Source organism: Lysinibacillus parviboronicapiens (assembly GCF_003049575.1).
In the GTDB taxonomy this organism is placed as follows: domain Bacteria; phylum Bacillota; class Bacilli; order Bacillales_A; family Planococcaceae; genus Lysinibacillus; species Lysinibacillus parviboronicapiens.
The window spans coordinates 1-57671 of sequence record NZ_PYWI01000017.1 but is presented as its reverse complement, the minus strand read 5'-3'; the positions used below and the strand labels follow the sequence as shown (position 1 = coordinate 57671).

Sequence of the window (57671 nt, the reverse complement as noted above, 5' to 3'; positions counted from 1 at the left end):
CTTGTATTTAAACTATCGAGTTAGTTTAAATACAAGTTTTCACAAACCTCATTGACCTATGTCTTGTTATTCAATAAGCATTGTCATTTTTCTACTATGGTTCCATCCAAAAATCTAGAGTGGCTTTTTGATTTAACTTCCAAACTTTTCAATCTAACGATGTATCGTTTTTACTTTAAGAATAGCCTGCCGCTCGTAGTGCTATATGCCCTTTTTGTAAAATTCGAGTTTTTGTAATTTTTAACTAACTTCATCTACATAACTGCTATCGGGGACATTTTGAATGGATTGTTTGAAGGCATATTCATTATTTATGAGTAAGAAAGCAAAGTGAAATAACGACACTTTATATTATTTCTCTCATATAATCTCTCAATCGTTCTGTAATTCGCTTTCGCTACAAAAGAAATCTTCAGATTAAAGAACCAAGAGTTTTATTGTATTCAGGCAAAAGTCTATCTATCCTTTCCATTTAAAATTATTATTCACTAGCTTTCTTTTAATCTAGGTATTCATTTATTTTTCAACATTTCTAGAAATAAATTATTTTTACTCTTTTATAGGGTCAAATTACCACGTACCCTTCATTTAAATTCATAGATTAGAAGTGTAAGGCTTAACGCTAGCATTACAAAAAAACTTACAAAAAGGGAGATTGAATGATGAAAGATAGTAGATACGTAAAACATATGAATTGGGATTATAACAAAAAGATGGCTAAAGGTGAAAAATTCAAATGTTGGTGTGAATGTGAAAAACACGAAGAGAAACATGATAAATGCAAGTGTGACCACAAGAAACACGAAGAGAAAAAATGCCATCATCGCAAACATGAAAAAGTATTTATTGATGTAGAAGTAGAAGTAGAAGTAGATGTTGACGTCGAAGTTAAAAAGCGTTGTAAGAAAAAAGAGAAAGATTATGGCCACAAAGACGATTACTACTATGAAGACGATTCTTACTATGAAGATGAAAAGTACTCATATAAAGAAGAGAAATCTGACAAACACCGCTGCAAAGGTTGCGCTTGTGACTTCTTAAAACGCTTAGAACCAGGTACTTTAGTAGACGTTTTCCTATCAGGTGGAGGCAGTTTCTTAAATCTTACTTTCATCAACTTGGATCCAAAAAGTTGTTGTGCATACTTCCTTGAACTAGATGTTGCTGCTGCAGCTACACCAGTTGTCATTGACTGCCAAAAAATTGACGCTATTAGACGCGCTGTATAATTCAAGCTACCATTATAAAGACATAAATATTGCATTAATTTATTACTAATAAACCTATATAATTTGCCAGGCTAACACTTCTATGTAGCCTGGCAATTTTATTATAAATTTGAATCGCCGTGAACTAATGGTATTCTATATTGACTTAAAAGCAGGAATTTCAAATCAAATTATTAGAGGTACTGCAAGCGCAGGAATTAATATTGTTTAAAATAAATATCCCTTTCCTCTAACCAATTATAGAAAATTATAGGCACATAAATAAGAAAATAAAGAAGCCCCCCCATCACAGGACTGAACCCCGAATAGTAGACACTTTAAAAAGTGACCCTATTCGGGGTTCAGTTCATTAATTGAATCCTGGGCTTTTTGTTAATAAAGATGATTTAATCAAAATCATTTTCTTCTTCAATTTTTCGAATTACACCTGTCTTTGCGTTTACTTCTACTTCATAAATCTTATTTTGAGAAGTCATAATGAATATTTCATACACTAATGTACCATTTTCCATATCCATGCCATAATGTATGATTTGACCAGGTACTCTTTGCACGGCAATCTGCATTGCTTGTTGTGGAGTAATTCTTTGACTATATGAAGGCATTACCATAATTATATCCTCCTCTTTTTGCATACATGCTCTTATATTATGCAAGACCGAAGATAACTGTTATCACTAATATTTACCACGTCTTTGCTGAATTGTACCCATTATCGTAAAGAAGCTAGTGTTGGTTGAAGTTTCATTAAAACTACCAAGTTAAATTATTTAAGAATGTAAGAATATCTTTGTTCACTTCGTTAATGTCAATGCCTATTGTCATTAAGGCGGCGACTCCTGGGGGATTAGCGTGACGCCTGAGACTACAGGCTCAGGCCACGCCCACGCAAAGCGTCCACCGTAGTGGACATCAACGTTCACAGCAAAAAAGTGCTAGATCGACAACAGTCAATCTAACACTTTTTCTCTTTTGTACAGCCTCTCTCTTATTGTCATAATCTATCCATTTATAGAATAATTGTCAGCTACTACCGAGTATTCCCTTCTGACATTCATAACAATGTATCATCATAATGATAAATGAGTTGCACAACACCAGAAGAGAACGTTCTTGTATTAACCATTTTTAAATTCAACCTCTGATTTATATCCATAAACATCGGTTTTCCTTCCCCTAAAATAACAGGATGGATAGATAATCTAAACTCATCAATAAGCCCTAAATTTATAAAAGTTGTAATGAGACTTGCTCCGCCATATAGCCAGATGTCTTTCCCGGGTTTATTCTTCAATTTATTTACTTCTTCAAGGATATTTTCATTTATAAATATTGCTTGATTATTAGTCTCTAAATGCGTTCTGGAAAACACGTATTTTTCCTTACTATGAACCAATTCCCAAATTTCTTTTTCGGAATCAGAGTCGTTAGTTTTCGGAATATAATTTCCCCATAAATCATAGCTTTTTCTACCATATAAAATCGTATCAATTTGATTCAAGAAACTAGCAAACCCCATATCAGGGTCCATAATGCACCAATCAACTTCACCGTTTTTCCCTTCAATAAAACCATCTAAAGTAACTGCTAAATCTAAAATTATTCTTCTCTGTTTTACGTTATTTGTCATAACTCTTTCTCCTTTTATTTATTCAGATATTGTTTCTCTGCCCCGTTGAATAAGGATTAAAAATCGATAGAATATATGTTCTTATTCATTGTAACAATAATTTTTCTATCGTTCAACTAGCCCCTTCCTATGTAGCGTGTGGAAAGTAATTAAGGTCAGATAAATAACACTCAAAATTGATAAGGTGCGGAATACGGCTACCTTACAATGACTTTATTAAAGAACCTTAATTTCAACGTATAGGCAAAAATCACGAAAAGGAGAAAGGAAATTTTTATGAAGAAAAATTTATTTAATCCTCTAACGTTAGTATTAGTGTGTGTATTACTCGCTCTAGCTACATGGATTTATACAATTATGGATGTTGACTCACCTGACGAGTTGAGTAAAGAAAACTGGCCAAAGACAGAGGAAAAAGTAAATCAAGCAACTATTGAACACTTTAAAAAAGAAAAAGATATTGATGTTGTGATTGAAAAAGTTAGTTTTACCGGGGAGTATGCGACACATGAAGCTTATGTAGAAGGACATATTGAAAGTGATAAACATCAGAGAATCTCTGCAACAGTAAATACTGAAAACTATAAAGTAAAAATCACATCTAAAAAGACAAATTCCTAACAAAGAACAGAACCACAAATAGTGCACACTTTAAAAGTAGGCCTAATTTGTGGTTTTCTGTTCTTTTTAAGACAATATAGTATGGTATGTTTTTCGTATTAAAGAAATTAGTAGAACATTTTGGTAGTTTGTACTTGTAAGTCAGAACGCAGACTCAATCAAATTCTTTATTTACTTTTACATCCAAATTACAAGTAGAAAATCGCAGATAAAGGAAAGTTTATTTTAAAACAGCATCTGTCAATCGACTATCTGATTTATATTTTGCTTTGTTTGGTTGACCTTCGGCTCTATGTATATCTAATGTATTTAAGTTGGCTACAACAGAGAAGAGCGTACCAAAATTATATTCTTTTAAATTTAAACAAACATGTCCCTTGGTTTCTGACATAATTGATTGTGCAATGGAAAGAGTCATTTTATTGACGTTATCTTGAAGACATATATCTAATGTTTCAAAACGTTCTTTTGATTTGCTCCCAATTCCAGCTTTCAGATACTGATGTACTTTCATGATGATTGGTACAATGAATATAATTATTGGTAGGAAGGCGAACTTGATAGTCATTAGGGGTAACTTCTACAACAGCCATATTCCCTAATGGATCTGCTAACAAGTAGTTATTAGCGACCGAACTTGGAAATCTTTTTAACACTTCTATTCCTTCTCCCACAGTACAACAATTTTCTAAAATATATTTAACAGCAAAATAAAAATTCAATCCTGGCTTAATTCCGTCATGAGGAACTGATGTAATTCCCACAAATAAACCATGTTGATTTATACCATCAACTTTTCCAATAAAACAATCTGAATGACCTACATATTTATTTTTTCCTTCAAAACAAACTAGTGAGGACTCTGTAAAATTCTTCAGATTAAAGAGCATATCATAATTACGACCAATAATAATTTCTCTTCCATTAAAAGCTGAGAAAATACTACATTGACCAGCCAATTCAAATACTCCTATACTTAAAAGAAAAGAACTTACTTCTTCAAAAGAAGAATGACAGCCTTCTGCAAATCCTTGTATTTCCTTCATAATATTAGGGTCAAATTCAGTAAGAATAGCTTTACATGACTCCCCGAATTTTAAATTTTCTTCTGTTACTTTCGGAAATCGAAATCCATTTTTATAAAGGATTTCTGCATAATGCTTTCCTGCCCCGTAAGCATCTCCTTTTAATCTCGGATGGTACATTGTAATTCCCTCCATTCATTAGTATATAAAAAGAATAAACCCTCCAGTAGATGGAGAGTTTACCCTGTTTTTATTTAAAACTATAAGCTACCTTTACTTCTTAACTACCGGTATACATATTTTAGTAACAAACTGTGATGGGTGTCTGTTTAAATCTGGTCTTAAATCTCTAATATTAACATTGGCAGGTACAAGACCTTCTTCATAAATTTCGATCTCTTTCGCTATCTGGTTTAGATGTTGTTCGAAAATCCAACTTTTCAATTTTTTATATCCTTCATCCAACTCCGAATAAGGGCCTTTAACAGTAATACACGCGTATATCCCACTAGATAAAATCCTACAGCCGTCTATTTTATCCGTAGCTTCTACTGGAAGAAGCAGCTCGATGTCTGCCTCTTTTTGACTCAATTCTCTTTCATGAAAGATAGCCATTAGTTTCCCTGTAATCACGAGATTAAAAGCGTAAACTCGATCAAATAAATCTTTAACCAACTCATCAATAAATTGGACCTTTATTTTCTTCCGAATCGTGTAGACAGGGATTTCCTCTCGATTTTCAATATAACAGTCAGATAAAAGAGGTCCTGGAATTATAGAAGCCTCTGTTTCGATTTGTATTTTTAACCGATTCATCTCCTCTATTTGTTTGGACATTTTTGTTCTTTGATCCTCAAGCTCATTAATTTTATGTTGTAATATGCTTTTCCATTGTATCTGATCAGAGCTTTCAATAAATTCCTTAATTGTAGCTATAGAGAATTGACAGCTTTTTAGAAGCATAATTTTTTGCATGAGTTGAATTTTGTCATAGTCATAGTATCGATAGTTTGTTACAGGATCTATGTAAGAAGGTTTTAGTAATCCAATGTCGCTATAGTAGCGTAATGTTTTAACGGGAATATTACATATTTTAGAAAATTTACCGATAGAGTACATTATATTCTCCCTTTACAATTAGAAAATAATTATTATAAATTGGTCAACATCTTGCCAATTCCCTTTAGTCTGCGATAAAACGAAGCCTTCGTTCTCCTTATGCCAGCCACTAAAATACTCCGTTAATTGACTAAGAAAATTGATTATTAATTTTTTATTCCATATTTTTTTTACAATCTTATTGATAAATTCTCTGTTTTACCTAAGGTATAGGATTTTCGGTCTTCTGTATTTGCTAAATTTCTTTTTATATTTTCAGAATGCTAAATGCGTTGCAAGTTCTTTACTATCTTTGTGACATACATAAAGATGGTGTTCTACCCATTGTGTACCTTTTCCATCCCACGGGGTAGATACATCCTTTCTGCCAAATGCTTCTCTACCTTCAAAACTCCATACTTCTTGATGAAAATACACTATCTGTTCAAGTCCCATTTACCTTAGGAAAAACATCATAACTTTTTATTCAACGGTTTCCATCACTTCGTGGTGAAGAAAAAATACCATTCACTGTCCCGTTAGTTTAGTACATGACTTCACAATCTTCATCGTGATACTAGCATAAATATCCGATAAAGCGCCTCCTTCACTGTTTTCTTCGAGAGTTATTAAAAATAGTGTCTCAAATTCTTTCTTGGGACACTTTTTTACATAGTAGGTTTCTGACAGTGCTGGCTAATTCTTCCGCTGTGCATCTTCTGATATCGGTAAGACTGTAGAATATTTTACTTCTCTTAAAGATAAGTTAGTTTGAATTCGGGAAATGCCTAACCTATTTAATTTTCTTATGAAGCTATCTAATTCCTGTCGATCTCTAATAACTACCTTTAACAGATAATCATACTCTCCTGTTAAACAATGACATTCTAATATTTCTGTCATAGTTGTTAAGGAACTTTCCAAAGCTTCTAATTCTTTTTCTTGATGAATATTTGTACTCATGAAAACATAACAAAGTAAATCGAATCCCAATTTCTCCTGATTTAAAATGGCAACTTGTCTGTCAATAAATCCTTCACTTTCTAATCGTTTTATTCTCGTATGTGTCGCCGGTGGAGACAAATTCACTCGTCTCGCTATTTTTGCATTACTTATCTGAACTTCTCTCTGCAAAATATCTAGTATTTGAAGATCAACACTATCTAATAATCTTCTTTCAAAATCCCTCATGCTATTCGCTCCTTTTTTAATTCGAAAATTCAGCCGTATTTACCAATTATAATTAATTAAATTCCGTAAAACTCCATTATTCTTTTTATTATTTCATTTTTTATTCACTACACAAAATATTATACTGTCTAAAAAGCAAAAATGTTATGATTATTTTAGAAAACATAAAAACTCAATTGTACATAGAGCATCTTTTTTATTGTTAATACGGGAATCAAAGGAGAGATATTGTTTTGAAGAATATCTATGTTTTCTTGATGCTTTTAGTCAGTTTGCTTTGGGGGGGCAATTTTGTTGTTACAAAATCCCTTGTCGATCATGCCTCGCCCTTAACATTGACGAGCTTACGATGGATCATTGCCGTTGCTCTACTACTTCCAATTGTATGGTGGAAAGAAAAAAGATTGCTTCCCCCTCGGGATGCCATTCTCCCTTTATTTTTAATGGGTATTACGGGTGTGGTTTTCTTCAATCTCTTTCAATTATTAGCGTTGGAAAGAACAACATCGACGAATGTTGGCCTTATTTCAACATTAAATACAATTTCAATTTCCGTTTTTTCATTTGTATTTCTAAGAGAAAAGATTAGTATTCTTCAAGCGCTTTCAATGCTACTTTCGTTATTTGGTGTTCTTCTCGTACTTTCAAAGGGGAATATCAACTTGTTATTGTCGTTTCACGTTAATTTGGGTGATTTATGGATGATGACAGCTGTATGTGTATGGGGAATTTATTCGGTTTGTAGTAAATGGGCAATGAAAACTACCTCACCACTAATGTCTACTTTGTATGCAGGCATATTTGGACTTCTTATACTATTGCCGTTTAATCTTAGGGATTTTACTTTGAATAATGTTAATCATTCTTTTATTCTATCTCTTTTATATACAGGAATCATCTCCACAGTAGTTTGTATGGTACTTTGGAACATTGGTATTCAAAAATTAGGGACTACAACATCCGGCATTTTCCTTAACTTCAATCCGATTTTCACTGCACTTCTAGCATTTTTATTTATAGGAGAGAGCATCACGTGGACGCAAGGAATTGGAGGATTGGTTGTTATTTTAGGATGTTATTTATTTGCACATTTTAAAACAACTGCAAGTCCACTTAAAAACTCTTTTTAAAACTAAGAGGATAGAAAAAAGTCACCACATTTGTAGTGAACCCCAATAGTGAGATTTTTTGGTCTAACTTTGGTGTGCAGTTCAAATCAGTGGCTTTTTAACTGTAGTAATAAGGTTTTCAACTATTATTGATATACTAAGTTGTTAATAGCGGTTTACAAAAAACATTCAATCAACCTCTTGCTAATTTTCATTTTCCTAGTTTCTCCTGCACTTTTCGTAGCGCCCATTATAACATCGAATTGGCCTTCTTAAAGAAAACTGCCCTCTTTATCAAGAAATATAGGATTATGTTATACATCTTTATTCAAATGTAAATTTTGATATTGCTATGACTTGTACTTAATGCAAGTGCTTTAGTTTGGTACAGATCAAGTGCTACAAGGGCAATCTTATTTTCAAATATTGCATAATTCATATCGAGAAATAATTTATAAAAATGCAATGCATTGTTATGTCAAATTAGAGGGGTAGGTATATTACCTGTTCAACTTCAAAATTGAATAATTTGTTAATTATTCTCTCATTTTACCATTATCCTGTAAATTAATGTTATACTATACTGGAATAATAATTTATGGAGGCGGTATTATGTATTACAGTAATGGTAATTATGAAGCTTTCGCACGTCCTAAAAAACCTGAGGGTGTTGATGAGAAATCAGCTTATCTTATTGGTTCAGGACTAGCCTCACTTTCAGCTGCATGTTTTTTAATTCGTGATGGCCAAATGAAAGGAGAGAATATTCATATTCTCGAAGAGTTAGATATCTCAGGAGGTAGTCTTGACGGTATTCTAAATCCGACAAGGGGTTTTATTATTCGTGGTGGTCGAGAAATGGAAGATCATTTTGAATGCTTATGGGATTTATTTCGTTCAATCCCATCTTTAGAAATTGAAAATGCTTCTGTTTTAGATGAATTTTATTGGTTAAATAAAGAAGATCCTAATTATTCTAAATGTAGATTGATTGAAAAAAGAGGTCAGAGACTTGAGGATGATGGGAAATTTACATTATCTGATAAATCATCTGAAGAAATGATTAAATTATTTTTTACGCCTGAAGAGAAATTAGAGGATAAAAAAATTACAGATGTTTTCTCTGAGGAATTTTTTGAATCGAATTTTTGGTTATATTGGTCCACGATGTTTGCTTTTGAAAAATGGCATTCTGCAATGGAAATGCGTCGTTACATTGTGCGTTTTATTCATCATATAGGTGGATTACCTGATTTATCTGCTTTGAAATTTACAAAGTATAACCAATATGAATCTTTAGTTCTTCCTATGATTAACTATTTAGAAAAACATAATGTTGATTTTCAGTACAATACTGTTGTAGAGAATGTTTTAGTTGATAGAGTTGGAGACAAAAAAGTAGCTCATACGTTGGTGTTGAAACAAAATGGTGAGAAAAAAAATATAGAGCTAACAGAAAATGAACTGGTTTTTGTGACAAATGGTAGTATCACAGAGAGTACAACTTATGGTGACAATCATACACCAGCCCCTATAAGTTCTGATTTGGGCGGTAGTTGGTCTCTTTGGAAAAATATAGCTTCACAAGATGCTGAATTTGGTAGACCAGAAAAATTCTGTGATAATCTCCCTAAAGAAAGTTGGTTTGTTTCAGCAACACTTACTACATTGGATGCTCGAGTTGCTCCGTATATTGAAAAAATCAGCAAAAGAGATCCATATGCTGGGAAGGTAGTTACTGGTGGTATCGTATCTGCTAAAGATTCCAATTGGATGCTAAGCTATACGTTGAACCGACAACCTCATTTTAAAAATCAGCCAAAAGATCAATTAGTCGTTTGGATTTATGGTTTACTTTCTAATAAACCAGGTAATTTTATTAAAAAAAGTATCACTGAATGTAGTGGAATTGAGATAGCACAAGAGTGGTTGTACCATATGGGCGTACCTGTAGATGAAATACCGGATTTAGCACAGAATTCATGTAATACAATTCCATGTTATATGCCTTTTATAACATCTTACTTCATGCCTAGAGCATTAGGTGATCGTCCTTTAGTTGTCCCTAATGGTTCTGTTAACTTAGCCTTCATTGGGAATTTTAGTGAAACAGCAAGAGATACCGTATTCACAACTGAATATTCAGTAAGAACTGCGATGGAAGCTGTTTATCAATTATTAAAGATTGATCGAGGCGTGCCAGAAGTATTTGCTTCTGCATTTGATATTCGTACTTTATTAGCTTCAACTTCTCGCTTACTGGACGGTAAAAAATTAACAGATATAGATGCTCCATTTATCTTAAAACAAATCGGGAAGTTAGGCATTCATAAAACAAAAGAAACAATAATCTATGATTTACTGAAAGAAAGTGAATTGATCGAATAAACGAACAATCAAGTATTGTGAAAAATTGGGCTCTTCACCATAACTTGTGGTTGACTTCTGCTCTGCCAGTGTGCTTTCCTGGGGGTGCCGATGAGCCGCTTCACTCGCGTTGCTCGCTCCAGCCAAGTTATATTACATTTTAAAATGTCAACCACATCTTTTGGTGATGAGTCAAAAATTGATCATTTCTCATAAAAGTTAAATAAAAAACGGCTTGATGATGACTACAATAATCACAAGCCGTTTTTATTTATTAATTTTTATAAAGAAATTAATTACAACACCGTAGCTTCTGGCTCATAGGCAATCATTTCTTTAATGGTATTGCCTTCGCCCATAATGGCTACTGTTGGCTTATGGTCCTTCGCCTCAGCATTGTCTACATAGACATAAGAAATGATAATCACAATGTCGCCCCGTTGTACAAGTCGTGCTGCTGCCCCATTTACGCAAATCACACCCGATCCACGTTGGCCCGCAATAATATACGTTTCAAAGCGTGCGCCATTGTTATTATTCACGACATGGACTTTTTCGTTTGCGAGCATACCGACTGCATCTAAAATATCTGCATCGATTGTAATGGAGCCTACATAATTCAAATCCGCTTCTGTCACAGTGGCACGGTGGATTTTGCTATTCATCATCATTCGTAACATATTATAATCCTTCTTTCATATTGAAAATACAGTTATCGATTAAACGGGTGTTACCGATGTACACCGCCGCCGCCAACAGTACTTGTTCGGTGTCGGCTGTCACTGGTGTTAAGTCGGGATACGCTAATAATTCAATATAGTCGATTTGGCCATGCGTTCGTGCAGTAAGGTGATAGTTTGCTTTTGCTAGGGCACTACTCGCATCTCTGTTTGCTACAAAGCTGTCACGTGCCAGCTGTAATGCTTCATTAATTGCTGGAGCTTCTTGACGGTCTTGCTCGCTTAAATAAACGTTACGAGAAGATTTTGCTAAACCGTCCTCTTCGCGCACAATCGGCACGACACGCATCTCTAGCGGGAAGTTATAGTTCCGCACCATTGTAGCGATAATTGCCACTTGCTGGGCATCCTTTTGTCCAAAATAAGCACGGGTCGGTTGTGCCAAATGGAATAACTTTGCGACGACCTGTAGCACACCGTCAAAATGGCCTGGGCGACTAGCCCCACAAAGAATTGTTGCCTGCTCACCTGCACAGATGCGAATACAGCCGTCATGTGGATACATTTCTTCTACACTTGGCGCAAATACAATGTCTACCCCTACAGTCGCTGCCAAAGCAGTATCACGTGGTAAATCACGCGGATAGCTTTCAAAGTCTTCATTTGGACCAAACTGAGTCGGATTCACAAAAATACTCATAACTACCAAGTCATTTTCTGCTCGTGCTGTTTGGGCTAATGTTAAATGGCCTTCATGTAAATAGCCCATCGTTGGCACTAGACCAATTGTTTTTTGTGCTTGTTTGGCTGCTTGAATTTCTGTTGTAAGCGCTGTGATAGTTGTGACGACTTTCATTTACTTAACGCCTCCATATAGCTGATCCAGTGCCTCTTCTTTCATCGTAAAGAAATGCCTCGCTGCTGGGAATGTCCCTGCCTTCACTGCGTCTACATAGCCAGTAATTCCTCGACTTGCCTCACTGCCCATGTCAGCAAAACGTTCTACAAATTTCGGCACATGATGTGAGCCATAGCTCAGCATGTCATGGAACACTAATACTTGCCCATCCGCCTCTACACCAGCACCAATTCCGATTGTTGGAATAATTAGACTGGCAGAGACCATTTCTGTCACCTGATGCGGAATACACTCTAATACAACCGCACAGGCACCAGCCGCTTCACATTTTTTCGCATCCTCTAACAGTTTCGCTGCTTGTTCAGCTGTTTTTCCTTGCACCTTATAGCCACCTATTACCCCCGCTGACTGTGGTAACAAGCCTAAATGAGCAACCACTGGAATTCCGGCAGCTGTCAGTTTCGCAATAACAGCCAGCACATCGTCAGCGCCTTCAACCTTTAGTGCATCTGCGCCCGTTTCCTGCATCATGGACACAGCGGTTTTCAAGGCATCATTGCTATCCCCATGATACGAGCCAAATGGCATATCAACGACCACAAACGTATCCTTTGCCCCGCGACGTACAGCTTTTGCATGGTGTACCATATCTGCCACTGTAACTGGCATCGTAGATTCATAGCCAAGCACAACCATTCCTAGTGAATCACCCACTAGAATCATATCGACGCCGGCTTGCTCCGCAAATGTTGCAGCTGGGAAATCATATGCCGTTAGCATAACGATTTTTTCACCTGCCGCCTTCATTTTCAAAAAATCTGATGTTGTTTTCATCATGTAGTCCTCCTTTTTTAAGGGAAGAAAACAGAAAAACCCTTCTGTTCCTAAAAATGGGCAGAAGGGTAGTGTGTTCGTCCTAAATTAATTACGCCTAAACGTAATTACTATGTTGAACGCATCGTTTTCTTCCGTCCCTGTCTATAAAAAGATCAAGGCAGATATTTGTTGTAGTTTGGTTTTACGTGTTGGAAGGTGCCGTTCACAAAAGGATACTGCCCTTCAGGACATACTATAACAGATAACCCATGTTATCTTCAAATATAATTTTCTAGCAATTATTCCTTCCCATCGATTCGCTAAAGAAAATCAAAAATATTTACATTTGAAACGAGTGTTAATATTGAGCTTTTAAATCATTGAAAACAAGCTGGGACAAAAGAGAAAAAGTATTAGATTGACTGATGTCTCTAACACTTTTTTGCTGTGAACGTTGATGTCCACTATGGCGAACGCTTTCCGGGGGCGTGGCCTGAGCCTGTAGTCTCAGGCGTCACGCTAATCCCCCAGGAGTCGCCACCTTCGCTACCAACAACTAGTGCTCTCTTGTAAATTTTATTTATGCCAAAAGGAAGAACTTCTGAATTTTTCTTCATTTTAGATAGCGAAAATTTAATAATACCTTTACTTCTCTTTCCTAAAATTTAAAGTTTTGTCCCAGCCTCTTTCGATGTTGTGCAGGGCAAGGCGATCATTCAACCCACAGAGAATTGTCGGACCTTGACATCTTACATGTGAAAGGCCCGTCATCTCGTAGGAAAGCACCAGGGATACTCCTACCTTTGAGAACTGAATTTAGCATACATAAAAATTGTTACTATGAAAAAACCAATTATATTCCTATTTCCAGCATTTTCACGGTGATTTTCCCAATCCTATCATCCATGTGCGTACCGTCAAACTTCGGAAGCTTCAGCTCGCTTACGATTCTTCCGTCACGCATAAACAGTATACGTTCCGTCCTTGCTGCAACCATTGCGTCGTGAGTTACAAGCATAACCGCAGTACCGTCCGCGCTGATTTCGGAAAATATGTCCATAATGTCCTGTGCAGATTTTGAGTTGAGCGAACCAGTTGGCTCGTCGCCGAAGAGTATTTTTGGGCTATTCATAAGTGCTCGGCATATTCCCGCACGCTGAAGCTGACCTCCCGAAACCTGTGTAATGTCGCGTTCTTCAAGCTCTGCAATGCCTACCCTTTTCATAAACGCTCTTGCCTTCTCCGAAATTTTTGTGGCGTTTTTGCTATTGCCGCGCATTGACGGAAGAATAATGTTATCAAGGATGTTCAGATTTTTCAGCATAGTCGGCTGCTGAAACACAAACCCCATTTCTGTTCTTCGTAAATCTGAAAGTTCATTGTCCCCAATCGCCGATAAATCCTTGCCGTCAAACACGACCTTTCCGCTATTAACCCCATCCATTCCGCTTAGTGCAAACATCAGCGTCGATTTTCCCGAGCCAGAGGGTCCCATAACTGCAACGAACTCACTTTCAGTTATTTCAACAGATATTCGGTCGAGAACATTGCACTGTTCATCGCCCTCGCCGAAAGTTTTTACTATATCATCAGCAATAATAATCTTCTTCATATGCCTACTCCTTTATATTTTCGGAAATTTTTATTTGTCCCGCGCTCGCTGTGCCGATCATTGTTGCGATAAGTACCGAGCACATCATCATTAGCGGACTAAACAGATACGCCGAAAACGGATTGACTGCAAACTTAAACGTTGACGTTCCAAACTTGGAAATAACCGCCCCCGCAAGTATCTCTCCGAGCGTGTTTGCTAGAAGTGTGCCAAAAACAATTCCGACAATCAGTACAAATAGTGAACGCGAAACATACTGCACTCTAACATCTGCGTTCGTAAAACCTAAGGCTTTTACTACGGCAATGGCGTATCTGTCCTTTGCAATAAGCATGTTCATAAATAACAGTGTAACCAGTACCATTATAATGAGCGCGACGGCAATTGCGGCATTGGAGGCCTTTCCAACGGAGCTTATTGTCGAGCCAAATGTCTGTGTAACAAATTCATCAATGCCTGAAACCTTTGCAAAATCGAATCTGTCCGTATATTCCAAAACCTTTTCATCGATTAAGGTTTTATCAGGCAGCTCCACGCAGATAATGCTCCCCATAATGTCTGCCGAATTATCGCTAAAAACAGCCTTTGCGGTTTTACCTCCGTTGGTAATGTCGGAATAAATTCCGCTTATCGTAAGATTCTTCTCTTTCCCCTTAATCACTAGTGTAACGACATCGCCGACTTTTTTGTTCAGCTCTTCGGCGTTCAAAGTCGAAAGTGCTATTTCGTTTTCTGCAGAAGGGATTCTGCCTTCAGAATATTCTATTGGAAAAATCGAATGGTCGCCGAGTTCAACCTTTATGTTTTCCTTTGATCCGTCTTCCGTTTTTACTTTAAATGTTTTTGTTGTGAGGAGAGTAATCTTTGAAATGGTGCTGTCACTGTTCATCGTGCTAATTATTTCTACGGCTTTTCTAGAAATATGGTCGGTCTGTTGAATATCAACGCGCATATCGTAGTTTCCAATACCCATATATTGGATGAAGTTTTTTGAGGAAATCGTGTTGTATAGGTTCTGCGGAACAATAATGATAAATGTTGAAATCACTAGCACCGTAAGCATTGTAGCGTATAGACTTTTCCTTGTGAGAACATCTTTTATACCAAGAAAAATATTGGTGTGAAGTAGCTTATTTCTGCTCAGCCAAAAACGCTTTGCACCCACGTTTTTTTCCTGTGCAGTGCCAAAGCGTATTGCTTCCACAACGGATATTTTCTGAAATCTTCTCAGCACTCCACTTACGTAGGCAATAATTGCAAGGAATACAAGCAATATGCCAAGTATGCCGAAAAGTAAGGCAAAAGAAGAGTTTTCACTTTCACCCATATAAAGCCGTATATTTTCAAGAAGCATACCTTTGAACAAAATCGAAAGTGCAAAACCGAAAATACTGCCTCCTGCAGCAATCGCTGCGTATTTCGCAAGATACATCTTTTTTATATCAGAAACACGTAGCCCTATTGCCTTCATAACGCCAATTTCACGGTAATCGTCTTCGATTTTCGCAAGAAGTGTAAAGCGTATGCACATAAATGCGATTGCAACGACAAGTGCGCTTACGAGAAGGATCACCGCAATCATCATTCCATCTGAAAGTGCGTTCATCGTTTTGAAAAGACCATATGTAACCGTAGGCCCATTCGCTTCAAGGCCAGCGGAGACATAAGCAGTTTCAAATGCACCGAGAGCCGACAGTTCCTTTAATCTGAACTCAATTAGATATTCCGTACTTCCAAGGTTGCTTATTTGCGCATAATCATTTTCACTGATAAGAAATCTCTTTGAGGCAGAGAGCGAAGAATTCATCTGTGAATCGCGGAGAAATCCCACAACGGTAAATTTCTTTCCACTTATTACTGCCTCGTCACCAACTTTTGTGGTATTGTCCCTCATATAGCTTATTGGCACGTAAAGCTGGCCGTCAGATACGTTTATGATGTTTCCGTCTAGATCAAGCAGGTAGTCGAATTTTTCACTCTGTATGCTGAAACCGTTATCCTGAACACTATTCGCAAGCGAGCGATCGCCAAAAATAATCCGTGCACCGTCCATATTGAGAAATTCAATCACCTGAAAATCATCGACATTGTTATTTTGCTGGGCAAAAGAAGTAAGTCGTGCAAAATCAATTTCACCCGAATGCATCTGCATAAAATGCGGAGTTTTAGCCTGTTTCATAAGCGTATCTAGTGCGCCCGAGAGATTGATGACGAGTATTGCTGCAAGCGAAACAAGCATAGCAGAGGCAGCGACAAATATCATGGTTGTCAGTGTAATTGCCTTGCTCTTTAAAATGTCATAGTAGATAATTCTGTTATACATAAGTCACCTCTATTTCAAGTTACTTACCTAAATTTATATGCTAAAGAATTACCGAAATCGCATAAGCTGAGTTCTCCGTTAAACATACATATCAATCTACATACAAGTCCCAGCGTGGAAAGACTGTCTCCTAGCACCATGAGAAGCCTGCAGTCATAGCGGTCATAAAATCGCAAATAATATTACCGAAACAACTCTGCTGATGCCTTTCCTATCTGCTCAAAAACATAAACCCCAAACACGAACGCCGTAAGCCACTTGCTAACACTGAAAAAAGCTGTCCCGACTACAGAAGAAGAAATTTTCGCGTATCATCATTGCTATCCCTTTCCGTTCTCAAACATCTGCTTAACAATGGACATTAGGCTGCCACTTTCGACTCCAAGTAGCCTTTCTATGTTGAAAGTAAACGCCTGTATGCGTGTTGCTTGCTCCTCGTTCGTCATTTCAACCATATCATCATCAAAAACAGTATTCATATAGACCACTACCATTTCCATGCATTCATATGGGAACGGTGTATTGAACAGTCCTTGCTCAATGCCTTCGCGGATTATTCCCGTCAGTATGGGAGGAACGCCGTTGATTATGACCTTTTGTATTTTCTGATGCATAAGCGCGTTCTGCGGCTTGTGAATGTGCTCCATAATCTCCTTGCTACTTCCGCCACTTATTTTCAGTGCCAATACTACACCAATAATGCGCTCATTTATGGCAATAGTTTTATTTGCAGCAATTTCCTGTGCTGTTTCTAAAAGATTGACACTATATCGCTCAATTAGTGCATCCATAATATCCTCCTTCGACTTGAAGTGATAATACAGCGTGCCACGCGCAATTCCGACCTTTTCGAGAATTTCTTTTGTACTTGTGCCGTCGAAGCCTCTCTGACTAAAAAGCTCATCTGCCGCGTCAAGTATTTCGTTCCTGCGTTCCTCTGCTTCTTTTCTCATGTTTGCCCCTCCTTATAGACCGACTGTCTGTCGATAAAATTATAGCATTTTACTTTCACTTGTCAATAATTGTATTTGAAATTTCTGATATGGAATAATTACATAAATAAATCATCCATAATTTCCTGATAAAAACATGCTTTTCGCAGGCTTTAGCTTTGCGATACATCAATAAAGAACTAGAATCTGATATTTAGTAAAGGTTTGCGCTGCTTAGAAATAGCGAGAATAATTTCTCACATAAATTGACAAACCATGTTATACGTCATATACTATCCACATACTATACATCATATAATATAAAATCTTGTATAGGTAATTAATGTGAGGTGGAAAGATGACATTTCAGCTTGGTTCAGCTTTACTTGATGCCTGTGTATTAGCGATTGTGGACAAAGAGGATGCGTACGGTTACTCATTAACACAACAAGTTCAATCTGTGATGGATATATCAGAATCAACACTGTACCCCGTATTACGACGCTTGCAAAAAGCGGACTATTTAACAACCTATGACCAGCCCTACCAAGGCAGAAATAGGCGCTATTATCAAATTACCGAGCAAGGTCGCATACGATTAATGGGATTGTTACAGGAATGGCAAATGTATAAACATAATATTGACTGTGTACTTTTAGGAGGGGAATTAAATGGATAGAGCAAGCTATTTGAAAAAGCTACGAGGCAAATTACATCGCCTTCCTGCGCAAGAGTTAGATGCTGCGCTTGCCTATTATGAAGAATATCTTGATGAAGCAGGAGAGGAAAATGAACAGCAAGTCATACAACAGCTCGGCTCCCCTTCCAAAGTTGCATCACAAATAATGGCTGATTTTGCTTTAAAGGATTTTGATACAACGCCAGCTTCTACTAAAAAGAATATGACAACTATTTGGCTCATTATTCTCGCAATATTATCAGCGCCACTTTCATTACCAATTCTTGCTACTGCAGTAGCACTTATTATTTCATTGGGCGCAGTCGTATTCAGTTTTGTAATCGCCATTGTAGCGACGATATTAGGTATCTTTTTGGGTGGCATTGTGGCGCTTATCTCCGGTTTCTTTGTACTTACTGAACATTGGCCCACTGCGTTACTCTTTATCGGTGTAGGATTAATCTTTACAGGATTAGGTGTCCTGCTCTTCCCTATCATCATTCGCATTGTCAAAAAAATTGGCCTTGTCTGCGTTGAGGTATTGGCAGGCTTATTCCATAAAATCACCAAAAAACGCAAGGGGGGCTTGTAAATGATTTCTCGTCATAAACTTTTTGCTGTATCCATGATTACTTTAGGCCTTTTGCTAGCCGTTATCGGCTATGCCTCAGGTGGTAAATGGTCGATTTTTAAAGATGGCACCGGTTTGCATGTGCCTACTAAACAGTCACTTGTCAATAATTCTTATACACTTGAAGCATTCACGAACATTGATGTTATCAATGACTATGGAGATGTCGAAATCCTTTCTGGCGATAGTTATGCTTTAGAAGTCCATGCGTTTGAAGATGCCGATGTTACCTATAGTGTTAAAAACGGTACGCTGACTGTTGAAACTGAAAGTAATAAAAAAAATCGAATTTCCTTTGGCTTTAGTATGAATACAACACCATCCATTAAAATTTATGTTCCTGAAAAAGTGGCGTTGAATAAAGTAGTGCTCGACAGTAATTTTGGAGATACAACGCTTCGTGGCTTGCAATATCAGCAACTCAATGTAATAAGTAATTACGGAGATATTCTGTTCAAAGATATGGATGGCATGAACACAGAAATTACCCAGTCTTTTGGTGATATGACGCTAGCACAATTTACAAGTAACGGATTCGTTGCTGAAAGCGAGCATGGTGATATTAACATTGACGGTACTTTAAACGGTCAAACAACGATAACATCTAGCTTTGGTGATACAACAATAAACTTACAAAACAAAAAAAACGACTTAGGCTATGAATTAAACACAGCCTTTGGAGATGTTACGGTCAATCATCAGTCACAAGACAGTAAAGTTACACAGCGATATGAAGGTGATCATCAGCTAAGTGTCTCGCTTTCCCACGGGGACCTAGAATTAACACTACAATAAAAACCACCGGTAGAACCTGCATTATCGCTAATAAATCCTGCTAAATCGCTGATTGAACTTGCATTATCGCCAGTAAAACTGCCTTTATTGTCAGTCGATACTGCAATGTCGCTGTTAGCCAGACATGTTAAACATCAAAAACAAAAGCTGCGGGGCGTAAGTCGCCCTCGCAGCTTTTACTATGATAAAATTTTTATATCTCCAGAATAAATTGTTCGAACTGTGCCATCGTTCAGTGTTAGCTCTAACACACCATCTTCAGTAATGCCACTAGCAACACCCTCAAAGCGTTCCCGGATAGTCGTCACTTCGATGCGTTGCCCAATGGTGCACGACAATTCTTCCCATAGCCTTTTAATGCTAGCAAAACCTTCGTGGACAAACAAATCTGTAAATTGCTCTAAGTACTGTAGAATTGTAGCAACAAGTGCAGCGCGGTTAATTTCTTCGCCCGCTTCCAATCGTAACGATGTCGCAATGTCTGAAATGTCTGCTGAGAAATCCGTTTCTACTTGATTGGCATTAATACCGACTCCCACGAGTAATGCTTGAACAAGGTCCGCTTCTGCTTGCATCTCCGTTAAAATACCGGTACATTTTTTACCATTAATGAGTAAATCATTCGGCCATTTAATAGCGGGCTCTACGTTTTTATACAATGTTTTAATGGCCATTGTGACGGCAACCGCCACCACAAGTGTAAATGAGGATGCTTGCTGTGGTGAAACATCGGGTCGCACAATAATAGTCATCCAAATGCCTGTACCATGTGCAGATTCCCATGGTCTTGCCATACGGCCACGCCCGGCTGTTTGCTCTTCTCCGATAACAATTGTGCCATCCGGAGCGCCTTCCTGTGCAAGCTTATGAGCAATAGTCTGCGTAGAATCGACCACATCAAAATGGTGAATTTCTCGACCAAAGCGCTTTGTATTTAGAAAAAGTTCAATTTGTGTAGGGCTTAAACTATTTGGCACACCCGTTAACACATAGCCCTTTTTCTTTACCGTTTCAAATATGTAACCTTCCTCTTGCAATGTCTGCATATGCTTCCAAATAGCTGTACGTGATACACCTAGTGTATCCGCTAACTCTTGACCCGAAACGGCCTCACCGTTCGCAGCTAATAATCTTTTTAAAATTTCATCTTTCATGGACATACTCATGCGAAATCAATCCTTTAGTATAATGTACGAATCGTTTTTAGTTGCTTTGAAAACATCGCTTTATTAGTATTTATCATACTGTAAATTGCGACAATTGACCACATAACGTCTTCAAAAATCACTTTCAAGCACAATAACTAGCTATAAGCGATGCATAATCAGACTATGCAGTTTCGGCTTTACTCCATAAAAAAAGCAAGTGACCATTGCCATGCTGCTACTAACGCATGTTAATTGGATCACCTGCTACAATTAGTTATTAGGGTTTTCCCCTTTATGGATATATGTCTGTTCAATCCAATGTTTTATCTGCTGTCGCTCATTTTGGAGCTCACCGCTGACAACCGCTTCAAGCATGGACTGCAAAGCCTCTTTTACCCATGGGCCACGTTTTTGTCCAGACCATTTTAACAAATCCATGCCATTTACCACAATCTCTTGTCGTTGTCGGATAGGCAACTTTGCCTGCGCCTCCTGAATACTTTCTTGTGGCATAGGAACGTCAAGCTGCCTAAACTCAGCAAAGTAACGGGCTGCCTCAAGCTCTTCTTCCCTAAACGTAAAATAGTCCAGATTGGTCCAACCGCTTTCGAACGCATGAAAAGCCGCTAAAGCCGACTTTACAAACGCCATTTCTTTATTTGATAAACGATAGCAACGCAACACGTCTGGCCATTTTTCACCTTGCGAAAGGGCAAAATACGCCCAACCAAATAGCTTATTTTGAACACAAAAGCCACGCCAATTTTCTGCGTGAAAGTCTCCAGTTAAAAATACAGCCAAATCACTTTCCTGAAGCTTCTTTATACCATTATAAACATCTTTTCCAACCCAAAGTTTATCGAGTTCGGCCTTGAGACGTTCTTTGGCTATAAAAGCAATATCAGCCGCCTTGGCCTGCATCGCCTGTAAAGTCGTTTCTTCAATTGAAAAGCCAAGCTGTGCAGAAAAACGCACAGCCCGTAGCATTCGTAGAGCATCTTCTGCAAAGCGCACCTGCGCCTCACCTACTGCCCGGATTACACGCGCTTCAATATCCTGTTGCCCTCCGTAATAATCGACCAGAGATCCATCACGACGCATGGCAATGGCATTCATCGTAAAGTCTCGGCGCTGTAAATCTTCTTTCAGAGAACGTACAAAATGCACGGCCTCAGGTCTGCGATGATCAGTATATTCACCATCGGTTCGATATGTCGTTACTTCAACAGGAGCAGCTGGCACAATGACAAGCACTGTACCATGCTGAATACCAATATCCACTGTTCGTTTAAAAACAGCCTTCACTTCTTCTGGCAAGGCATTTGTCGCTACGTCAACATCATGTACAGGTCGATCCAGTAATGCATCTCGTACTGCACCCCCAACGACAACTGCTTCAAACCCAGCCTCCTCTAATTGTTCAATGACAAAGAAGGCTGCCTGCCATTCTTTATTGTTTTGCATGATTTTTTTCCGCAACCTTCTCGTACAATTTTTCATACTGCTCGACAATCTTGGATGAGTGGAATTTTTCATTAACAGCACGCATAGCCGCTTCACGGAAATTTTGTAATTGTTGTTCATCATTCAATAAATTGACGGCATACTCTGCTACGGCATCTGTATCGCCTTGTTCCACTAAATAACCATCCACACCATGATCAATGACTTCTGGAATTCCACCAACGGCTGAACCGATACATGGCACACCACAAGCCATTGCTTCTAGTAGTACCAGACCAAACGACTCTTGCTGTGAAAGTAATAGTTTAAGGTCACTAATAGAATACAATTCAGCTAAGTTTTCTTGCTTGCCTAAAAACAGGACGTCTTTGACATACGGACTTCCCTTCACTTGATCCATAACACGATGCTTTTCTGGGCCATCCCCTACTAATAATAGCTTTGCTTTCATGTTCGCGCGGATTTTCATAAAGGCATCCACAACATGCGGGAGGTTTTTAATTTTGCGGAAGTTAGAAACGTGAATAATGACTTTTTCATCAGCCTGAATACCAAACTGTGCTTTTAAATTTCCTGGGTCAAGTGGACGATATTCACGCTCATCAACGAAGTTATAAATTGTGTCAATTGGCTTCACAGTATCAATGAGGTCATATGTTTGTTCTTTTAATGCCTCTGATACTGCTGTTACTACATCTGACTTATCAATACCGTATCGGATCGCCTGAGAAAGTGTTGAATCCTGGCCAAGCACCGAAATATCTGTGCCGTGCAATGTTGTCACGATACCAATATTTTGCCCACTCATTTCACGCGCTAGCACCGCACAAACTGCATGTGGTATTGCATAATGCACATGTAGCACATCTAGCCCTTCATCTTTAATTACGTCTGCCATTTTACTCGCTAAGGCAATATCATAGGGTGAATACTGAAAAACGGAATAATTGTTCACTTCTACTTCATGGAAAAAGACGGTTGGATAAATTTTATTCAATCGAAATGGTACGCTCGAGGTGATGAAATGAATTTCGTGTCCTCTCTCTGCAAGCATTTTTCCTAATTCTGTTGCGATAACACCAGAGCCTCCAACTGTTGGATAACAGGTAATGCCAATTTTAAGCTTTCTCATTCGATTATCATCCTTTCTGAATCACGTCTTTTAGTCTCGTCTTTCTTGAATCAGTCTCCAATCCACAAAACCCTCTTGCAGGCCTTTTAGTAATATTTCCGCAGTACCCATATTTGTTGCCAGTGGCACTTGGTAAACATCACAAAGACGAATAAGTGCAGAAACATCTGGCTCATGTGGTTGTGCTGTTAATGGATCACGGAAGAAAATAACCATGTCCATATCATTATTGGCAATCATTGCGCCAATTTGTTGGTCCCCACCAAGTGGACCTGAGCGAAAACGTGCGATCTCTAAACCTGTGGCTTCAATGACACGTTGCCCTGTAGTACCTGTAGCATATAGCGTGTGCTCCAGTAAAATATCTTTGTAAGCAATAGCAAACTGTACTAAATTATCTTTCTTACGATCGTGTGCGATTAGTGCGATTTTCATAATTTTTCCATCCAATCTTTAGATGATGTTTTCTAAACCATAAACAAGCTGATCCATTTTCATGACCTCTTCTACACAAAATGCGACGCCTGACATGAAGGAATTGCGATTTAGTGAGTCATGACGAATTGTTAGTAGTTGACCGTCACCACCAAATAATACCTGCTGATGTGCCACTAAGCCTGGTAAACGAACAGAGTGGATACGCATGCCATCAAAATCAGCGCCTCTTGCACCTTCAAGTGTTTCTTTCTCCTCTGGATGACCTTGCGCTTTTTGACTTCGCACCTCTTGAATCATTTGGGCCGTTTTAACAGCAGTACCAGACGGGGCATCTAGTTTTTGATCATGATGCATTTCAATAATTTCTACATCAGGTAAGTATTTTGCCGCTTCCTTGGCAAATTTCATCATCAGGATGGCACCAATCGCAAAGTTAGGTGCAATAATACAACCTAACTCCTTTTCTTTGGCAAGTGCTGATAATTCCTCTAGTTGCGCATCTGTAAAGCCTGTTGTTCCGATAACAGGACGTACACTTAAATTCAATGCCTCTTTTGTATGTTGATATACTGCATGTGGATTCGTTAAGTCCACTAGTACATCTGGAGCAGTCACTTCTACAAGTTCATGCATATCTGTAAATATTGGTGCTGTATAACTCGCTGGGAACATATCTAAATCTGCTAATGTTGCGCCTACTTCTTTATAATCTAGTACAGCTACTAATTCCATTTTGTCATGTTTCATGACTGTATGTACAGCTTCAGCTCCCATTTTTCCTCTTGGTCCTGCAATTGCTACACGAATCGACATTATTCTTCATCCTTTCTTGTCCAGCGACCCTTATCTCTCGTTTCAAATTTATGTATGACACGTAGAAGCGCTTCATCCAAATTAATGCCTTGTGCATTGGCAAAGCATACTAAAACAAAGAAAAAGTCGCCTAATTCTTCCTCTATGCTATTCACTTCTTCGGTGCTCTTTTTCTTCTTTTGTCCATAAACATCCTGTACTTCACGTGACAATTCACCAAGCTCTTCCGTTAAACGTGCCAGTAATTCAAATGGTGGGAAATAGCCTTCTTTAAACTGTCCAATATAATCATCCACACGTTTTTGTAAAGCTTGCATTGTAACTTGCTCTGTCATCGATAATCACACTCCTACCTCCATCGTATAAAATTTACACCATTGTTGTCAAAAACAATAAAATGACAGATAATAGAATCCACTACGTCATTTGTTTGGAACGCCAGGAGGTCTTATGCTTAAACAGATCAAAATACGCAATATCATCGCAATAATGCTCGGAGCTGCAATTTTTAGCTTTGGCTTTGTACACTTTAATATGCAAAATCAGCTAGGTGAAGGCGGTTTTAGTGGGATTACCCTTGTGCTTTATTTTACAGTAGGTTGGGATCCTGCATTACTGAATTTACTGTTGAATATTCCCATGTTTATTCTCGGCTGGCGACTACTCGGAAAAAAAGCATTTATTTATACCATGATCGGAACAATTTCTGTATCTGTGTTCCTGAAAATTTTTCAAAAATACCAATACACCATTCACTTAGAGGATGATTTATTCCTTGTTGCTCTTTTTGCTGGGGTCTTTGTCGGACTCGGTCTCGGCATCGTATTCCGCTTTGGCGGTACAACTGGTGGTGTAGATATTTTAGCACGACTCGCCCATAAATATTTTGGTTGGAGCATGGGTAAAACAATGTTTATGTTCGATGCTATCGTGATTTTACTGTCATGGCTAACATTTTTAGATGCACGCTCTATGATGTATACACTAGTTGCTGTATTTGTCGGTGCACGCGTCATCGATTTTGTACAGGACGGGGCATATGCAGCGCGCGGCGCATTAATAATTTCTGAAAAGTCTAGTGCTATAGCAGATTTGATTGCACTTCGTATGGAACGTGGCGTCACGGTCTTAGAAGGTCATGGTCACTTTACAAAGCAGCCAAAAGAAGTGCTGTATTGTGTTGTCGGGCGCAATGAGGTTGTACGCTTGAAATCTATTATTCACGAATTGGATCCTCACGCCTTTGTATCTATTTCGGAAGTGCGAGATGTGACTGGCGAAGGCTTTACACTGGACGACCAAAAACAACCCATCCACTAATCACAATATCCACTACCCGCTTAACCATCAGCGGGTATTTTTTCATGGCTCGGAGGATTATTTAGATGCACCTATTTGTGAAAGAAAAAAACTCGCTATAGTGGCAATATCCACTATAACAAGCTTTTTAATTAGTCATCGCTACGCATATTGGTAAAGATTAAAATCAAACGTAATAATTCTAATACAGCTACTGCTGCTGCGGCAACATATGTTAATGCTGCGGCACTTAACACTTTACGTGCTGGGCGTTCTTCTTCGTTTGTAATAATTCCTAGTGAATTCATTTGCACAAGTGCCCGCTTCGACGCATCGAACTCAACTGGCAATGTCACTAATTGGAATACTACCCCAGCTGCTAATAATACAATCCCTAAAAGCAACATATTCGAACTACTTGCAAAAATACCAATCATCACAAAAATCCAAGAAGCATTTGAAGAAATGTTTGCTACTGGTACAAGCTTACTACGCAATGTAAGCATTGAATATGCTTCTTTATGTTGGATAGCGTGGCCTACCTCGTGGGCAGCAACTGCCGCTCCCGCAACACTCGCTTCATAAAAGTTACTTTCCGATAACGCAACTGTTTTTGTTGCCGGATTATAGTGATCAGATAATACACCTTGCGTTGGCACAACGCGCACATCATATAAGCCGTTCGCATCTAAAATCGCACGCGCTACCTCTGCACCCGTTTGTCCCTTCATTGTACGTTCCTTTGCGAACTTTTTATACGTACCTTTTACTTTCATCTGTGCGTACAGTGGCAGTATTAGTATAATCGCAAAATAAACAATATACATAGTTGTTGACAATTTTTTTAACCCCTTTCTAACTCGATACTATAATTCTATAGACATTTACCTAATTCGGCAAATATTTGCGCCACCTCATTGAGAAAAAGGCAAGAAAAATACAAGCGATGGATAACCAAAATGTAAAATAGCCAATATAGTTTGTATAGTCTGCTAAATCTCGATACATCGGCATTTGTCCAAAAACATAGTCAATCACATCATTATGCAAAGTCCATACAGCGGCTACGGCGATATGCCAATATGTAAATACATACTTGCCAATGTAAAGCACGGCCTGCACGGCCATCGCAAAATGTGAACCGACAAGCATCCAGCCCTGCCAGCCAATAGAGCCTGTTTCAACCAATGTCCAAATGTTCATAACATCTGCCCATAAGCCGTATTTCACCAATGTTACAAGCGCTAATACTTCCATGAGTGGCCAACTTTTGCCTACAATCCACGCAGCTAAGACAAAGCAAAAAAACAAACTGGCAGTCGGACTGTCCGGTACAAAAATATAAAAAATAGGCTCCGTGATGGCAAGTTGCCAGCCATACCAATAATAGCCGTAAATTGTTCCTAATAGATTAATGACTAGTAATAATATTAAAAATGATTTATGCGTAAGGAGATACCAGATGTTTGCACGTGTAATTTGCATAAATAAAACTCCTTTACTGTCCGTCTTTAACTAAGATGTCTTTTTTCCTTATAATTATGTATTCATTGGAGTGAGTTACTTGCGCTATGTCTCTTTGTTGACAAAAAGGTAATAAATACATTTTTCGACACCTTCTCCTAAATCACGTCAAATTCAAACAGTTCTTCACTTGCAATCATGATTACAGTTAAAACCTGCGAAAAAGCTAGAAAAAAAGAGCCAGTTTCCTGACTCTTTCAAACTAATATTATTCTGCAGGTTTTAAGCTTGCGATAAATTCAGCTAATTGTTTAGCCTCTTCATCAGTACCTGCAAATTGACCAGCAGGCATTGCGCCACGACCATTATGGATAATATCTTCTACTTCTTCAGCAGTTAATTGGTTACCAGCTAACGCTGGCGCAGCTGGACCTCCTTTTAAGTCAGCAGCATGACAAGCAATACAAGATTTAGCCTGTTCACCAGTATCACCATTCCAGATTGCAAAACCTGGCAGTGATTCATCAATAACAACTTCAACTTCTTCTTTAATTTCACCTTGTTTTTTAGAAGCTTCCCAGTCATGGTTCACTACTGATTCCCAAGTTAAATAGAACATTGAAGCTAGTGTTAATAACATAAACGCTGTTGGTAATGGACGTTTAGATGGACGACGTTCTGGAGTCGTATCTAAAAACGGCATTAATAAAAGCGCCATGAACGCAATACCCGGCATAACAATTGCTCCGATTACATTGTATGGACCAGAAGCATATGTGTATTTTAATAATTGGTACACGAATAAGAAGTACCAGTCCGGTAATGGAATATAAGCTGTATTTGTCGGGTCAGCCTGTCCCTCAAGTGGAGACGGGTGAGCGACAGTTAACAATAAATAACCAATTAAGAAAACAGCACCGACCATCCACTCTTTAAGCAAGAAGTTTGGCCAGAAAGCTTCTGTTTTACCTGGGTATTCGGAATAATCTTTTGGAACGTTCGGCATTCTGTGATTCGCTTTAATACGAGAATCGCCGACAAATTTCATTCCTTTTCCGCGATGCATAGTGTCCCCTCCTTTAAAAAGTCATCGAACCGTCAAGTGTAAATCACAACGGTCCAGAAATTCCTTGACGACGAATCATGATAAAGTGTGCTGCAAGTAACCCAAACAATACTGCAGGTAAGAAGAATACATGAATCGCAAAGAATCGTGTTAACGTTTGTGCACCGATAATCGTTGCGTCACCCGCTAATAATACTTTAATCATTTGACCGATAAACGGTACAGATGCGGCAATTTCGATACCTACTTTAGTAGCGAATAATGCTTTCATATCCCATGGTAATAAGTAGCCTGTGAAACCAAGACCAATCATTACACCAAAAATACCTACACCAACCATCCAGTTTAACTCACGAGGTTTCTTATATGAACCTGTGAAGAATACACGAAGTGTGTGTAAGAACATCATTACGATAACTAATGAAGCTCCCCAGTGGTGCATACCGCGTACGATTTCACCGAATGCTACTTCGTTTTGTAGATAGTAAACTGATTTCCAAGCATTTTCGATATCTGGTACATAATACATTGTTAAGAACATACCAGAAAGAATTTGAATTACTGTGATGAAGAATGTTAATCCACCAAAGCAGTAAACGAATGCTGAGAAATGGTGTGCAGGGTTAACGTGCTCTGGCACTTCGTGGTCGGCAATATCACGCCAAATCGGTGTAATATCTAATCGTTCATCGACCCAATCATAAATTTTGTTTAGCACTGATTTCGTACCCCCTTACAAATTAAACTAGAGTATTTGCTCTTGATGGACCAATCATTAAATAACCATCTTTTTCTTGTACTTCAAATTCATCCAACGGACCTAGAGGTGGTGTACCTGCAATGTTCTTTCCGTTTTTCTCGTAACGCCCAGCGTGACAAGGACAGAAGAATTGATCTGGGTGTGCTGTATCGCCCGCCCAGTTTACTGTACAACCTAAATGTTTACAAACTGGTGATAAAGCAATTATTTCGTCACCGCTTTTATAAACCCATGCAGCGTTTGTAACATCAGATTTGTACCATGCGTCAACTTGTTCAAATGTGAAGTCAACTTTAATAGGCTCTTCAGTGATGTCAGCGATTTTTTGTTCTGTTAAGACGAAATCCCCACCTGCGTGTTTTTGTAACACTGGGTCTAACGCAAAACGAACCATCGGCATCAGCATGCCTGCCGCCATAAATCCGCCTACACCTGTAAGTGTATAACTAAGAAATTGACGACGTGAAACTCGATTGTTACTCATCCTTTTCCCCCCTCTAACTTTAAAGGTCAGTCCAACGGACATACTTTTTACAAATAGTAATACTAGGACATATCTATGATATATCAAGTCCATAGCTTGGTCAATATAGCATTCTGTGGAAAGCTGGAGAATGTGAACATTTATTGAAACAAATTGTTAAATCTGTGCCCATTTAGTCGAAAATACCGGGATTACTTGTCGTAATTGATCTTCGAGAATGGAGTTTTTCACGCCTTTATCCATTGATTCTAGCGGAATGGCTGGTAGCCAAATGACATTTACTTCATCTCCACTATTTGTCCAGAAATGGTCACAAGTAATGAAGAACACATGCTTAAAACCAGCATTATGTAATTGTGCCGCTAATTGCGCTGGCATTGCCTCATCTTTCAACGTAGTACTATACGAAAATGGTGGCATGACAAGCAAACGGCCTTTAAATTGTTGCTCGATAAAAGCAGTGAGCGATAATAAAAAATCCGCCTCGGCACCACTTTGTTTCATTTTTTCATTCGTTAAATCAATGGCTACGAGCGGTATAATCGCTGTATCAATAAACTCCTTCTGCGCCATAAACGATGTCACATCGTTTGCATTAAAATACATCCCAAAAACCCTCCTCATTTTGCTACACCACTTACGCCTCGGCATAATTACGTCCGGATTTTGAATAATGCTTAGGCTTGCATGAGGGCCGACATGGCGTCGGTCAATTCATTACAGCCACAGGACGTGGCATTTTTACCAATGGAGGTCAGTGATTCGTAGTCGTATGAATACAACACTTGACTAACCCCGATTGTGTTTCCTTTAAAATCCGTAAATGCGTCGGTGACTTTACTCTTTATTCATTCAGTAAACGTTTACACACTCCCAAACAAAAGGCTATTACCGCTCTCCTGTCACCCATTTACTAAAGTAAGTGCCTGGTTACTAAATCAACATAAAAAAATGTCCTTCTCCACTCCATGAATAGGATAACCAATAAAAAGTGAAAACAATCATTCACTAGTCATGTTACCATATAGAAGTAGATAAAGGACATTCAATTTTTCCCTAAAAACAAATGATTAGCGTTGATTAGCCGTTTCTTTTAAAACTTGTAACAAATTTGACAATTCATAAAAGCGTTCTTCGTCGCCTTGGTCTAGGGCTTCATCAATTTGTGCGAGTAATTTTTCTTCTTGGAATACGAGTAAGCTGTTTGAAAGTAGCTCTTCCGCCAGTAAACGATCTTTTTCATTAACAATCAGTGTTTCTGGCATATAAGGGTTTTCTTCAAGAACTGCTAAGTATTGTGCACTCGGTGGTATATTTGGAAAATTCAATTGTATATACATATCATCATGTTCATGTAAGCGTAAATCATGGAAAGATTTCTCAGCATCTGCTGTCATCACATTGCCTTTGTAAAAACGAAATGGCACCCCAGTTGAATCAACTGTAGACATCACCATCGCCCTCGGACAATAGTGCGCTTCTTCGACAAATCGTATTCGCTTTAACAACTCATCATTACTTAATAAGTAGTTTAAAATCCATACACACTCACGCCGTTTCAATTGATAATTTTTTAAAAACCATCGAACAAATGCTTTTTTATCGACAACTGATACAGAAGCAGTCATACCCACTCCCTCCTTTACTCAAATTCTAAGCTTTCTAACTTCTCTTGCCACTCTGGTTCGCTAGGTTGAACGCTTATTAATTGACTAAGTACCTCTTTTGCTTCCGAACGCTTGCCTTCTTCTAATAAGAAATAAACATATTTTTCTAAAAATGCTGCGTCTTCCTTAAAATCAGTATATGCCAAACGATAAAATTCGTATGCACGGTCGTACAATTCTAAATTTGCATATGCATCCGCTGCGAATGGGTATAATGTTGACCATTCAAAATCATTTTGTTGTAATGTTTCAAATAACTCAATAACATCCTCATTCCGTTCTTGCTGTGTGAAAACAGAAATCAGCGCTAGCACTGCCTCCATGTATTCAGGATCTAATGCAATCGCCTCACGCAAATAATTTTCGGCTTCATCTGAAAGACCATTTTTCAATGCCATTTTACCAGCAAATAAGAACAGTGATTTATCGTACTCGTCACGCTTTAATCCTTCTTTAATGGCCGCATAGGCCTTCGTATTATCCTCTGACATGGCATAGCTTTCTGCCAGTAATAAATAGGCTGAGAAATAATCTGGATCTAATTCTTTTAACTCCTCTAATTGCTTAATAGCCATTTCATATTTTTGCGATTGGAACGCTGAATAGGCTGCACCAAATAATACATCTGGCTTTACTTCATGCTCAAGAGCAGCTAAATAATAATCTAAAGCTGTTTCATAGGCAGCCCCCGCACGATATACCTCAGCCAGTCGCTCAACAAGACTTACACCAGCAAACTCCTCTTGTAGCTCGTGCAACTCCTCGTAAAGGCGTGCTGCCTCAAGAAAACGACCTGTTTCAAACAATAGCTCTGCTTTAGCAAATTGTAAAAGTGGCTCATCAGGTAATATGGCTAGTGCTTCATTAATGCGCTTTTCAGCCACTTCAAATAACCCCTGCATTTGATAGTAATCCGCTAATACTAATAATGCCTGTGGGTATTCTGGAGACGTATCTTCTACTTCTAATAATAAATCTAATGCGGCGTCCTCATCACCAAGCTCCATTAAGACATTTGCACGATCAATTTTTAACTGTGCTTCTTCTGGGAATAAAAATTGTAAATGCTCTAGTACACGGTCTGCTTCTTTCATGTAGCCATATTGCATAAATACTTCCGCAAGTGCGTAAGTTTCTTCTGGCAGTTCCTTTATTAAAAATGTTTCAAGCAGCTGATCGATTAAAGCTAAATCCCCTTGCTCAAGTGCTTGCAGTATTTCAGTCATCGCATTGTTCACAGTCATTCACCTATTCTTTCGTTTATACCTTTATGCTACAAAACATTCTCTTCCGAAACAAGAAAAAACTCCCCAAAAGAATTGGAGAGCCTTGTGTTGTTCACTGTGTCACTGTCTCAACATGCTCGAAAAACGTCGGATAAGAAACTGCAATACATTGTGCATCATCTAATGTCACGGCTCCATCGGTCATTAGCGCTGCGACAGCCCCCATCATACCAATACGGTGGTCACCATAGGTTTTTAGGCTTGCCCCTCGTAATGGCGTAGGACCCTCGATCACCATGCCGTCTGCTGTTGCCTCAATTGTAGCCCCTAATTTTTTCAACTCATCTACTACCGCGGTAATACGATCTGTTTCCTTTACTTTTAACTCCTCGGCATCTTTTATAATCGTTTTGCCATGTGCCTGTGTCGCTAATAACGCCAGTATAGGAATTTCATCGATGAGACGTGGAATAATGTCCCCCTCAATCGTCGTCCCCTTCAAAGTAGACGTTGCAATCGTAATCGTTGCTGTCGGCTCTGCTTGACCATCTTCATTATACGCTAGCGTCATGGAAGCTCCCATATTTTGTAGGACCTCAATGATGCCGTCGCGGGTCGGATTGACGCCGACATTTTCTAACACGATACGACTACCTTTACAAATAGCACCGGCTACTAAGAAAAAGGCCGCAGAAGATATATCACCTGGTACAGAAACATGTGTACCTGTCAGATTTTGCCCTCCCTTAAACGACACAACACCATCAGCCACATCTACCTGTGCGCCAAATTGACGTAACATACGCTCGGTGTGGTCACGTGACACTTCCGATTCACGCACAATGGTTGTACCTTCTGCTCGTAACCCTGCTAGTAAAATAGCCGATTTCACCTGCGCACTAGCAACGGGCATTTGATAGTCAATTGCTTGCAACTTCGTTCCTTGAATCGCTAGTGGTGTAAATTGTCCATTTGCACGGCCAGTAATATGCGCCCCCATTTGACGTAGTGGGTCAATAACACGACGCATAGGGCGTTTGCCAATCGATGCGTCTCCTGTCATCACTGTATGTACATTGGAGCCAGCTAGAATACCAAGCATCAAACGTGTTGTTGTCCCAGAGTTTCCTGTATATAATACCTCTGTCGACTCCTGCCATGCGTCCATACCAGCACTGTCAATCGTCACATTTGTCCCATCTACATCAATCTTCACGCCAAGCTTGCGGAAGCAATCAATTGTACTTAAACAATCCTCTCCAAGTAAAAAACCATCAACCGTCGTTTTTCCAGTTGCGATTGAGCCAAACATCACAGAACGGTGTGACACGGATTTATCTCCAGGAATCGTTAGTATCCCTTGTAAGGATGGTTTATGATATTGTAATACTTTTTCACTCATAGTAATTTCTCCCCTCCATATGAAGATAGAAAGCGCCGATACATCGACGCTTTCTCTTTTGCTAGACATTCGGCGCTATGACAGCAACGCGATTTTCTTTATCTATGAAATATATGTTTCAAAGTTTGCACGTTTTTGAATACAAGCTGCAGCACGTTCACGGTCACTTTCACTTTGTAAGCTAATGACAAGTATCCCGAAGACATCTTCACGAGATTCAACGATACGCAGGTTTGTAATACTGATGGCTTCATCAGCTAGTATGCCTGTCACCTCAGAAATAACCCCTGGATAGTCAGGAACATCCACATACAAATCAAACGATGTAAACATGGCACCAGCGCTAATAGGGAGTTCATCCCGTAAGTCTTTGGCAACAGCAAAATAATTTTCGATGTCGTCTGAATTACCGTTTAACAATAGTTCTTTGACACGATTCATTTCTGATTGCCAGCCCTCTAACTGGGCGATTAGCTCATCACGATTTTGTAGTGTAATATCACGCCACAATACTGGATTAGATGAGGCAATACGCGTCACATCTCGGAAGCCCCCTGCAGCAAGTGAACGTGTCATCGGGTACTCTCCATTTTCCTCTCCGAGCTGATGTACGAGAGATGCTGCGATGACATGTGGAAAATGGCTTACGACAGCTGTCATATGATCGTGCTCACGTGCCGATACACTGACGACTTTCGCATGTGTAAATTTTAACAGGCTTTCAAGCTGAGCCATATGAATAATTTCTTCCCCTGCAAGTGGCGTCAACATGTAATAAGCATTTTCGAAAAGATGCGCCTTCGCAGCTAATACACCACTTTTATGAGAGCCTGCCATTGGGTGTCCGCCGATAAACGTAATCCCTTGAGCCCGTAATTCTCCTGCTTTTTGCATAATCATTTTTTTCGTACTACCTGTATCTGTAACGATTACTTTATTTTTTAATGGCCATGATTTTAGTTGTTCCATCCACTCCAGTGTAGCATTGACGGGTGTCCCAAAAATGATGACATCTACGTCGGCTGCGACATCTTTCGGATCTGTTACAATGTCATGGACAATCTTTAATGTCTTGGCATGCTCACGAGTTTGGGCATCCATATCATAGCCGAAAATTTTGGTTTCTGGCGCTTTTTGTAGAGCAAGAGCAATCGAGCCCCCAATTAAGCCTAGCCCAATAACGAGCACTTTGCGTGTCATGCAAAAACCCCTTGCTCTTTTAACACCGTTTCAAGATGTCCTAGTAATGCTTCGTTCTGCGCTTCTGTACCGATTGTTACTCGGATAAAACCTGGCGTTCCCAGTGCATTTCCACTACGGATAATAAAGCCACGCTTCATAAGCTCATGGAAAACAATATCGCTATCAGCATTCGTATTCAAGAAAATAAAGTTCGTATCAGATGGGTAGTAAGTTAAATTATGCTTTTCACAAAATTCAACGTATTGCTTTTTGCCTTTTTCATTTGCCTCACAGCAAGCTTGTAGATAGTCTTGATCGCTCAGTGCAATCGCTGCTACCGTTTGGCTTAAAATGGTATTGTTAAATGGCGCACGCACTGGATCAAGCTTCGCAATTACTTCAGGTTGCCCAATTGCATAGCCCACTCGGAAGGAAGCAAGACCATATGCTTTTGAGAATGTACGCATTAACAGCACATTTGGATACTCTTCGATTAAAGGTAGTGTGTTTTTATGCTCTGGATGTGTCACATATTCGATATAGGCTTCATCTAACACAACCAGTACGTCACTTGGAACTTTGGCTAAAAACGCACGTAAATCATTATCTGCAATCACAACTCCTGTTGGATTATTGGGGCTACACACCCACACGATAGATGTTTTGTCATCAATTGCTGCTGCCATAGCATCTAAATCATGTGCACCGTCGATACACGGAATTTTGCGTACTTCTGCCCCTTCGATGTCAGCGTTATGCCAGTATTGCGAGAAGGATGGATCAGCCATGATTGTGTTCACACCAGGATACAACAAAGCACGAGTAAGAATCGTAATAATGTCATCAGAGCCGTTTCCAAAAAGAAGCTGTGTTTCTTTGACACCTAGATAATTTGCTACAGCTGTACGTAAGTTTTGTGCATAGCCATCTGGGTAGATTGCATGATTTACTGCATTATCTTGTAAATACGCTGTTACCTTTGGTGAGCAACCAAATGGGTTTTCATTTGATGCTAATTTTACGACTTCTTGTAAGCCGAATTCACGCTGTACTTCTTCAATTGGTTTACCTGGCTTATACGCTTGCATACCGTCCAATTGTTGTTTCCATTTCATCTCAAACATCTCCTCTAATTATTTAGCTTGGGCTAAATCTGGTCTTAATTTCACTGCATCATTTAAATACAAGTGCTGTACATCTTTTTGCGCCACTTCCACATTGGCGTGTATTAATACACGAATACATAATGGGAGTGCGCCTGGCACGTCCATTTCATGCGTGCACATCACGGGAACATACTGCCAGCCCTCCATTAATCGTACGGCACGTGCTGGGAACGCTGATGTAATATCAGGCGTTGTGGAAATGACAATGGAAGCAATATCATCTACCTCAACATTATTTGCTGTGACGACTTCCCGCACTAATCTTGCTGTCTCATCCCATACAAGTTCTGGCTTGTCCGACTCAATTGTAATCGCACCTCTTAGTCCACGAATCATACAAGCACCTCCGCTAATAGCTGTCGGAATTCGGTATCTACTTCTTTGCACTCCGTTAAGTCAATTGGTTGCACGAACGGTTCACCAATTTTTGACAGTAGCACAAATTGTAACACTCCATACTCCGCTTTTTTATCTTTTAATAAATACTCTGTTAATTGCTCGAATGAATAGTGATTCACCGCTTCAAATGGATAGCCATTTTTCAACGCAAAGTGTAAAAATGAAGTTGTGAAGTCACGATTTAATTGTCCATAGCGTTCACTTAATAATAAGCAGTACACAAGACCAATCATTACGGCTTCGCCATGCGCTACTTTGCCATAACCCGCTGCAGCTTCAATAGCATGACCGTAAGTATGACCTAAGTTTAAGTATTTGCGTACGGATTGCTCGGTTTCATCTTCTGAGACAATTTTCGCCTTTACTTCTATTCCAGCCTTTAGCTGCTTCGCTAAATCGTCTGTGCTGAAATGAATAACTGTATCTGCAGTCATTAATTCCTCTAGCCATTTTGCATTTGAAATCATTGCGTGCTTAATGACCTCTGCCGTGCCTGAACGGATTTCACGCTCAGGCAAAGTCTCCGTAAAAACTGTATCGTAAATAACGCCCTCTGGTTGATAAAAAGCACCAATCATATTTTTGCCGAGCGGGTGGTTAATCGCCGTTTTGCCCCCAACTGCAGAGTCATGGGCTAAAATGGTCGTTGGAATTTGAATGAATGGCACACCACGCATAAATGTCGCAGCAACAAAGCCTGTCAAATCGCCAACAGCGCCTCCACCTAAAGCAAAAATAAATGATTTACGTGAACATTTCTGTTCCAGTAAGAAAGTTTGCGCTGCATAATATTGTTCAAAGGTTTTACATGCCTCACCAGCTGGTAGTACAAAAACTTCAAAGTCGTATGGGAAATTTGCCTTGAAATATGCCCCCTGTGCTGACCACACATTAGCATCCGTAAAAACAAAGAGCTTATCAGCTTTTTGCAGTTTATCATCAAATGATTTGACCGCTTCCGCTAAAAAATCATGTCCAAGTACAACATCATAATGATGCGATTTTGTCGCTACTGGTACACGCATATATTAAAACTCCTTTGTATAACGGCGATGCTCGTCGATTTGAGCTTTTAATTGTGGTAATTGATCGCCATGGAATTGGTCCATAATCGCATTCGCTATTTCCCAGGCAATAACATGTTCCGCAACAACGGATGCTGCTGGTACTGCACAGCTATCCGAACGCTCTACACTTGCTTTAAATGGTTCTTTTGTTTCGATATCTACACTTTGTAATGGTTTATATAATGTAGGAATTGGTTTCATAACACCACGCACGACGATTGGCATCCCTGTCGACATACCGCCCTCTAAGCCTCCAAGACGATTCGTCGCTCGACGATAGCCTTCTTCCCCTGACCAGATAATTTCATCATGTACTTCTGAACCTTTACGACGTGCCATTTCAAAGCCAATGCCAAACTCAACACCTTTAAACGCATTAATAGACAGCATAGCCGCAGCTAATTTTGCATCAAGCTTACGGTCATAATGAACATAAGAACCGACACCCGCTGGCATGCCTTCTACAATCACTTCTACAATACCACCAATGGAATCGCCAGCTTTTTTCGCTTCGTCGATTGCCTCTACCATCTGTGCAGAAGCTACCGGGTCAACGCAGTAACATGGATCTGCTTCAACAATGGCACGGATTTCATCTACCGATTTCCCTTCAACTAAAGATGTATCCGCCTTAATGCCAACGATTTCTGTTACATGTGACACGATAGAAATGCCTAGCTCGTTTAATAATGCTTTTGCAACAGCGCCCACTGCCACACGGACAGTTGTTTCTCGAGCTGAAGAGCGCTCTAAAATATTTCGTAAATCCCGATGGCCGTATTTCATGCCCCCGACTAAATCAGCATGCCCTGGACGTGGACGTGAAATTTGACGTTTCACATCATCTGGATTGACATCCTCTGCTAGCGGTTCTGCTCCCATAATCTTCGTCCAGTGCTTCCAATCATCATTTGTAACAACAAGTGCGACAGGAGAACCAAGTGTTTGTCCATGACGAACGCCACCTACAATTTCCACTGTATCTGTTTCAATTTGCATACGACGACCGCGGCCATGTCCTCCTTGGCGACGTTTTAAATCATGATTAATTTTTTCTGCTGTAATTGGTAAGAGTGACGGTAAGCCCTCAATAATAGTTGTTAATTGGGGTCCGTGTGATTCTCCTGCTGTTAAATAACGCATAAACGCTTTCTCCCTTCAACTCGCTAAAGTATGTATTTTTCACTATAACATATATTCTCTAAAAAAACAGTCCTTTTACAAATCTCTGACCAATCAAATAGCCTCGGCATAAGCCCATTCAGATTTTCTACAACGCGTACAATATTCACATCTTTTAAATATATGATAGCACTATATTAAATGCGAATATTCTGAACGATTTGCTTAAAAAAAGGTTGTTTTGTAGCGAAGAATAAAAATCGTACGCTCTTTGCTTAGGACAAGCGAAAAGCGTACGATCATCTATGTCTAATGCTTGGCAATTTATGTACATGACGCGCCTTCTTGTCTACTGTACGAATGCTTTTCATATTATTTACTATTTTTTTCGATAGAAGAATGTATCCTCTACTTCAAATTCATAACGGGATGGATTAAAAATTTGCTCTGTTGAGCCTACGAATAAGATGCCATCCTTACGCAGTGCTTTACTAAAATTTGCGTAAATTTGATCTTTCGCTTCTTCTGTAAAGTAAATCATCACATTGCGACAAACGATTAAATCATAATGCGAATCGTAATTATCTTTGAGTAGATTATGTTTTTTAAATGTTACGCAACGTTTAATGTCATCTTTCACTCGGTAGAAGTTTCCTTCTTGTTCAAAATACTTTGCTTGAATATCTTTGGGCACTTCTGCTAAAGAACGCTCTGGGTAAACCCCTAGCTTGGCCTTTTGAATGACGTTCTCGTCTAAATCAGTCGCAATTATTTGTACTTGGGATAATGGCACTAATTGAGACAATACCATTGCCAATGAATAAGGTTCCTCTCCAGTCGAACACGCCGCACTCCAAATTTTCAAACGTTTATTTGATTGTAATAATTTTGGGAATATTTTTTTCTGCAAAACTTCCCAGCGCTTACCATTACGATAAAATTCCGACACATTAATTGTCATACGGTCTAAAAATTCATTCATTAAATCACGGTCTTGCTCTAGTGCTTTAAGAAAATCAAAGAAATTACGGTAACCCTTTTTCTCATAGAGCGAAGTTAAACGTCTTTTCATTTGGGCTTCTTTGTATAACGCTAAATCTATTCCTGTTTTGCGCTTTATACCCTCTACAAATTGTTCATAATCTGACATCCGGTCATCTTCCCCTCTAGCGTCGTACTCCCATTATAGCGGAAAATGGTCATTATCGAAATAGTGTCTTTCACGCTGAATTAAGGTTACTTCGTTAAATTTTGCTTTGCTTCTAATAGTAACACTTTTGATTGTTCTAATTCTAGTTTCATTTTTTCAGTTTCTTGCGTATACGATTCCAATCTTAGCTTTTCTAACTCCACTTCTTTTTCAATAGTTTTTAATTTAATTTTTTGTCCTTTTGTTCGTGCATCGGTAAATATCCCTGCTAAAGCAATCAATACGCCGCCCAAAATAGCAACCATAGCTATACTCATTTCATCCACTTCCTCCCATCTACTACTAAATTATACGACAAATACTATAAATAGTTTCATTTTTCATATCAAACTAAAAAGGGGCTGTCTAACAAGTGTTGCATACAATAATACCATTTCCCTATACGAGGTAAAAATCCACTGTGCTTTGCGTGGACAAGGCGCAGGCCGCATCGGGTCAATCACAAAAACATGCGTTACTGCCACTTCGTGAACCCTTTCCTGTTGCACAATTGAATTGACTTAGGACATGAAGAGGTTAGCCTGTGTTCCACTTCACGCACCCTACTAAGTTTCGTGTAGTTCTTCCCCGGTGGCTGGCATTTCAGCACTCCACCTTATAGCAAAAAATAGCATGCCAGTGTACCCCTAGCATACTATTCTTTCTTTTAGGACAGCTCCAATATCACCATTGGAAAGCGTCTATATTTGAATATTGCTGATATGTGCATAGGCAGACTCGTTAGCCCTAAGGATGCTAGACGTTGCGACCACCTTCTCTCGCTTACTGGAGTGTTAGAGAACTCGTAAATCAAGTTAAACTTCTACGCGAAAATCTTTTAAATCCTCACGTAGCTTGACCTTCATGAACTTTCCAACCGATGTTTTCGGTACCTCATCTAAAAAGACAACATCATCAGGAATCCATGTTTTATGGAAGTGCTGACATAAGCTAGCAAGAAGCTCCTCTTTGGTAATCGTATCTTTGAACTCCGGCTTCGGCACAACACATGCTAACGGACGTTCAAGCCATTTTTCATGTGGAATGGCGATAACCGCCGCTTCAAATACCTTGTCATGTGACATCAATGCATTTTCAAGCTCAACTGATGAAATCCATTCGCCACCACTCTTTATTAAGTCTTTCGTACGATCGGTAATTTTTATATAGCCATCAGGCGTTACTACTGCAATATCACCGGTGTAAAGCCAGCCGTCCTTAAAGGCTTCTTGTGTGCGCTCATCCTTATAGTATTGCGCCGCTATCCACGGACCTCTTATCGTAATTTCCCCCATTGTTTTACCGTCCCAAGGCACTTCACCATTTTCGTTAACAACTCGCGTTTCAATAAGAGGCACTGTAATCCCCTGCGTCACACGAACATGCATTTTTTCATCGCTTGAATAGTCTTGCATATGTGATAAGTAAGTAGATAAGCTTACAAGCGGTGATGTCTCCGTCATACCATAGCCTGTATAGTACGGAATCCCCTGCTCCTCCTCAAAGCCACGCACGAGTCCCATTGGCGAGGCAGAGCCACCACAGACAATCGAGCGCAATGATGTTAAATCACGTGGATGACTACGTTGCTCCTGTAATACACCTAGCCAAATTGTCGGCACACCTGCTGTTAATGTCACTTTATACCGTTCAAACAAATCAAGTAAAAGCTGCGGTGTAAACATAGGTCCTGGCAATACTTGAGTCGATCCGAACAGGACACTGGCGAAAGGTAAGCCCCATGCATTTGCATGAAACATTGGCACGACAGGTAGTACGACATCATTTTCGCAAATCGCAATGCTATCAGAAAGCCCAGCAGCCATACTATGGAGCACAATGCTTCTATGCGTATAAACTACACCTTTTGGCATTCCAGTTGTGGCACTTGTATAGCACATACCAGCAGGTGTATTTTCATCTAAATCCTCTGGAAAAGAATAGTCATCACTAGCTTCGGCTAGTAATTCCTCATAAGAAAGTGCATTCGGTAATGGCACACTGTCTAACACTACATGATCCCCCATTACTATAAAATGCTTTACTGTTGTTAGTTTTGCAGCAATCGGCGCCAGTAGTGGCACTAAATTATCATCAATTAATAAAATTTCATCTTCTGCATGATTAATGACATATGCAATATGCTCAGGTGTCAATCGAATATTGATCATATGCAAAACAGCCCCAGCACATGGTACGGCAAAATAAGCCTCTAAATGACGATGATGGTTCCAGGCAAAAGTGCCAACTTTCATACCACGTGCCATCCCAAGTTTTGTGAGGGCAGCCGCTAATTTACGTGTACGTTTTACATATTCTTTGTAGGTAAACTCTTGCATCGTCGTTGTAGGGCTTGTACGAGAATAAATCTTCTTAGCATGAAAAAAACGTTCTGCTCGGTTCAAAAAGCTCGTTAATAATAAAGGTGTGTCCATCATATGCATATTATCGCTCCCTTTCGTTTATACACTTTAAAACGACCAAGGCTGATTGCTACAACTAACCATTATTTTAGTCTTTATGATTTTAGAACTTTCTACGTTTCATCACCACTGATGAGCGATCCTGTTGTTGCCTTATTTCGGTTGCATGCGAATAGCGCCATCAAGACGAATTACTTCACCATTTAACAAGCCATTGTGAATAATACTTTCCACAAGCATTGCATATTCTGATGGTCTGCCCAGTCGCTTCGGAAACGGTGTCATTGAGGCAAGCGCCGTTCTGGCTTGTTCTGGTAACGATCCAAACATCGGTGTCTCGATTAAGCCTGGCGCTATGGTCATCACGCGTACGCCAATATCTGCAAGTTCTCGGGCAATCGGTAAAGTCATCGCTGCAACACCACCCTTCGAGGCACTGTAGGCTGCCTGTCCAATTTGTCCGTCAAAGGCAGCTACGGACGCAGTATTTATTATTACGCCTCGTTGACCATCGTCATTTGCTTGGTTATACTGCATTTTTTCGGCTACAAGGCGAATCACATTAAATGTACCGATTAAATTGACTGCTATTACCTTTTCAAATAAGGCAAGTGCATGTACACCACGTTTTGACAGTACTTTACTGGCATCTGCTATTCCAGCACAGTTTACAGCGACATTAATAGTGCTATATGCCGCTAGAGCCTGCTCCAGTCCCGCTGCTACCTCAACCTCTTTCGTAACATCCACACGTGCATATTGGACATGTTCACCTAGTTCCGCTACGATTGCCTGTCCTCGCTCATCGTTGACATCAAAAATAACAGCTTTGCCCCCTTGTCCTACAATTTTGCGCACTGTCGCTTCCCCTAAACCTGACGCACCACCTGTGACTACTGCTACTACTTTATGACTTTTCAAGTGACTCAGCCCCTTTACAATTTTTCAATAATTGTGGCATTTGCCATGCCCATACCTTCGCAAATTGCGAGCAGACCAAAACGCAAGTTCTCCCGTTCCATCCGATACAGCATCGTTGTTAATAACTTCGTACCAGTTGCACCGAGTGGATGTCCCAAAGCAATAGCGCCACCATCAGGATTCAACTTTGCTGGATCTGCGCCAATTTCATGCAACCAAGCTAACGGTACTGGTGCAAAGGCTTCATTCACCTCATACGTATCGATATCCTCAATTGTCAGTCCTGAGCGCTCGAGTGCTCGTCTTGTGGCTTCGATCGGACCTGTCAGCATAAGTGTTGGGTCAGAGCCTACCACGACCCTTGTAACAATTTTAGCAAGTGGGCGTATGCCGAGCTCTTGCGCCTTGTCTAAGGACATCACCACAACAGCGGAAGCTCCATCACTCATTTGGCTCGCATTGCCAGCTGTGATAACGCCATCCTCTTGAAAGACCGTTTTTAGGCCATTTAATATGTCGACCGTTGTTTCAGCACGCGGTCCTTCATCTTCTGCAAATAATGCTACTGAACCGTCTTCTTGTGTTACCTTTACAGGCATGATTTCCTGTTTAAAATGTCCCGCTTCTATAGCTGCAAGCGCTCGTCTATGACTATCGTAAGCATAAGCATTTAGCTGCTCTTGTGAAAGTTGCCATTGCTGCGCCATTTTCTCAGCGGATAGCCCCTGATGTATAATTGTATAGTTCTCCTGTAAGCGGTTACCTTTGTGCGCATCCATCATATTTGAAAACATCGGTACTCTTGACATACTCTCTACACCACCAGCAATGACGATATCCATATCTCCCGCTAATATAGCCTGTGCCGCAAAATGCATTGCTTGCTGACTAGAGCCACACTGCCGATCGATTGTTACACCGGGCACTGTCTCAGGAAAGCCTGCCATTAATAAAGCGGTACGTGCAATATTGGCTCCTTGTTCAGCAGTTTGCGTAACACAGCCAAAGATGACATCCTCTACCTGCCCTTTATCGATACCCGCACGCTGCACAACCTCCTGCAAGACATCTGCTGCTAAATCGTCTGCACGTACATTTTTTAACGCCCCTTTGCTTCGCCCTATAGCTGTCCGAACAGCTGCTACAATCACTACTTCTCTCATAAAGACCTACCCCTTTGCTGTAACGATTCTCTCAAACCACACTTTGCTTTCATTCAATACGTTAAAGTGTATTTGCATATAAGAAAATATATTCCCCATTATTAAACTAATTAATAATGTTAAATTATCTGAATATTATAGCATTTATTTCACAAGAGTAAGAAGTTTTTAACAAAAATATATGTATTTAGGGTCTAACCTTGATTTGATGGGGGCTATCCGCCACTTCGCTGATTCTATCCGTCACTTCGCCAATTCTATCCGTCACTTGGTCGGGTCTATCCGCCACTTTGCCATTTTTACAATAAAAAAAGCAATCTCAATAAAAATTGAGATTGCTTAATCTATAAGCTAATTAAACTAAATCTTCACCGAAGAATAAACCGATTTCACGCTCTGCAGAAGCAAGAGAGTCAGAACCGTGGATAATGTTGTGAGAAACAGTTGTTGCATAGTCACCACGGATTGTACCTGGGTTAGATTCTTCTGGTTTAGTTGCTCCCATCATTGTACGAGCAAGTTTGATAACGTTTTCGCCTTCCCATACCATAGCGAATACTGGGCCAGAAGTGATGAATTCTACTAATTCACCGAAGAATGGACGTTCAGAATGCTCTGCATAGTGTTTTTCTGCTAATTCTTGTGGAATTACCATTAATTTAGCGCCTTTCATTACAAAACCGCGACGTTCAAAACGATCAACGATGTCACCTACTACTTGACGGTTTACGCCATCTGGCTTAACCATTAAAAAAGTTTGTTCGATTGCCATGTTTAAAACACTCCTTAAATTCGTCTAACAGGTTTTACACCTACCGATAAATATTAACAAAAAATGAGCTTTTGTACAACAAAAAGCTAGAATTTACGCTTGCCCATAAATAAAGCGATGTCACGTAATTTTTTCTTTACGGGATGTTTGGGTAATGCATCTATTTCTTGTAATGCTTTTTTTAAATATTTATCGCTCATTTTATTAGCTTGCGCAATTGCATCAGATTTACGCACATACTGCAACATTTTTTGACGCTCAGGCTCCGTTAACGTACCTGCAAACACTTTCGCTAAATAAGGTTGCATCTGTGGGTCATCTTTTAACAATAAAATCGGTAATGTAATGTTACCTTGCAATAAATCACTACCAGCAGGCTTCCCTAATTCTTTATCTGTTGCCATAATATCTAAGACGTCATCAATAATTTGGAAGCTCATGCCAACAAAATATCCAAAGCGTTTTAAATGGCCCACCGTTTTTGTATCAACGCCTGCTGCCACCGCACCAAGCTCACAACTAGAAGAAATCAGCAAAGCCGTTTTTCGTTTTATCCGTCTGAAATAATCCTTTAATCCCTGATCCAATCTAAATTTATCTTCAATTTGAATGACTTCACCGTTACAAATTTCCACCATCGTACGTGCCAAAATTTGATGCACAAGTGGGTCTTCGAGCTTCGTAATATATTCAAGTGCACGAGCAAAAATAAAATCGCCCGTGTACATCGCTACTCTGTTATTCCACTGCGATTTGACAGTTGGACGCCCTCTTCGCATATCGGAATCATCAATCACATCATCATGCACTAGTGACGCCATGTGAATGAGCTCAAGAGGCACAGCCACATCTTTCATCTTTTCGATATTATAATCGCCAAATTTCGCGCCAAGCAACACAAAAATTGGTCGTATCCGTTTGCCACCAGCTTGTAATAAATGGAGAGAAGCATCATTAATCAAATGTGAAGACGAGTTCACCGCTGTTTCTAATTCTTGTTCGATGATATCTATATCTGATTTCAAATCGGAATAGAGTAGTTTTAACTTCATCTTTTCCACGCGTGAAAACCTTCCCCCATTAACGTACTTTTTTAAAGCCCATATGCATTGCCGCTGCACCACCACTATATGCTTTGTACGTTACTTTTTCTAAACCTGCCTGTCCAAACATTGTCGCTAACTTTTTCATGCCTGGGAAATCATTTGCGGATTCCTGTAACCATGAATATTCTTTAAAGCTTTTCGCAAACATCTTACCGAATAACGGCATAATATATTTAAAATAAAATCGAAATAGTTGTCGATAAACTGGAATCTCAGATTGTGAAGTTTCTAAACACACTACCATTCCACCTGGTTTGACGACACGATGCATTTCTTTTAACACTTGTAAATAATCCGGTACATTACGAAGCCCAAAACCAATCGTCACATAATCAAATGTGTCGTCAGGAAACGGTAATTCCATTGCATTCCCTTGTATTAGCTCAATTTGCGGATAGGGTATTACTTTTTGTTCTCCGACTTTCAGCATGTTTTTACTGAAATCTAAGCCCTTTACTTCACCTTGTTCACCAACAGCCTCTGCTAAGGCGATGGTCCAATCTGCCGTACCACAACAAACATCCAAAGCTTTCGATCCAGGCTTCACGGCCATGCGCTTCATCGTATCATTGCGCCAGCCGATATGCATCTGGAAACTGATAACACCGTTCATTTTGTCATAGCTTTCCGAAATGCTTTCAAATACTTCGTGTACGTGCTCTTCTTTCGATTTAGCCATTTTTAAAACCCCTCTTATCCGTTAGTAGAGGCAATAGATGCCTCTACGCGCGCTTGTAGAGCTTGTTTCACATCATTTTGTAAAAATGATGCTTGGTCTAAAAACTGCAACAACTCTGTTTTTAAGCGCACAATTTTATCTTGCATAACGCTGTTGTAGGTCGCGCCTGCCTGTTTCGCACTTTGTTCAAGCGCTTTACTCATTAATGATATTTGTCCACGTTGGTAAGAAAGCCATTCTCTTTCCAAGCGTAAAATTAATAAGCTCTTTTCTATAATCGGTACATACGCATCAAATGCATAGAGGTCAAAAAACTGCGCAATTAAACCTGATTCAATAGTGCTTATTGAAGAAAACCACTGTTCGACCGTACGTTTTTCTGCCTCATATACTTTAATTTGATGCTCGCAACGTGACACAATGCCTTGTGACAAATTTCGTATTAATGCGACATTTCCCGACATCGCCAAAATTTCATAATAACGACCACTATAAAAGTCTCCAGCTAATACGGTTAACTGCTGTTCTTTTGAAGTGGCATCTAATTCTTTTATATGATCGTGAGCCGCTAGGGCTGCGTACACAATTCCAACAGTAATTGCAGCTTCTCTTTGTTCCTGTTGCCACTCTTCACCATTCAAAAAGGGAACTAACAAGTAAAACAATTGATTTTCATCGAGCACAGGCACCCCTGTGTATTTTTGCAAAGTTCTATGACGAACATCCATGAAAATCTCTGTTTTTAACTGTGCAATTGAATTTTGAATGTATGTTGCATTCATAGACCTTACTCCATTTCACTTTCGAATACGTCAATCATTTTCATGATATAACGCTTGCTTACTGAGTCATTATAGCATAAGCAACGATTCGGAATAAAAAGTTTTCGCTTACCAACATTAACGGGCAGTAGGACGCCCACCACAGAGATGCTGAGAAAGAATGGTAGGAAATCCAACTGCCCGCAATGCCGGATTAAAGACACATACTCGTTTTGTTTTTCCTTGTTGGTTAGTATGTGTGACCACAAAATCTGTGGGCCCCACCTAATCAGCCATTGAAAACCTTGCACGTTTGCAATATTACCATTCACATTGTGCGTTTGAATCCATGGGTGTCAGGTATTCTTCAATGCGACGTTACTTTTTCCCTTCACTATGGATGACACCATGTGCTGTATGGATTTGTGCTTTACCCCGAATTTTCATCGCAGATGTATGATCAGTAAATTGAGCAATCATTACCTCACCTGCATCTAATTTTTCAGAATGATGGAATTTTGTATCCGTCCCACGTGTTAAGCCAATCACATGCACGCCATCTTCTTCTGCTTGTATCACTATATAATCTTGCGCCATCGTCTTTACACTCCTTAAATCCGACAAATTCTTAGTACATCATAACACAATTAGACATGCAATTTAAGACATTTGAATAAATGACAAGACTTCTCTACGTTTTACTTCATCTTCTTGATAAATGCCGCGTGCCACAGAAGTCACTGTTTTCGAACCTGGTTTTTTAAGTCCTCGCATAGTCATACACATATGTTCTGCTTCAATGACCACATAAACACCCTTTGGTGATAGCATTTCCATAATCGTATCAGCTACTGATGACGTAATACGCTCTTGTAACTGTGGACGACGAGCAATCGTTTCCACTGCCCGACCTAACTTACTAAGCCCCGCAACAATGCCATCGTTTGGTATGTAAGCTACATGTGCTTTCCCATAAAACGGCACCAGATGATGTTCGCACATTGAATAAAACGGAATGTCCTTTACAAGTACTAGTTCCTCATGATCCTCATGGAAAACTGTTTTAAAATAATCCTTTGCATCTTCATGTAAGCCACTAAACATTTCTGCGTACATTTTTGCAACACGCTTTGGTGTATCTAGTAGCCCTTCACGGTTTACATCTTCACCAACCGCTTCTAAAATCATCTTAACTGCTTCTTCTATTTTCAATAAATCAACATTCGACATCCGTAAAAACCCTCCTGCATATCAAAACATTACACATTTCTCATTGCATCGTAGCATATCCAAAAGGTAAGCGCAAAATGACTTACTTCATTCACAGCAAAAACAACATCTCTCATTCAATGATGCCCCGGCATCATTGCGTTGGGATTCGGCTTTTGCTTGCACAAAGAACTCCTTTCCGATTCCGTAACATCCACCAGAAGCTTTAATTTCTTTTAGCAGGACACCCGCTGAAAAGTAACTTACAACCCACATTCATCTCACCACTTATAGAGGTGGGAGACTGCTGTACCTGTCGTTACGCTTTCGGTACAAAAAATATTTGCTGACAGAAGTTAAAGTTTGCGTGTAGCACTTTATGTATACATCTACTCATCAAAAAGAGCAGTCTTCATGTTCGTTTACATGAAGACTGCTCTATGTAACTACTAGACGTGTATTATTTTACAGCATCTTTAAGCGCTTTACCTGGTTTGAAAGCAGGTACCTTGCTAGCAGCGATTTCGATTTCTTTACCTGTTTGTGGGTTACGACCTTTACGAGCCGCACGTTCACGTACTTCAAAGTTACCAAAACCGATTAATTGTACTTTGTCACCCTTTGCAAGAGCATCTTGAATTGTATCAAATACAGCTTCAACTGCTTTAGAAGCGTCTTTTTTTGAAAGACCTGCAGCTTCAGCAACAGAGTTTACTAATTCTGTTTTATTCACACCATTCACCTCCTCTCAAAGGGTCATGAATCAATTCTGTAAAAAGAGTAACACATAGAAAACCGCTACGCAACTGTATTCATCCCTGATTATAACCAAAAAATCATTTTTTCACCCAAAAAACGAAAATAAAAGGACTTTTCGCATAAAAACGAAAAGCCCTAAGATATTTTTTTGCGCTTTATTTTCCTTTTTTTCACTATAAAATAAATGTCACTAAACCTCTTTCACCTTCATTTACCATACGTTCAATTGTTTGACGCATACGTTTTTTAGCTGTTGGTGGCACAGCATTCATTTTATAGCGAATTCCTTCTTTTAACACTTCATGCAAAGGTGTACCAAAAAGTTGTGTTTGCCATAGGGCATCACGATCATGTAAATAAGCATGATTTAAATCCTTAAGTAACTGTTGACTATGGAACTCTGAACCAATAAGCGGTGCAAATTCCGATTCCATATCAACGCGAATAATATGATAGGATGGTGCTTTTGCCTTCATACGCACACCGTAAAAATTATTTTGTTTAATCAATTCTGGTGCGGTTGGCTCAAATTCCTGCATCATCGGCAATGTCACACCATAACCGCTCGAATCTGCTTCGTTAATGGCTTCTTTAAAACGTTTTTGAGCTTCTTTTGCCTCTGCCGCTTCTTTTATGAATAGCAGCCAATCTCGCTTCGTCTCAATCGGCTCATCTAGCCATTCATTGCAAACTGCTTTATACAGTTCTCCTTGCAACGATACCCGAATAACCGCTGTACCTATTCCAGAATCCACGTGTACCACTTCACTTTGATCGATAAAATCAATGGCTTTAAAGGCATCAGAGGCCTGTTGCACATCTCGAATTTTCATCACAGATGACAGCACTTCTTCCATCGAATCGATGAGCGCCACATTTAAAGGGTGAGTTGCATCTAAGACATCCAACCAATCTGGTTTCTCAACCTCAATCGTCCGGATTGGAAATTCGAAAAGTGCCTCTTGTAAAATATACTGAATATCTGATGCACGCATTTGATCAATTGAAATCGCAATAACTGGTACATTATAGCGTTCAAATAATTCATTACGTAGCTGTACAGTTTCTTCCCGTGCTGGCATTTGGCAATTTAACACGATGACAAACGGCTTGCCAATTTCCTTTAACTGATTGACAATTTCCTCTTCGGCCTTTTCTGCGGCATGGCGCTGAATACCATTTACCGTGCCGTCTGTTGTCACGACAATACCGATATTCGCATGATCGCGAATTACTTTATCAGTTCCAATTTTCGCCGCTTCCTGGAAAGGGATTGGCTCTGTATGCCAAGGTGTATGCACAAATTTCGGACCGTTCTCATCCTCATAGCCCTTTGTACCATCAATAACATAACCGACACAGTCTGCTAAACGAATTTGGAATGACATTTCATCTTCGCCGACTGCAATCCGTGTTGCTTGGGCAGGCACAAACTTCGGCTCAGCAGTCATGATGACTGGGCCCGGCGAGCTTTGTGGCAGCTCGTCCTGTGCTCGCATTCTTTCTGTATTATCCACAATATTCGGTAACACTACCGCTTCCATTACTTTTTTTACGAATGTTGATTTACCTACACGTACTGGACCGACAACACCAATATAAACATCGCCATTTGTGCGCTCTGCAATTTCTTTAAATACTGCTTCACTCAAGGTTTCTGCCTCCTTTATCTACGCTTTTTCACTATATGCGAGCAGGCAAATAAATATGAAAAAGCTCCCTACAATTTGTGTAAGGAGCTGTAAATTAATCTGTTTCTGTTTCTGTTTCTTGTGTCGCCTTTGTATCTTCCTGTGCTTTTTGCATGTCTGCTTTATAAGCTTCCATCATAAATGTTGGCTCACCATTTTCATCTACTGTATATGGCACCGAATAGGCAGGCACTACCGGATATTTATCGACAAGAAGCTGACGAATATCATCACCTGGTTTCACTTCAGGCTTGTCTTCTTGTAATAATTGATTTAAATCGATTGAATAGTCAACATGCATTTCGCCATCACCAGTCATAAAAATTGGTAATTCAGCACCTGAATAAGGACTTTTCACGGTTACTTCTGATTCATAGCCTAATTTTTCAAAGTTAATTTGATACACATTATCGGAAATTGAGTCCTTTATCGGCATATATTTTAAACCGATTTTACGAATATTCAACTCACGCATACGCTCTGCGGAGTTTAAATCTACTAATTTAACTTCAGCCGTATTCTCAGGATCCCAAATTATATATTGATAGATGCCACCTTTTTCATAAGCATTGGCTGGTGTTTGGGCAATATATTTTGGTATTAACTTTTCAAAATCAATGAGATATTTTATATAAATATCTGTGTCCATATCACGATTTTTAATAGGAACAAGGCCACCAGTTGCTTCACGATACTCATTGACAGCTCGTTGTACCGCTGCCAGTTGGTCAACATCTGGCACTTTATTAGCGACTTTTTGATCTTCTGGAAAAGCACAGCCAACTAATAGTACCGCTGCTACCGCCATCAAAAGAAAGGCATTTAGTTTCTTCATGTCATTTACTCCTCCTTATTTTTAAGCTGGCCATGTGGCAACAATAAGTACCATTAAAAATGTACCCAGTCCAAACAGTATGTATGCGATTAAATTTACGATTATCCGTAAAAAACCATTTGAAATCTTATTTCGACCTAAATAAATCAAACCGACTGATACAATCATAAAGCCGATACAATAAAATGATACCCACATTATATCGAGTGCAGGCATATGTGCTAACGGACCCATTCAAGACAACCACCTTTCATCAATGTCACGAGACAATCAACGTATATTATACTATGTGCTTCTGTAAAAATGAAATAGCTGTCCCTTAAGTATCATTAAATGGACAACCTTTTTATTATTGTTAAAGTAGCCATAAATCAAGGAAATTCGCTTTTAGTACAGCATAAAGGCGTCTCAGAAGTATTTCTGAGACACCTTATTTGTGTCCATTTTAAGACGGTAACCATGAAGTTCGCAAAATTACGTGCATTTTTATAATAATATTGTATTCATTGCATCATTTCATCGATTTCCCGCTTTTTGACACGCATCATTAATGCATCGACTGCCACTTTCGGCTCGACATCATTGAAAAGCACGCCATAAAGCTCAGAAGAAATCGGCATCGCCACATCATATTTTTCGGCCAATTGATAGGCTGCTTTCGTTGTTCGTACACCTTCAACCACCATGCCCATTTGCTCCAGTACTTGTGGTAGTTTCATGCCTTTACCCAACATATTACCGGCGCGCCAATTCCGAGAATGCACACTTGTACATGTCACGATTAAATCACCCATGCCCGTAAGTCCTGCAAAGGTAAATGGGTTGCCGCCCATTTTCACACCAAGACGCGTAATTTCAGCAAGACCACGTGTAATAAGTGCTGCCTTTGCATTATCACCATAATTTAGGCCATCTGTAATACCAGCAGCCAATGCTATCACGTTTTTCAATGCGCCGCCCATTTCCACGCCAATCACATCTTCATTTGTATAGACACGGAAAAATTGATTCATAAATAAATCCTGTACCTTTTCCGCAGCCTCGATGTTGGCACAAGCAGCTGTAATCGTTGTTGGGTGGTGCAATACAACTTCCTCTGCATGACTTGGCCCAGAAAGCACTACAATCTCTTCCACAAACTCAGCTGGTAAGCTCTCCGCTAAAATTTCTGAAATACGTTTTAAGGAATCAGGCTCAATTCCTTTCGATACATGAACAAACAACACCTTTTTATCAAGGGTTGCTAGCATCTTTTCACATACTTCACGAATAGCCTTTGTTGGCACAGCCACAATGATTGTAGTGGAATGCGCTACCGCCTGTGCAATATCGCTCGTAGCATGTAGATTCGTTGGTAGCTCCGTTTCAGGTAAATATCTTCTATTCGTATGCTGTTCATTAATTTCTTCTGCCTGGTCGGCTCTATGCGTCCATACAAGCGTATCATGTCCATTTTCAGCCAGTACCATTGCAAGTGCTGACCCCCATGAGCCTGCACCTAACACACAAACTCGTTCCATCCAAAATTCCCCCTTTGTAAAAAGACGCCACCCTACACAAATGTAGGGTTGGCGTACTGTGTGTATGAATATTCGTTAAGCACGCGCTCGTGTGATTAAACGGATTGGCGTTCCTTCAAAATCAAATGTTTCACGAATACGGTTTTCTAAGAAACGTTCATAAGAGAAGTGCATTAGTTCCGTTTCGTTCACAAAGACCACGAATGTTGGCGGTTTAATCGCCACTTGCGTTGTATAATAAAGTCGTAAACGACGCCCTTTATCAGTTGGCGCTGGGTTACGTGCCACAGCATCCTCAATCACCTCATTCAGGATAGATGATTGAATACGCATCGCGTGATTTTCACTTACACGTTGGATTATCGGTAAAATTTGGTGAACTCGTTGTTTCGTATTCGCTGACACGAAAATAATTGGCGCATAGTCCAAGAATAAGAAATGCTCCCGGATTTGTTGTGTATGAACATTCATCGTTTTGTCGTCTTTTTCAATGGCATCCCATTTATTGACAACGATAATAACAGCTTTACCTGCTTCATGTGCATAGCCCGCGATTTTTTTGTCCTGTTCTTGAATGCCTTCTTCTGCATTCAGCACAACTAACACAACATCAGAGCGTTCAATTGCGCGCAATGCACGTAACACTGAATATTTCTCAGTTGTTTCATACACTTTACCTTTTTTACGCATCCCTGCTGTATCAATAATGACATATTCCTGTCCGTCATATTCATAAGGCGTATCAATGGCATCTCGAGTTGTCCCAGCAATGTCACTTACAATCACGCGATCTTGACCTAAGAATGCATTTACTAATGAAGATTTCCCAACATTTGGTCGTCCAATTAAAGAGAATTTAATGACGTCGTCTCCATATTGTTCTTCATCTTCTTGTGGGAAATGCTTCGCGCACTCATCTAATAGATCCCCTAAGCCCAAACCGTGAGAGCCTGAAATTGGCCAAGGTTCGCCAAAGCCAAGTGCGTAGAAATCATAAATCATTTCGCGCATGTCAGGATTATCAATTTTATTTACGGCTAATACGACTGGCTTTTTCGTTTTGTATAAAATTTTAGCGACTTGCTCATCTGCCGCCGTTACCCCTTCACGACCATTTGTCATAAAAATAATAACGTCTGCTTCTTCAATGGCAATCTCAGCTTGTTGACGAATTTGTTCTAAAAACGGCTCGTCTCCAATCTCAATACCACCTGTATCAATAATATTAAAGTCATGTGTTAACCACTCTGCCGAACTATAAATACGATCACGTGTTACGCCTGGAATATCTTCCACAATCGATACACGTTCTCCAACGATACGATTAAAAATCGTCGACTTACCTACGTTCGGACGACCTACGATGGCTACTACTGGTTTCGTCATCTGTACTTCATCCTTCCAACTTCTTGTCTTTCGCTATTATACACGAAAAATGCCATTATATCATATCATATCCATCAAAGGGACCGCTTTTTACGGTTCTAGCCATCTGTTAGGCACTTTTATCCGTCATTTTGGCGTTTTCCGTACCGTTTGGCACCGCTAGTTGCCACTATAGTTATTCTATCCGTCACTTCTGCACTTCTATCAAAAAAAAAGCGAGGATACAATTACGTATCCTCACTAGTACTACTTATTTAAAGTTTTTCAGTTGATCGCCAATGACATCCCCGAACGAGAATCCTGTGTTTTCTTCAGGTAATTCATAGTCGATGACTTCTTCAGCATCTGGATTTTCTAATAAGTCCTTGATGCTTAAGGCAAGACGACCTTCATCTGCATTTACGTCAAGTACCTTGACCTGTACCTCTTGTCCTTCTTTTAATGCTTCATGTGGCGTGTTAATATGCTTATGTGCAATTTGTGAAATATGCACTAAGCCCTCTACGCCTGGTAAAACTTCCACGAATGCACCGAATGAAGTAAGGCGTTTCACTCTGCCATCAAGCACAGTGCCTTTAGCAGCACGTTCTTCGATATTCGACCAAGGTCCAGGAATCGTATCTTTAATCGATAACGAAATACGTTCATTTTCAGAGTCTACAGAAAGCACTTTAACCTGTACTTCTTGTCCTTCTGTTAAAACCTCGCTCACATCACTCACATGCTCATGAGATACTTGTGAAATATGCACAAGCCCATCGATACCACCTAGATCAATAAATGCACCAAATGAGGCTATGCGTTGAACTTTACCATCTAACACATCACCAGCTTTAATTTGGTTAATGACATGTTTCTTCTGAGAAGCTTTTTCTGATTCTACGACTGCACGGTGAGATAAAATTAAACGATTTTTTTCTTTATCTAGCTCAACAATTTTAAAGCTTAAAGATTGACCTTTATAGCCTTCAAAATCATCAACAAAATAATCTTCTACAAGGGATGCCGGAACGAAGCCACGTACTCCTAAATCTACGACAAGACCACCTTTTACAATATCCTTAACTTCCGCTTCAAATACTTCTTCTGAAGCAAATTGTTGTTCAAGTGTGTCCCACGCTTTTAAGGCATCTACTTTACGTTTTGATAATACATAGTTTTCATCTTCAACTTTTGTAATCATCAACTCTAACTCATCCCCAATAGAGATAGCGTCAGACGCTCTTTCAATGTGTAAGCTCGATAATTCACTGATTGGTACGATTCCGTCAAACGGTGCACCTGGAATTGAAACAGTTACTGCTTTTTCATCAACCTGCTCTGCAATACCTTTGACGATATCACCTTCGTTAAACGTTTGTTCTGCATAGTTCATTTCTTCAGACATATGTAACCCTCCTTCGCATCTTCCCTTACTATTTTATTCGATATTGATGACAAAGACAAAAATAAATCCTTTAAATTCAAAAAATGTCTGAAATTTTAGGCTTTATGCCATTTTTGCTTGCACTAATTTTAAAATGGCTTGCGCCGCAGCATCAATTGATAGCTCTGTCGTGTCTAAAAATATCGCATCCTCAGCTTGGATTAGTGGTGACGCTTCACGCTCACTATCCATTTTATCGCGCAAAGCGATTTCCTCTTGCAGCTTTTCAATGGACGACTCAATACCTCGTTTCTCATTATCGATAAAACGACGTCTTGCCCGTTCCTCTACAGTTGCAGACATATAGATTTTTAGTTCTGCATTCTTTAACACATGAGTAGCAATATCACGTCCATCCATTACAACGCCACCATTTGCTGCAAGTTTTTGCTGCTGTGCCACTAATAATTCACGTACTTTGGCATGTGCAGCAACCTGCGAAACAGACGATGTCACCTCGTTAGAACGGATTTCAGCTGACACATTGTCCCCATCTAAAAAGACAAGTTGTCCTTGCGGTGAAGGCTTTAAATCAATCGTGCTAGCTGCTAACATTTCTGCTAATTTTGCTTCATCATCTAAATGTATGTTTTGTTGCATCGCTTTATACGTAACTGCACGATACATTGCACCTGTATCGATATAGGTGAACCCTAGTGATTCTGCAACAATTTTTGCAATTGTACTTTTACCAGCGCCTGCAGGTCCATCAATCGCAATTTGAATGTTTTTTTTCATCTGTGCTTCCCTACTTTCTATCCACCATATTGTATCATAATAACGAAAAAAAGCCCTCTTTGAGAAGAGGGCTTCAGACTGTAGACAAAAGCCATCGAGAAGTTCACTCTCGATGGCTTTTGTCATTTTTCTTTCTCTTTCATTTTTAATATTTGGTAAATTACTGCCGTATCCAACATACTCTTCGAGCATAGATG

Annotated in this window: 59 protein-coding genes and 1 pseudogene; 8 read left to right on the top strand and 52 right to left on the bottom strand. The window is 39.5% G+C overall.

The features are described 5' to 3' along the window. The first annotated feature begins 659 nt into the window (after positions 1-659). Positions 660-1229, top strand: a complete 570-nt coding sequence (locus tag C9J35_RS14920) for a hypothetical protein (RefSeq protein ID WP_235616326.1) — start codon at positions 660-662, stop codon at positions 1227-1229. 386 nt (positions 1230-1615) lie between these two features. Here C9J35_RS14920 and C9J35_RS14915 read toward each other — a convergent pair whose 3' ends face one another. Beyond that, complete coding sequence (locus C9J35_RS14915; protein ID WP_167395976.1) at positions 1616-1840, bottom strand: PepSY domain-containing protein; 225 nt, start codon at positions 1838-1840, stop codon at positions 1616-1618. Between the two features lie 443 nt (positions 1841-2283). Next, on the bottom strand, positions 2284-2859 hold the full coding sequence (locus C9J35_RS14910; RefSeq protein WP_107925130.1) for a dihydrofolate reductase family protein: 576 nt from the start codon (positions 2857-2859) through the stop codon (positions 2284-2286). A gap of 276 nt (positions 2860-3135) precedes the next feature. Here C9J35_RS14910 and C9J35_RS14905 point away from each other — a divergent pair, with 276 nt between their 5' ends. Continuing rightward, positions 3136-3480 carry a phosphoglycolate phosphatase gene (locus tag C9J35_RS14905; RefSeq protein WP_107925129.1) on the top strand — a complete coding sequence of 115 codons (345 nt, stop codon included), beginning with the start codon at positions 3136-3138 and terminating at the stop codon, positions 3478-3480. A 220-nt stretch (positions 3481-3700) separates the two neighbouring features. Here C9J35_RS14905 and C9J35_RS24245 read toward each other — a convergent pair whose 3' ends face one another. The 5 genes and pseudogenes from C9J35_RS24245 to C9J35_RS14885 all read right to left on the bottom strand — a co-directional run bounded on the left by C9J35_RS24245 (position 3701) and on the right by C9J35_RS14885 (position 6794). Continuing rightward, complete coding sequence (locus C9J35_RS24245) at positions 3701-3994, bottom strand: hypothetical protein (RefSeq protein ID WP_235616325.1); 294 nt, start codon at positions 3992-3994, stop codon at positions 3701-3703. After that, complete coding sequence (locus C9J35_RS14900) at positions 3936-4685, bottom strand: C45 family autoproteolytic acyltransferase/hydrolase (RefSeq protein ID WP_235616324.1); 750 nt, start codon at positions 4683-4685, stop codon at positions 3936-3938. Before C9J35_RS14900 ends, C9J35_RS24245 begins: the two co-directional genes overlap by 59 nt. A gap of 93 nt (positions 4686-4778) precedes the next feature. Then, complete coding sequence (locus C9J35_RS14895; protein ID WP_107925128.1) at positions 4779-5624, bottom strand: MerR family transcriptional regulator; 846 nt, start codon at positions 5622-5624, stop codon at positions 4779-4781. 170 nt (positions 5625-5794) lie between these two features. Next, a pseudogene (locus tag C9J35_RS25085) lies at positions 5795-6090 on the bottom strand (GrpB family protein); the annotation flags it as partial. A gap of 209 nt (positions 6091-6299) precedes the next feature. Beyond that, complete coding sequence (locus C9J35_RS14885) at positions 6300-6794, bottom strand: Lrp/AsnC family transcriptional regulator (protein WP_054768044.1); 495 nt, start codon at positions 6792-6794, stop codon at positions 6300-6302. 233 nt (positions 6795-7027) lie between these two features. Here C9J35_RS14885 and C9J35_RS14880 point away from each other — a divergent pair, with 233 nt between their 5' ends. Both C9J35_RS14880 and C9J35_RS14875 read left to right on the top strand, forming a co-directional pair. Beyond that, a complete protein-coding gene (locus tag C9J35_RS14880; protein ID WP_107925127.1) occupies positions 7028-7924 on the top strand; it encodes a DMT family transporter in 897 nt (298 codons plus the stop codon). Positions 7925-8515: 591 nt separating this feature from the next. Continuing rightward, positions 8516-10291, top strand: coding sequence for an oleate hydratase (locus C9J35_RS14875; RefSeq protein WP_107925126.1), 1776 nt, complete (start codon positions 8516-8518; stop codon positions 10289-10291). A gap of 275 nt (positions 10292-10566) precedes the next feature. Here C9J35_RS14875 and panD read toward each other — a convergent pair whose 3' ends face one another. From panD to C9J35_RS14845, 6 genes are all read right to left on the bottom strand, one after another. After that, on the bottom strand, positions 10567-10950 hold the full coding sequence (gene panD / locus C9J35_RS14870; protein WP_107925125.1) for an aspartate 1-decarboxylase: 384 nt from the start codon (positions 10948-10950) through the stop codon (positions 10567-10569). 1 nt (position 10951) lies between these two features. Beyond that, a complete protein-coding gene (gene panC / locus C9J35_RS14865; protein ID WP_054768043.1) occupies positions 10952-11806 on the bottom strand; it encodes a pantoate--beta-alanine ligase in 855 nt (284 codons plus the stop codon). After that, positions 11807-12643 (bottom strand): 3-methyl-2-oxobutanoate hydroxymethyltransferase, encoded by an 837-nt coding sequence (gene panB, locus C9J35_RS14860; RefSeq protein WP_107925124.1) that lies wholly within the window; start codon positions 12641-12643, stop codon positions 11807-11809. 835 nt (positions 12644-13478) lie between these two features. Then, entirely contained in the window at positions 13479-14237 is a 759-nt protein-coding gene (locus C9J35_RS14855) for an ABC transporter ATP-binding protein (protein ID WP_054768042.1), read from the bottom strand. Between the two features lie 4 nt (positions 14238-14241). Further along, positions 14242-16560 (bottom strand): ABC transporter permease, encoded by a 2319-nt coding sequence (locus tag C9J35_RS14850; RefSeq protein WP_107925123.1) that lies wholly within the window; start codon positions 16558-16560, stop codon positions 14242-14244. 320 nt (positions 16561-16880) lie between these two features. Then, positions 16881-17513, bottom strand: coding sequence for a TetR/AcrR family transcriptional regulator (locus C9J35_RS14845; RefSeq protein ID WP_054768041.1), 633 nt, complete (start codon positions 17511-17513; stop codon positions 16881-16883). A 337-nt stretch (positions 17514-17850) separates the two neighbouring features. Here C9J35_RS14845 and C9J35_RS14840 point away from each other — a divergent pair, with 337 nt between their 5' ends. The 3 genes from C9J35_RS14840 to C9J35_RS14830 are packed head-to-tail and all read left to right on the top strand — an operon-like array spanning position 17851 to position 19597. Continuing rightward, positions 17851-18171: a PadR family transcriptional regulator gene (locus C9J35_RS14840; RefSeq protein WP_054768040.1), complete on the top strand. Its 321-nt coding sequence runs from the start codon at positions 17851-17853 to the stop codon at positions 18169-18171. Continuing rightward, a complete protein-coding gene (locus tag C9J35_RS14835; RefSeq protein WP_107925122.1) occupies positions 18164-18763 on the top strand; it encodes a DUF1700 domain-containing protein in 600 nt (199 codons plus the stop codon). The genes C9J35_RS14840 and C9J35_RS14835 overlap by 8 nt, the downstream gene beginning before the upstream one ends. After that, a complete protein-coding gene (locus tag C9J35_RS14830) occupies positions 18764-19597 on the top strand; it encodes a DUF4097 family beta strand repeat-containing protein (RefSeq protein WP_107925121.1) in 834 nt (277 codons plus the stop codon). It abuts the gene before it with no gap. A gap of 179 nt (positions 19598-19776) precedes the next feature. On the opposite strand, the gene C9J35_RS14825 is transcribed toward C9J35_RS14830, so the two are convergent. The 6 genes from C9J35_RS14825 to C9J35_RS14800 all read right to left on the bottom strand — a co-directional run bounded on the left by C9J35_RS14825 (position 19777) and on the right by C9J35_RS14800 (position 24927). Continuing rightward, positions 19777-20763, bottom strand: a complete 987-nt coding sequence (locus C9J35_RS14825; protein ID WP_107925120.1) for a biotin--[acetyl-CoA-carboxylase] ligase — start codon at positions 20761-20763, stop codon at positions 19777-19779. Positions 20764-21015: 252 nt separating this feature from the next. Next, positions 21016-22209 carry a CCA tRNA nucleotidyltransferase gene (locus tag C9J35_RS14820; protein WP_107925119.1) on the bottom strand — a complete coding sequence of 398 codons (1194 nt, stop codon included), beginning with the start codon at positions 22207-22209 and terminating at the stop codon, positions 21016-21018. Then, positions 22196-23341, bottom strand: a complete 1146-nt coding sequence (bshA, locus tag C9J35_RS14815; RefSeq protein ID WP_107925118.1) for an N-acetyl-alpha-D-glucosaminyl L-malate synthase BshA — start codon at positions 23339-23341, stop codon at positions 22196-22198. Before bshA ends, C9J35_RS14820 begins: the two co-directional genes overlap by 14 nt. A gap of 30 nt (positions 23342-23371) precedes the next feature. Beyond that, a complete protein-coding gene (gene mgsA, locus C9J35_RS14810; protein ID WP_054768039.1) occupies positions 23372-23776 on the bottom strand; it encodes a methylglyoxal synthase in 405 nt (134 codons plus the stop codon). An 18-nt stretch (positions 23777-23794) separates the two neighbouring features. Next, the gene (gene dapB / locus C9J35_RS14805) at positions 23795-24592 is read right to left on the bottom strand and encodes a 4-hydroxy-tetrahydrodipicolinate reductase (protein WP_054768038.1); all 798 of its coding nucleotides are present in this window, start codon (positions 24590-24592) and stop codon (positions 23795-23797) included. Beyond that, a complete protein-coding gene (locus tag C9J35_RS14800; RefSeq protein ID WP_054768037.1) occupies positions 24592-24927 on the bottom strand; it encodes a nucleotide pyrophosphohydrolase in 336 nt (111 codons plus the stop codon). Before C9J35_RS14800 ends, dapB begins: the two co-directional genes overlap by 1 nt. 115 nt (positions 24928-25042) lie before the next feature. Here C9J35_RS14800 and C9J35_RS14795 point away from each other — a divergent pair, with 115 nt between their 5' ends. Next, complete coding sequence (locus C9J35_RS14795; protein WP_054768036.1) at positions 25043-25912, top strand: YitT family protein; 870 nt, start codon at positions 25043-25045, stop codon at positions 25910-25912. Between the two features lie 131 nt (positions 25913-26043). Here the strand turns inward: C9J35_RS14795 and C9J35_RS14790 are convergent, their stop codons facing one another. From C9J35_RS14790 to cmk, 33 genes are all read right to left on the bottom strand, one after another. Then, on the bottom strand, positions 26044-26718 hold the full coding sequence (locus C9J35_RS14790) for a zinc metallopeptidase (protein ID WP_054768059.1): 675 nt from the start codon (positions 26716-26718) through the stop codon (positions 26044-26046). 61 nt (positions 26719-26779) lie between these two features. Continuing rightward, complete coding sequence (lhaT, locus tag C9J35_RS14785; protein ID WP_107925117.1) at positions 26780-27376, bottom strand: lipoprotein heptaprenylglyceryl N-acetyltransferase LhaT; 597 nt, start codon at positions 27374-27376, stop codon at positions 26780-26782. 247 nt (positions 27377-27623) lie between these two features. After that, positions 27624-28421: a menaquinol-cytochrome c reductase cytochrome b/c subunit gene (locus C9J35_RS14780; RefSeq protein ID WP_107925116.1), complete on the bottom strand. Its 798-nt coding sequence runs from the start codon at positions 28419-28421 to the stop codon at positions 27624-27626. 43 nt (positions 28422-28464) lie between these two features. Continuing rightward, complete coding sequence (gene qcrB / locus C9J35_RS14775; protein WP_010858822.1) at positions 28465-29139, bottom strand: menaquinol-cytochrome c reductase cytochrome b subunit; 675 nt, start codon at positions 29137-29139, stop codon at positions 28465-28467. A gap of 22 nt (positions 29140-29161) precedes the next feature. After that, a complete protein-coding gene (locus tag C9J35_RS14770; RefSeq protein ID WP_010858821.1) occupies positions 29162-29665 on the bottom strand; it encodes a QcrA and Rieske domain-containing protein in 504 nt (167 codons plus the stop codon). A gap of 156 nt (positions 29666-29821) precedes the next feature. Then, positions 29822-30271 carry a DUF2487 family protein gene (locus tag C9J35_RS14765; RefSeq protein ID WP_107925115.1) on the bottom strand — a complete coding sequence of 150 codons (450 nt, stop codon included), beginning with the start codon at positions 30269-30271 and terminating at the stop codon, positions 29822-29824. A 464-nt stretch (positions 30272-30735) separates the two neighbouring features. Then, entirely contained in the window at positions 30736-31293 is a 558-nt protein-coding gene (locus C9J35_RS14760) for a ReoY family proteolytic degradation factor (RefSeq protein ID WP_054768035.1), read from the bottom strand. 14 nt (positions 31294-31307) lie between these two features. Continuing rightward, positions 31308-32576 carry a tetratricopeptide repeat protein gene (locus C9J35_RS14755; RefSeq protein WP_107925114.1) on the bottom strand — a complete coding sequence of 423 codons (1269 nt, stop codon included), beginning with the start codon at positions 32574-32576 and terminating at the stop codon, positions 31308-31310. Positions 32577-32670: 94 nt separating this feature from the next. Beyond that, positions 32671-33960, bottom strand: coding sequence for a 3-phosphoshikimate 1-carboxyvinyltransferase (aroA, locus tag C9J35_RS14750; protein WP_107925113.1), 1290 nt, complete (start codon positions 33958-33960; stop codon positions 32671-32673). 102 nt (positions 33961-34062) lie between these two features. Then, complete coding sequence (locus C9J35_RS14745; RefSeq protein WP_107925112.1) at positions 34063-35160, bottom strand: prephenate dehydrogenase; 1098 nt, start codon at positions 35158-35160, stop codon at positions 34063-34065. Beyond that, positions 35157-36257 carry a histidinol-phosphate transaminase gene (gene hisC, locus C9J35_RS14740; protein ID WP_107925111.1) on the bottom strand — a complete coding sequence of 367 codons (1101 nt, stop codon included), beginning with the start codon at positions 36255-36257 and terminating at the stop codon, positions 35157-35159. The genes C9J35_RS14745 and hisC overlap by 4 nt, the downstream gene beginning before the upstream one ends. A gap of 18 nt (positions 36258-36275) precedes the next feature. Then, entirely contained in the window at positions 36276-36644 is a 369-nt protein-coding gene (gene aroH / locus C9J35_RS14735) for a chorismate mutase (protein ID WP_054768034.1), read from the bottom strand. Then, positions 36641-37732 carry a 3-dehydroquinate synthase gene (gene aroB / locus C9J35_RS14730; RefSeq protein ID WP_107925110.1) on the bottom strand — a complete coding sequence of 364 codons (1092 nt, stop codon included), beginning with the start codon at positions 37730-37732 and terminating at the stop codon, positions 36641-36643. Before aroB ends, aroH begins: the two co-directional genes overlap by 4 nt. 3 nt (positions 37733-37735) lie before the next feature. Next, a complete protein-coding gene (gene aroC, locus C9J35_RS14725; RefSeq protein ID WP_107925109.1) occupies positions 37736-38917 on the bottom strand; it encodes a chorismate synthase in 1182 nt (393 codons plus the stop codon). Between the two features lie 358 nt (positions 38918-39275). Then, positions 39276-40046: a CheR family methyltransferase gene (locus tag C9J35_RS14720; RefSeq protein ID WP_107925108.1), complete on the bottom strand. Its 771-nt coding sequence runs from the start codon at positions 40044-40046 to the stop codon at positions 39276-39278. An 86-nt stretch (positions 40047-40132) separates the two neighbouring features. Continuing rightward, positions 40133-40363: a hypothetical protein gene (locus tag C9J35_RS14715; RefSeq protein ID WP_054768058.1), complete on the bottom strand. Its 231-nt coding sequence runs from the start codon at positions 40361-40363 to the stop codon at positions 40133-40135. Positions 40364-40900: 537 nt separating this feature from the next. Then, positions 40901-42529: a long-chain fatty acid--CoA ligase gene (locus C9J35_RS14710; protein WP_107925107.1), complete on the bottom strand. Its 1629-nt coding sequence runs from the start codon at positions 42527-42529 to the stop codon at positions 40901-40903. Between the two features lie 132 nt (positions 42530-42661). Next, a complete protein-coding gene (locus C9J35_RS14705) occupies positions 42662-43429 on the bottom strand; it encodes a 3-hydroxyacyl-CoA dehydrogenase (protein ID WP_107925106.1) in 768 nt (255 codons plus the stop codon). 14 nt (positions 43430-43443) lie between these two features. Further along, entirely contained in the window at positions 43444-44592 is a 1149-nt protein-coding gene (locus tag C9J35_RS14700; protein WP_107925105.1) for a thiolase family protein, read from the bottom strand. 355 nt (positions 44593-44947) lie between these two features. Then, on the bottom strand, positions 44948-45364 hold the full coding sequence (gene ndk / locus C9J35_RS14695) for a nucleoside-diphosphate kinase (protein ID WP_054768033.1): 417 nt from the start codon (positions 45362-45364) through the stop codon (positions 44948-44950). Between the two features lie 86 nt (positions 45365-45450). Next, positions 45451-46425, bottom strand: a complete 975-nt coding sequence (gene hepT, locus C9J35_RS14690; RefSeq protein WP_107925104.1) for a heptaprenyl diphosphate synthase component II — start codon at positions 46423-46425, stop codon at positions 45451-45453. A 19-nt stretch (positions 46426-46444) separates the two neighbouring features. Beyond that, on the bottom strand, positions 46445-47149 hold the full coding sequence (locus C9J35_RS14685) for a demethylmenaquinone methyltransferase (protein ID WP_107925103.1): 705 nt from the start codon (positions 47147-47149) through the stop codon (positions 46445-46447). Positions 47150-47163: 14 nt separating this feature from the next. Beyond that, entirely contained in the window at positions 47164-47931 is a 768-nt protein-coding gene (locus C9J35_RS14680) for a heptaprenyl diphosphate synthase component 1 (protein ID WP_107925102.1), read from the bottom strand. 357 nt (positions 47932-48288) lie between these two features. Beyond that, on the bottom strand, positions 48289-48507 hold the full coding sequence (gene mtrB / locus C9J35_RS14675) for a trp RNA-binding attenuation protein MtrB (RefSeq protein WP_054768030.1): 219 nt from the start codon (positions 48505-48507) through the stop codon (positions 48289-48291). Between the two features lie 63 nt (positions 48508-48570). Then, a complete protein-coding gene (folE, locus tag C9J35_RS14670; protein WP_054768029.1) occupies positions 48571-49140 on the bottom strand; it encodes a GTP cyclohydrolase I FolE in 570 nt (189 codons plus the stop codon). 439 nt (positions 49141-49579) lie between these two features. Next, the gene (gene hbs / locus C9J35_RS14665) at positions 49580-49852 is read right to left on the bottom strand and encodes a non-specific DNA-binding protein Hbs (protein WP_004232618.1); all 273 of its coding nucleotides are present in this window, start codon (positions 49850-49852) and stop codon (positions 49580-49582) included. Between the two features lie 199 nt (positions 49853-50051). Then, positions 50052-51530 carry a stage IV sporulation protein A gene (spoIVA, locus tag C9J35_RS14660; protein WP_107925101.1) on the bottom strand — a complete coding sequence of 493 codons (1479 nt, stop codon included), beginning with the start codon at positions 51528-51530 and terminating at the stop codon, positions 50052-50054. 94 nt (positions 51531-51624) lie between these two features. Continuing rightward, positions 51625-52404: a YphF family lipoprotein gene (locus C9J35_RS14655; protein ID WP_054768028.1), complete on the bottom strand. Its 780-nt coding sequence runs from the start codon at positions 52402-52404 to the stop codon at positions 51625-51627. A gap of 21 nt (positions 52405-52425) precedes the next feature. Further along, positions 52426-52638: a DUF2768 domain-containing protein gene (locus tag C9J35_RS14650; RefSeq protein WP_107925100.1), complete on the bottom strand. Its 213-nt coding sequence runs from the start codon at positions 52636-52638 to the stop codon at positions 52426-52428. Between the two features lie 269 nt (positions 52639-52907). After that, positions 52908-53924: an NAD(P)H-dependent glycerol-3-phosphate dehydrogenase gene (locus tag C9J35_RS14645; RefSeq protein ID WP_054768027.1), complete on the bottom strand. Its 1017-nt coding sequence runs from the start codon at positions 53922-53924 to the stop codon at positions 52908-52910. Between the two features lie 75 nt (positions 53925-53999). Then, positions 54000-55310: a ribosome biogenesis GTPase Der gene (der, locus tag C9J35_RS14640; RefSeq protein ID WP_107925099.1), complete on the bottom strand. Its 1311-nt coding sequence runs from the start codon at positions 55308-55310 to the stop codon at positions 54000-54002. 250 nt (positions 55311-55560) lie between these two features. Continuing rightward, a complete protein-coding gene (rpsA, locus tag C9J35_RS14635) occupies positions 55561-56697 on the bottom strand; it encodes a 30S ribosomal protein S1 (RefSeq protein ID WP_107925098.1) in 1137 nt (378 codons plus the stop codon). A 102-nt stretch (positions 56698-56799) separates the two neighbouring features. Then, positions 56800-57474 (bottom strand): (d)CMP kinase, encoded by a 675-nt coding sequence (gene cmk, locus C9J35_RS14630; RefSeq protein ID WP_054768057.1) that lies wholly within the window; start codon positions 57472-57474, stop codon positions 56800-56802. Positions 57475-57671 lie beyond the last annotated feature (197 nt).

Coding starts and splice junctions, on each gene's coding strand:
- C9J35_RS14920 (WP_235616326.1), top strand. CDS start 660: ATGATGAAAGATAGTAGATACGTAAAACATATGAATTGGGATTATAAC.
- C9J35_RS14915 (WP_167395976.1), bottom strand. CDS start 1,840: ATGGTAATGCCTTCATATAGTCAAAGAATTACTCCACAACAAGCAATG.
- C9J35_RS14910 (WP_107925130.1), bottom strand. CDS start 2,859: ATGACAAATAACGTAAAACAGAGAAGAATAATTTTAGATTTAGCAGTT.
- C9J35_RS14905 (WP_107925129.1), top strand. CDS start 3,136: ATGAAGAAAAATTTATTTAATCCTCTAACGTTAGTATTAGTGTGTGTA.
- C9J35_RS24245 (WP_235616325.1), bottom strand. CDS start 3,994: ATGAAAGTACATCAGTATCTGAAAGCTGGAATTGGGAGCAAATCAAAA.
- C9J35_RS14900 (WP_235616324.1), bottom strand. CDS start 4,685: ATGTACCATCCGAGATTAAAAGGAGATGCTTACGGGGCAGGAAAGCAT.
- C9J35_RS14895 (WP_107925128.1), bottom strand. CDS start 5,624: ATGTACTCTATCGGTAAATTTTCTAAAATATGTAATATTCCCGTTAAA.
- C9J35_RS14885 (WP_054768044.1), bottom strand. CDS start 6,794: ATGAGGGATTTTGAAAGAAGATTATTAGATAGTGTTGATCTTCAAATA.
- C9J35_RS14875 (WP_107925126.1), top strand. CDS start 8,516: ATGTATTACAGTAATGGTAATTATGAAGCTTTCGCACGTCCTAAAAAA.
- panD (WP_107925125.1), bottom strand. CDS start 10,950: ATGTTACGAATGATGATGAATAGCAAAATCCACCGTGCCACTGTGACA.
- panC (WP_054768043.1), bottom strand. CDS start 11,806: ATGAAAGTCGTCACAACTATCACAGCGCTTACAACAGAAATTCAAGCA.
- panB (WP_107925124.1), bottom strand. CDS start 12,643: ATGAAAACAACATCAGATTTTTTGAAAATGAAGGCGGCAGGTGAAAAA.
- C9J35_RS14855 (WP_054768042.1), bottom strand. CDS start 14,237: ATGAAGAAGATTATTATTGCTGATGATATAGTAAAAACTTTCGGCGAG.
- C9J35_RS14850 (WP_107925123.1), bottom strand. CDS start 16,560: ATGTATAACAGAATTATCTACTATGACATTTTAAAGAGCAAGGCAATT.
- C9J35_RS14845 (WP_054768041.1), bottom strand. CDS start 17,513: ATGAGAAAAGAAGCAGAGGAACGCAGGAACGAAATACTTGACGCGGCA.
- C9J35_RS14840 (WP_054768040.1), top strand. CDS start 17,851: ATGACATTTCAGCTTGGTTCAGCTTTACTTGATGCCTGTGTATTAGCG.
- C9J35_RS14835 (WP_107925122.1), top strand. CDS start 18,164: ATGGATAGAGCAAGCTATTTGAAAAAGCTACGAGGCAAATTACATCGC.
- C9J35_RS14830 (WP_107925121.1), top strand. CDS start 18,764: ATGATTTCTCGTCATAAACTTTTTGCTGTATCCATGATTACTTTAGGC.
- C9J35_RS14825 (WP_107925120.1), bottom strand. CDS start 20,763: ATGAGTATGTCCATGAAAGATGAAATTTTAAAAAGATTATTAGCTGCG.
- C9J35_RS14820 (WP_107925119.1), bottom strand. CDS start 22,209: ATGCAAAACAATAAAGAATGGCAGGCAGCCTTCTTTGTCATTGAACAA.
- bshA (WP_107925118.1), bottom strand. CDS start 23,341: ATGAGAAAGCTTAAAATTGGCATTACCTGTTATCCAACAGTTGGAGGC.
- mgsA (WP_054768039.1), bottom strand. CDS start 23,776: ATGAAAATCGCACTAATCGCACACGATCGTAAGAAAGATAATTTAGTA.
- dapB (WP_054768038.1), bottom strand. CDS start 24,592: ATGTCGATTCGTGTAGCAATTGCAGGACCAAGAGGAAAAATGGGAGCT.
- C9J35_RS14800 (WP_054768037.1), bottom strand. CDS start 24,927: ATGACAGAGCAAGTTACAATGCAAGCTTTACAAAAACGTGTGGATGAT.
- C9J35_RS14795 (WP_054768036.1), top strand. CDS start 25,043: ATGCTTAAACAGATCAAAATACGCAATATCATCGCAATAATGCTCGGA.
- C9J35_RS14790 (WP_054768059.1), bottom strand. CDS start 26,718: ATGTATATTGTTTATTTTGCGATTATACTAATACTGCCACTGTACGCA.
- lhaT (WP_107925117.1), bottom strand. CDS start 27,376: ATGCAAATTACACGTGCAAACATCTGGTATCTCCTTACGCATAAATCA.
- C9J35_RS14780 (WP_107925116.1), bottom strand. CDS start 28,421: ATGCATCGCGGAAAAGGAATGAAATTTGTCGGCGATTCTCGTATTAAA.
- C9J35_RS14770 (WP_010858821.1), bottom strand. CDS start 29,665: ATGAGTAACAATCGAGTTTCACGTCGTCAATTTCTTAGTTATACACTT.
- C9J35_RS14765 (WP_107925115.1), bottom strand. CDS start 30,271: ATGTATTTTAATGCAAACGATGTGACATCGTTTATGGCGCAGAAGGAG.
- C9J35_RS14760 (WP_054768035.1), bottom strand. CDS start 31,293: ATGACTGCTTCTGTATCAGTTGTCGATAAAAAAGCATTTGTTCGATGG.
- C9J35_RS14755 (WP_107925114.1), bottom strand. CDS start 32,576: ATGACTGTGAACAATGCGATGACTGAAATACTGCAAGCACTTGAGCAA.
- aroA (WP_107925113.1), bottom strand. CDS start 33,960: ATGAGTGAAAAAGTATTACAATATCATAAACCATCCTTACAAGGGATA.
- C9J35_RS14745 (WP_107925112.1), bottom strand. CDS start 35,160: ATGACACGCAAAGTGCTCGTTATTGGGCTAGGCTTAATTGGGGGCTCG.
- hisC (WP_107925111.1), bottom strand. CDS start 36,257: ATGAAATGGAAACAACAATTGGACGGTATGCAAGCGTATAAGCCAGGT.
- aroH (WP_054768034.1), bottom strand. CDS start 36,644: ATGATTCGTGGACTAAGAGGTGCGATTACAATTGAGTCGGACAAGCCA.
- aroB (WP_107925110.1), bottom strand. CDS start 37,732: ATGCGTGTACCAGTAGCGACAAAATCGCATCATTATGATGTTGTACTT.
- aroC (WP_107925109.1), bottom strand. CDS start 38,917: ATGCGTTATTTAACAGCAGGAGAATCACACGGACCCCAATTAACAACT.
- C9J35_RS14720 (WP_107925108.1), bottom strand. CDS start 40,046: ATGTCAGATTATGAACAATTTGTAGAGGGTATAAAGCGCAAAACAGGA.
- C9J35_RS14715 (WP_054768058.1), bottom strand. CDS start 40,363: ATGAGTATAGCTATGGTTGCTATTTTGGGCGGCGTATTGATTGCTTTA.
- C9J35_RS14710 (WP_107925107.1), bottom strand. CDS start 42,529: ATGCATATGATGGACACACCTTTATTATTAACGAGCTTTTTGAACCGA.
- C9J35_RS14700 (WP_107925105.1), bottom strand. CDS start 44,592: ATGAGAGAAGTAGTGATTGTAGCAGCTGTTCGGACAGCTATAGGGCGA.
- ndk (WP_054768033.1), bottom strand. CDS start 45,364: ATGGCAATCGAACAAACTTTTTTAATGGTTAAGCCAGATGGCGTAAAC.
- C9J35_RS14685 (WP_107925103.1), bottom strand. CDS start 47,149: ATGGCTAAATCGAAAGAAGAGCACGTACACGAAGTATTTGAAAGCATT.
- C9J35_RS14680 (WP_107925102.1), bottom strand. CDS start 47,931: ATGAATGCAACATACATTCAAAATTCAATTGCACAGTTAAAAACAGAG.
- mtrB (WP_054768030.1), bottom strand. CDS start 48,507: ATGGCGCAAGATTATATAGTGATACAAGCAGAAGAAGATGGCGTGCAT.
- folE (WP_054768029.1), bottom strand. CDS start 49,140: ATGTCGAATGTTGATTTATTGAAAATAGAAGAAGCAGTTAAGATGATT.
- C9J35_RS14655 (WP_054768028.1), bottom strand. CDS start 52,404: ATGAAGAAACTAAATGCCTTTCTTTTGATGGCGGTAGCAGCGGTACTA.
- C9J35_RS14650 (WP_107925100.1), bottom strand. CDS start 52,638: ATGGGTCCGTTAGCACATATGCCTGCACTCGATATAATGTGGGTATCA.
- C9J35_RS14645 (WP_054768027.1), bottom strand. CDS start 53,924: ATGGAACGAGTTTGTGTGTTAGGTGCAGGCTCATGGGGGTCAGCACTT.
- der (WP_107925099.1), bottom strand. CDS start 55,310: ATGACGAAACCAGTAGTAGCCATCGTAGGTCGTCCGAACGTAGGTAAG.
- rpsA (WP_107925098.1), bottom strand. CDS start 56,697: ATGTCTGAAGAAATGAACTATGCAGAACAAACGTTTAACGAAGGTGAT.
- cmk (WP_054768057.1), bottom strand. CDS start 57,474: ATGAAAAAAAACATTCAAATTGCGATTGATGGACCTGCAGGCGCTGGT.